The sequence below is a fragment of the Dactylosporangium sp. NPDC049525 genome (assembly GCF_040676755.1).
Lineage (GTDB): Bacteria > Actinomycetota > Actinomycetes > Mycobacteriales > Micromonosporaceae > Dactylosporangium.
Genome location: NZ_JBFAPO010000036.1, coordinates 57,672 through 112,207 on the forward strand (window position 1 = coordinate 57,672; position 54,536 = coordinate 112,207).

Annotated in this window: 63 protein-coding genes and 2 pseudogenes (2 of these 65 cut by a window edge); 54 read left to right on the forward strand and 11 right to left on the reverse strand. The window is 71.2% G+C overall.

The features are described 5' to 3' along the window. From rpsS to rplO, 16 genes and pseudogenes are all read left to right on the forward strand, one after another. Positions 1–185 carry the 3' portion of a 30S ribosomal protein S19 gene (rpsS, locus tag AB0K00_RS37520; RefSeq protein WP_203845081.1) on the forward strand. 97 nt of this gene lie to the left of the window's left edge, so only the last 185 of its 282 coding nucleotides appear in the window; the start codon falls outside the window, past its left edge; its stop codon occupies positions 183–185. A gap of 27 nt (positions 186–212) precedes the next feature. Continuing rightward, positions 213–569, forward strand: a pseudogene (rplV, locus tag AB0K00_RS37525) (50S ribosomal protein L22); the annotation flags it as partial. A gap of 188 nt (positions 570–757) precedes the next feature. Then, positions 758–1,618, forward strand: coding sequence for a 30S ribosomal protein S3 (gene rpsC, locus AB0K00_RS37530; protein WP_363530862.1), 861 nt, complete (start codon positions 758–760; stop codon positions 1,616–1,618). Between the two features lie 3 nt (positions 1,619–1,621). Next, a complete protein-coding gene (rplP, locus tag AB0K00_RS37535; protein WP_203845084.1) occupies positions 1,622–2,047 on the forward strand; it encodes a 50S ribosomal protein L16 in 426 nt (141 codons plus the stop codon). After that, positions 2,047–2,286: a 50S ribosomal protein L29 gene (rpmC, locus tag AB0K00_RS37540; RefSeq protein WP_203845085.1), complete on the forward strand. Its 240-nt coding sequence runs from the start codon at positions 2,047–2,049 to the stop codon at positions 2,284–2,286. Before rplP ends, rpmC begins: the two co-directional genes overlap by 1 nt. A gap of 2 nt (positions 2,287–2,288) precedes the next feature. After that, on the forward strand, positions 2,289–2,570 hold the full coding sequence (rpsQ, locus tag AB0K00_RS37545; protein ID WP_203845086.1) for a 30S ribosomal protein S17: 282 nt from the start codon (positions 2,289–2,291) through the stop codon (positions 2,568–2,570). Positions 2,571–2,652: 82 nt separating this feature from the next. Continuing rightward, positions 2,653–3,021 carry a 50S ribosomal protein L14 gene (rplN, locus tag AB0K00_RS37550; protein ID WP_203845087.1) on the forward strand — a complete coding sequence of 123 codons (369 nt, stop codon included), beginning with the start codon at positions 2,653–2,655 and terminating at the stop codon, positions 3,019–3,021. 2 nt (positions 3,022–3,023) lie between these two features. Then, complete coding sequence (gene rplX / locus AB0K00_RS37555) at positions 3,024–3,338, forward strand: 50S ribosomal protein L24 (protein ID WP_033357656.1); 315 nt, start codon at positions 3,024–3,026, stop codon at positions 3,336–3,338. Next, positions 3,338–3,901 carry a 50S ribosomal protein L5 gene (gene rplE, locus AB0K00_RS37560; protein ID WP_363530866.1) on the forward strand — a complete coding sequence of 188 codons (564 nt, stop codon included), beginning with the start codon at positions 3,338–3,340 and terminating at the stop codon, positions 3,899–3,901. The genes rplX and rplE overlap by 1 nt, the downstream gene beginning before the upstream one ends. A gap of 12 nt (positions 3,902–3,913) precedes the next feature. Then, positions 3,914–4,099, forward strand: coding sequence for a type Z 30S ribosomal protein S14 (locus AB0K00_RS37565; protein WP_190249376.1), 186 nt, complete (start codon positions 3,914–3,916; stop codon positions 4,097–4,099). Between the two features lie 64 nt (positions 4,100–4,163). Beyond that, entirely contained in the window at positions 4,164–4,571 is a 408-nt protein-coding gene (gene rpsH / locus AB0K00_RS37570; RefSeq protein ID WP_203845089.1) for a 30S ribosomal protein S8, read from the forward strand. Positions 4,572–4,584: 13 nt separating this feature from the next. Beyond that, positions 4,585–5,127, forward strand: coding sequence for a 50S ribosomal protein L6 (gene rplF, locus AB0K00_RS37575; protein ID WP_363530869.1), 543 nt, complete (start codon positions 4,585–4,587; stop codon positions 5,125–5,127). Between the two features lie 8 nt (positions 5,128–5,135). Continuing rightward, on the forward strand, positions 5,136–5,519 hold the full coding sequence (gene rplR / locus AB0K00_RS37580; RefSeq protein WP_363530998.1) for a 50S ribosomal protein L18: 384 nt from the start codon (positions 5,136–5,138) through the stop codon (positions 5,517–5,519). Positions 5,520–5,533: 14 nt separating this feature from the next. Beyond that, positions 5,534–6,157 (forward strand): 30S ribosomal protein S5, encoded by a 624-nt coding sequence (gene rpsE, locus AB0K00_RS37585; RefSeq protein WP_327008146.1) that lies wholly within the window; start codon positions 5,534–5,536, stop codon positions 6,155–6,157. Between the two features lie 2 nt (positions 6,158–6,159). After that, positions 6,160–6,342: a 50S ribosomal protein L30 gene (gene rpmD, locus AB0K00_RS37590; protein WP_327008147.1), complete on the forward strand. Its 183-nt coding sequence runs from the start codon at positions 6,160–6,162 to the stop codon at positions 6,340–6,342. Positions 6,343–6,346: 4 nt separating this feature from the next. Beyond that, positions 6,347–6,808 (forward strand): 50S ribosomal protein L15, encoded by a 462-nt coding sequence (rplO, locus tag AB0K00_RS37595; RefSeq protein ID WP_354776632.1) that lies wholly within the window; start codon positions 6,347–6,349, stop codon positions 6,806–6,808. Positions 6,809–6,965: 157 nt separating this feature from the next. Here rplO and AB0K00_RS37600 read toward each other — a convergent pair whose 3' ends face one another. Beyond that, positions 6,966–7,124 (reverse strand): hypothetical protein, encoded by a 159-nt coding sequence (locus AB0K00_RS37600; RefSeq protein ID WP_363531003.1) that lies wholly within the window; start codon positions 7,122–7,124, stop codon positions 6,966–6,968. Here AB0K00_RS37600 and secY point away from each other — a divergent pair. The 12 genes from secY (at position 7,054) to truA (ending at position 15,606) form a co-directional block, all read left to right on the forward strand. Further along, positions 7,054–8,391, forward strand: a complete 1,338-nt coding sequence (gene secY, locus AB0K00_RS37605) for a preprotein translocase subunit SecY (protein WP_363530874.1) — start codon at positions 7,054–7,056, stop codon at positions 8,389–8,391. The genes AB0K00_RS37600 and secY overlap by 71 nt on opposite strands. Continuing rightward, positions 8,391–9,044: an adenylate kinase gene (locus AB0K00_RS37610; RefSeq protein ID WP_327008150.1), complete on the forward strand. Its 654-nt coding sequence runs from the start codon at positions 8,391–8,393 to the stop codon at positions 9,042–9,044. The genes secY and AB0K00_RS37610 overlap by 1 nt, the downstream gene beginning before the upstream one ends. 4 nt (positions 9,045–9,048) lie before the next feature. After that, a complete protein-coding gene (map, locus tag AB0K00_RS37615) occupies positions 9,049–9,888 on the forward strand; it encodes a type I methionyl aminopeptidase (RefSeq protein WP_363530877.1) in 840 nt (279 codons plus the stop codon). Positions 9,889–10,213: 325 nt separating this feature from the next. Then, the gene (locus AB0K00_RS37620) at positions 10,214–10,744 is read left to right on the forward strand and encodes a DUF1707 domain-containing protein (RefSeq protein ID WP_363530880.1); all 531 of its coding nucleotides are present in this window, start codon (positions 10,214–10,216) and stop codon (positions 10,742–10,744) included. 185 nt (positions 10,745–10,929) lie between these two features. Then, the gene (gene infA / locus AB0K00_RS37625; RefSeq protein WP_007073013.1) at positions 10,930–11,151 is read left to right on the forward strand and encodes a translation initiation factor IF-1; all 222 of its coding nucleotides are present in this window, start codon (positions 10,930–10,932) and stop codon (positions 11,149–11,151) included. 75 nt (positions 11,152–11,226) lie between these two features. Beyond that, the gene (gene rpmJ, locus AB0K00_RS37630; protein WP_014687778.1) at positions 11,227–11,343 is read left to right on the forward strand and encodes a 50S ribosomal protein L36; all 117 of its coding nucleotides are present in this window, start codon (positions 11,227–11,229) and stop codon (positions 11,341–11,343) included. A gap of 181 nt (positions 11,344–11,524) precedes the next feature. Further along, complete coding sequence (rpsM, locus tag AB0K00_RS37635; protein ID WP_363530883.1) at positions 11,525–11,905, forward strand: 30S ribosomal protein S13; 381 nt, start codon at positions 11,525–11,527, stop codon at positions 11,903–11,905. Positions 11,906–11,952: 47 nt separating this feature from the next. Next, entirely contained in the window at positions 11,953–12,363 is a 411-nt protein-coding gene (rpsK, locus tag AB0K00_RS37640) for a 30S ribosomal protein S11 (RefSeq protein ID WP_203845099.1), read from the forward strand. 15 nt (positions 12,364–12,378) lie between these two features. After that, a complete protein-coding gene (gene rpsD, locus AB0K00_RS37645; RefSeq protein WP_363530886.1) occupies positions 12,379–13,005 on the forward strand; it encodes a 30S ribosomal protein S4 in 627 nt (208 codons plus the stop codon). Between the two features lie 89 nt (positions 13,006–13,094). Continuing rightward, entirely contained in the window at positions 13,095–14,120 is a 1,026-nt protein-coding gene (locus AB0K00_RS37650; protein ID WP_033357644.1) for a DNA-directed RNA polymerase subunit alpha, read from the forward strand. Between the two features lie 29 nt (positions 14,121–14,149). Continuing rightward, positions 14,150–14,695 carry a 50S ribosomal protein L17 gene (gene rplQ, locus AB0K00_RS37655; protein ID WP_363530889.1) on the forward strand — a complete coding sequence of 182 codons (546 nt, stop codon included), beginning with the start codon at positions 14,150–14,152 and terminating at the stop codon, positions 14,693–14,695. Between the two features lie 74 nt (positions 14,696–14,769). Continuing rightward, a complete protein-coding gene (truA, locus tag AB0K00_RS37660) occupies positions 14,770–15,606 on the forward strand; it encodes a tRNA pseudouridine(38-40) synthase TruA (protein ID WP_363530892.1) in 837 nt (278 codons plus the stop codon). A 704-nt stretch (positions 15,607–16,310) separates the two neighbouring features. Here the strand turns inward: truA and AB0K00_RS37665 are convergent. Beyond that, on the reverse strand, positions 16,311–18,524 hold the full coding sequence (locus AB0K00_RS37665) for a hypothetical protein (protein ID WP_363530895.1): 2,214 nt from the start codon (positions 18,522–18,524) through the stop codon (positions 16,311–16,313). 770 nt (positions 18,525–19,294) lie between these two features. Between AB0K00_RS37665 and AB0K00_RS37670 the strand changes: the two genes are divergently transcribed. The 4 genes from AB0K00_RS37670 to AB0K00_RS37685 are packed head-to-tail and all read left to right on the forward strand — an operon-like array spanning position 19,295 to position 22,701. Further along, positions 19,295–19,921, forward strand: coding sequence for a methyltransferase (locus tag AB0K00_RS37670; protein ID WP_363530898.1), 627 nt, complete (start codon positions 19,295–19,297; stop codon positions 19,919–19,921). A gap of 3 nt (positions 19,922–19,924) precedes the next feature. Then, positions 19,925–21,577, forward strand: a complete 1,653-nt coding sequence (locus tag AB0K00_RS37675) for an ATP-binding cassette domain-containing protein (protein ID WP_363530901.1) — start codon at positions 19,925–19,927, stop codon at positions 21,575–21,577. A gap of 49 nt (positions 21,578–21,626) precedes the next feature. Then, a complete protein-coding gene (gene thiD / locus AB0K00_RS37680) occupies positions 21,627–22,427 on the forward strand; it encodes a bifunctional hydroxymethylpyrimidine kinase/phosphomethylpyrimidine kinase (protein ID WP_363530904.1) in 801 nt (266 codons plus the stop codon). Positions 22,428–22,455: 28 nt separating this feature from the next. Next, positions 22,456–22,701 carry a DUF2630 family protein gene (locus AB0K00_RS37685; RefSeq protein ID WP_363530906.1) on the forward strand — a complete coding sequence of 82 codons (246 nt, stop codon included), beginning with the start codon at positions 22,456–22,458 and terminating at the stop codon, positions 22,699–22,701. A 92-nt stretch (positions 22,702–22,793) separates the two neighbouring features. Here AB0K00_RS37685 and AB0K00_RS37690 read toward each other — a convergent pair whose 3' ends face one another. The 3 genes from AB0K00_RS37690 to nirB are packed head-to-tail and all read right to left on the reverse strand — an operon-like array spanning position 22,794 to position 26,763. Further along, positions 22,794–23,888 (reverse strand): uroporphyrinogen-III synthase, encoded by a 1,095-nt coding sequence (locus tag AB0K00_RS37690; RefSeq protein WP_363531000.1) that lies wholly within the window; start codon positions 23,886–23,888, stop codon positions 22,794–22,796. A 44-nt stretch (positions 23,889–23,932) separates the two neighbouring features. After that, positions 23,933–24,253 (reverse strand): nitrite reductase small subunit NirD, encoded by a 321-nt coding sequence (gene nirD / locus AB0K00_RS37695; protein WP_363530909.1) that lies wholly within the window; start codon positions 24,251–24,253, stop codon positions 23,933–23,935. Next, positions 24,250–26,763, reverse strand: coding sequence for a nitrite reductase large subunit NirB (gene nirB, locus AB0K00_RS37700; protein WP_363530912.1), 2,514 nt, complete (start codon positions 26,761–26,763; stop codon positions 24,250–24,252). Before nirB ends, nirD begins: the two co-directional genes overlap by 4 nt. Positions 26,764–27,079: 316 nt before the next feature. Between nirB and AB0K00_RS37705 the strand changes: the two genes are divergently transcribed. The 11 genes from AB0K00_RS37705 (at position 27,080) to tsaE (ending at position 37,621) form a co-directional block, all read left to right on the forward strand. Beyond that, positions 27,080–27,775 carry a hypothetical protein gene (locus AB0K00_RS37705; RefSeq protein WP_363530915.1) on the forward strand — a complete coding sequence of 232 codons (696 nt, stop codon included), beginning with the start codon at positions 27,080–27,082 and terminating at the stop codon, positions 27,773–27,775. A 119-nt stretch (positions 27,776–27,894) separates the two neighbouring features. After that, positions 27,895–29,244, forward strand: coding sequence for an MFS transporter (locus AB0K00_RS37710; protein WP_363530918.1), 1,350 nt, complete (start codon positions 27,895–27,897; stop codon positions 29,242–29,244). A 159-nt stretch (positions 29,245–29,403) separates the two neighbouring features. Continuing rightward, complete coding sequence (gene rplM, locus AB0K00_RS37715) at positions 29,404–29,847, forward strand: 50S ribosomal protein L13 (protein WP_363530921.1); 444 nt, start codon at positions 29,404–29,406, stop codon at positions 29,845–29,847. A gap of 20 nt (positions 29,848–29,867) precedes the next feature. Next, complete coding sequence (gene rpsI, locus AB0K00_RS37720; protein WP_363530923.1) at positions 29,868–30,395, forward strand: 30S ribosomal protein S9; 528 nt, start codon at positions 29,868–29,870, stop codon at positions 30,393–30,395. 83 nt (positions 30,396–30,478) lie between these two features. Next, entirely contained in the window at positions 30,479–31,825 is a 1,347-nt protein-coding gene (gene glmM / locus AB0K00_RS37725; protein WP_363530926.1) for a phosphoglucosamine mutase, read from the forward strand. Between the two features lie 13 nt (positions 31,826–31,838). Continuing rightward, positions 31,839–32,597, forward strand: coding sequence for an SDR family oxidoreductase (locus AB0K00_RS37730; RefSeq protein ID WP_363530929.1), 759 nt, complete (start codon positions 31,839–31,841; stop codon positions 32,595–32,597). A gap of 279 nt (positions 32,598–32,876) precedes the next feature. After that, positions 32,877–33,035, forward strand: coding sequence for a hypothetical protein (locus tag AB0K00_RS37735; protein ID WP_363530931.1), 159 nt, complete (start codon positions 32,877–32,879; stop codon positions 33,033–33,035). Positions 33,036–33,045: 10 nt separating this feature from the next. Further along, on the forward strand, positions 33,046–34,479 hold the full coding sequence (locus AB0K00_RS37740) for an NAD(P)H-hydrate dehydratase (protein ID WP_363530934.1): 1,434 nt from the start codon (positions 33,046–33,048) through the stop codon (positions 34,477–34,479). Between the two features lie 438 nt (positions 34,480–34,917). Further along, entirely contained in the window at positions 34,918–36,042 is a 1,125-nt protein-coding gene (gene alr / locus AB0K00_RS37745) for an alanine racemase (RefSeq protein ID WP_363530937.1), read from the forward strand. Further along, positions 36,039–37,136 (forward strand): alpha/beta hydrolase, encoded by a 1,098-nt coding sequence (locus AB0K00_RS37750; protein WP_363530940.1) that lies wholly within the window; start codon positions 36,039–36,041, stop codon positions 37,134–37,136. Before alr ends, AB0K00_RS37750 begins: the two co-directional genes overlap by 4 nt. Next, the gene (gene tsaE / locus AB0K00_RS37755; RefSeq protein ID WP_363530943.1) at positions 37,133–37,621 is read left to right on the forward strand and encodes a tRNA (adenosine(37)-N6)-threonylcarbamoyltransferase complex ATPase subunit type 1 TsaE; all 489 of its coding nucleotides are present in this window, start codon (positions 37,133–37,135) and stop codon (positions 37,619–37,621) included. The genes AB0K00_RS37750 and tsaE overlap by 4 nt, the downstream gene beginning before the upstream one ends. Here tsaE and AB0K00_RS37760 read toward each other — a convergent pair. Further along, positions 37,586–39,655 carry an Hsp70 family protein gene (locus AB0K00_RS37760; RefSeq protein ID WP_363530946.1) on the reverse strand — a complete coding sequence of 690 codons (2,070 nt, stop codon included), beginning with the start codon at positions 39,653–39,655 and terminating at the stop codon, positions 37,586–37,588. The genes tsaE and AB0K00_RS37760 overlap by 36 nt on opposite strands. A gap of 125 nt (positions 39,656–39,780) precedes the next feature. Here AB0K00_RS37760 and tsaB point away from each other — a divergent pair, with 125 nt between their 5' ends. The 6 genes from tsaB (at position 39,781) to AB0K00_RS37790 (ending at position 45,759) form a co-directional block, all read left to right on the forward strand. Continuing rightward, a complete protein-coding gene (gene tsaB, locus AB0K00_RS37765; RefSeq protein ID WP_363530949.1) occupies positions 39,781–40,437 on the forward strand; it encodes a tRNA (adenosine(37)-N6)-threonylcarbamoyltransferase complex dimerization subunit type 1 TsaB in 657 nt (218 codons plus the stop codon). Then, entirely contained in the window at positions 40,434–40,889 is a 456-nt protein-coding gene (rimI, locus tag AB0K00_RS37770; protein WP_363530952.1) for a ribosomal protein S18-alanine N-acetyltransferase, read from the forward strand. The genes tsaB and rimI overlap by 4 nt, the downstream gene beginning before the upstream one ends. Next, the gene (tsaD, locus tag AB0K00_RS37775; protein WP_363530955.1) at positions 40,879–41,922 is read left to right on the forward strand and encodes a tRNA (adenosine(37)-N6)-threonylcarbamoyltransferase complex transferase subunit TsaD; all 1,044 of its coding nucleotides are present in this window, start codon (positions 40,879–40,881) and stop codon (positions 41,920–41,922) included. Before rimI ends, tsaD begins: the two co-directional genes overlap by 11 nt. Positions 41,923–42,005: 83 nt before the next feature. Next, positions 42,006–42,263, forward strand: a complete 258-nt coding sequence (locus AB0K00_RS37780; RefSeq protein ID WP_327011553.1) for a hypothetical protein — start codon at positions 42,006–42,008, stop codon at positions 42,261–42,263. A 59-nt stretch (positions 42,264–42,322) separates the two neighbouring features. Continuing rightward, on the forward strand, positions 42,323–44,014 hold the full coding sequence (locus tag AB0K00_RS37785) for an ABC transporter ATP-binding protein (RefSeq protein WP_363530958.1): 1,692 nt from the start codon (positions 42,323–42,325) through the stop codon (positions 44,012–44,014). After that, positions 44,014–45,759 carry an ABC transporter ATP-binding protein gene (locus AB0K00_RS37790; protein ID WP_363530961.1) on the forward strand — a complete coding sequence of 582 codons (1,746 nt, stop codon included), beginning with the start codon at positions 44,014–44,016 and terminating at the stop codon, positions 45,757–45,759. Before AB0K00_RS37785 ends, AB0K00_RS37790 begins: the two co-directional genes overlap by 1 nt. On the opposite strand, the gene AB0K00_RS37795 is transcribed toward AB0K00_RS37790, so the two are convergent. After that, positions 45,705–46,091 (reverse strand): DUF1707 domain-containing protein, encoded by a 387-nt coding sequence (locus AB0K00_RS37795; protein WP_363530964.1) that lies wholly within the window; start codon positions 46,089–46,091, stop codon positions 45,705–45,707. The genes AB0K00_RS37790 and AB0K00_RS37795 overlap by 55 nt on opposite strands. Positions 46,092–46,093: 2 nt before the next feature. Then, positions 46,094–46,573, reverse strand: coding sequence for a Cys-tRNA(Pro) deacylase (gene ybaK / locus AB0K00_RS37800; protein ID WP_363530967.1), 480 nt, complete (start codon positions 46,571–46,573; stop codon positions 46,094–46,096). A gap of 17 nt (positions 46,574–46,590) precedes the next feature. Between ybaK and AB0K00_RS37805 the strand changes: the two genes are divergently transcribed. Beyond that, on the forward strand, positions 46,591–47,337 hold the full coding sequence (locus tag AB0K00_RS37805; protein ID WP_363530970.1) for a hypothetical protein: 747 nt from the start codon (positions 46,591–46,593) through the stop codon (positions 47,335–47,337). Here the strand turns inward: AB0K00_RS37805 and AB0K00_RS37810 are convergent. Next, positions 47,331–48,506 (reverse strand): class I SAM-dependent methyltransferase, encoded by a 1,176-nt coding sequence (locus AB0K00_RS37810; protein WP_363530973.1) that lies wholly within the window; start codon positions 48,504–48,506, stop codon positions 47,331–47,333. The genes AB0K00_RS37805 and AB0K00_RS37810 overlap by 7 nt on opposite strands. Positions 48,507–48,509: 3 nt before the next feature. After that, entirely contained in the window at positions 48,510–49,274 is a 765-nt protein-coding gene (locus AB0K00_RS37815) for a hypothetical protein (RefSeq protein ID WP_363530976.1), read from the reverse strand. Positions 49,275–49,504: 230 nt separating this feature from the next. On the opposite strand from AB0K00_RS37815, the gene groES reads away from it, so the two are divergent. The 3 genes from groES (at position 49,505) to AB0K00_RS37830 (ending at position 53,165) form a co-directional block, all read left to right on the forward strand. Beyond that, entirely contained in the window at positions 49,505–49,819 is a 315-nt protein-coding gene (gene groES / locus AB0K00_RS37820) for a co-chaperone GroES (RefSeq protein ID WP_203845131.1), read from the forward strand. 93 nt (positions 49,820–49,912) lie between these two features. Further along, positions 49,913–51,556: a chaperonin GroEL gene (gene groL, locus AB0K00_RS37825; RefSeq protein WP_363530979.1), complete on the forward strand. Its 1,644-nt coding sequence runs from the start codon at positions 49,913–49,915 to the stop codon at positions 51,554–51,556. A 55-nt stretch (positions 51,557–51,611) separates the two neighbouring features. Then, positions 51,612–53,165, forward strand: a complete 1,554-nt coding sequence (locus tag AB0K00_RS37830; RefSeq protein WP_363530981.1) for a molybdopterin-dependent oxidoreductase — start codon at positions 51,612–51,614, stop codon at positions 53,163–53,165. Positions 53,166–53,358: 193 nt separating this feature from the next. Here the strand turns inward: AB0K00_RS37830 and AB0K00_RS37835 are convergent. Next, positions 53,359–53,706 (reverse strand): annotated as a pseudogene (locus tag AB0K00_RS37835) (WhiB family transcriptional regulator); the annotation flags it as partial. A gap of 180 nt (positions 53,707–53,886) precedes the next feature. Between AB0K00_RS37835 and AB0K00_RS37840 the strand changes: the two are divergent. Next, positions 53,887–54,536, forward strand: the 5' portion of a protein-coding gene (locus AB0K00_RS37840; RefSeq protein ID WP_363530984.1) for a LuxR C-terminal-related transcriptional regulator. Its footprint extends 109 nt past the window's final position; only the first 650 of its 759 coding nucleotides appear in the window; the start codon lies at positions 53,887–53,889; its stop codon lies beyond the right edge, outside the window.

The following is a 54,536-nucleotide window of genomic DNA, read 5'->3' on the forward strand; positions in this document are numbered from 1 at the left end:
CCTGGTCGCGCCGGTCGACGATCATCCCCGACATGCTGGGGCACACGATCGCCGTCCACGACGGGCGTAAGCACGTGCCCGTGTTCGTGACCGAGGCGATGGTCGGGCACAAGCTCGGCGAGTTCGCGCTGACCCGCACCTTCAAGGGTCACGAGAAGGACGACCGGAAGAGCCGCCGCCGCTAAGGCAGCCAACTAAAGGGGATTTACCCGATGTCTACAAAAGCAGCGGCGGCGCTGCCCGGTGCCCGGGCGATCGCGCGCCATGTGCGCGTGTCGCCCATGAAGGCGCGCCGTGTGGTGAACCTCGTTCGCGGCCTGCCCGCGCGTGAGGCACTCACGGTGCTGCAGTTCGCCCCGCAGTCGGCGAGCGAGCCGGTCTACAAGGTGCTCGCCAGCGCCATCGCCAACGCAGAGAACAACGAGCGGCTCGACCCGGACTCGCTCCTGGTCGCCGAGGCATATGTCGACGAGGGCCCGACGCTCAAGCGGTTCCGGCCGCGGGCGCAGGGTCGCGCGTACCGGATCCGTAAGCGCACGAGCCACATCACCATCGTGGTCGAGAGCGTCCCGGTGTCCCAGGCCCGCGCGGCCAAGGCCGGCGTGGCGAAGGCGACCAAGGCCGCCAAGGCCGTGACGCCGGAGATCGACGAGACCGACGAGGTCGAGTCGCGCCCGGCGAAGAAGGCCGCGCCGGCGAAGAAGGCAACGGCCAAGAAGGCGACGCCGAAGGCTGACGCCGAGGAAGGGACCGAGTAATGGGTCAGAAGGTTCACCCGCACGGGTTCCGGCTCGGCATCAGCACCGACTGGAAGTCCCGCTGGTACGCCGACAAGCTCTACAAGGACTACATCGCCGAGGACGTCAAGATCCGTCGGATGATGGCCAAGGGCCTTGAGCGCGCCGGCATCGCCAAGGTCGACATCGAGCGCACCCGTGACCGGGTCCGTGTGGACATCCACACGGCCCGCCCGGGCATCGTCATCGGCCGTAAGGGCGCTGAGGCCGACCGCATCCGCGCCGAGCTGGAGAAGCTCACTGGCAAGCAGGTGCAGCTCAACATCCTCGAGGTGAAGAGCCCCGAGTCGGACGCGCAGCTCGTCGCGCAGGGCGTGGCCGAGCAGCTGTCCAGCCGGGTCAGCTTCCGCCGTGCCATGCGCAAGGCGATGCAGTCGGCGATGAAGAACACGCTCGTCAAGGGCATCCGGGTGCAGGTCTCCGGCCGCCTCGGCGGCGCCGAGATGAGCCGCACGGAGTTCTACCGTGAGGGTCGCGTGCCGCTGCACTCGCTGCGGGCCAACATCGAGTACGGCTTCTTCGAGGCCCGTACGACGTTCGGTCGCATCGGTGTGAAGGTCTGGATCTACAAGGGCGACGCCGTTCCGGGTCGCGAGGCGCCGGCCGAGGCCGCCGCACCGCGTGGTGGCCGTCGCGAGCGCACCGACCGGCCCGAGCGGCCGCGTCGCGGGCGTTCCGGCTCCTCCGGCACGACCGCCGGTGGCACCGAGGCCGGCCGGGCCGCAGCAGCGGCGCACGCCGCCGAGGCGACCCCCGAGCCCGCCGCTGTCCCCGCGGAGCAGGCCCCGGCCGCACCGGCAGAGACGCCTCAGGAGGGCTGACGAATGCTGATCCCTCGTAAGCCCCCGAAGGGCTTCCGCAAGCCGCACCACCCGGACCGGCACGGCCCGGCCAAGGGCGGCACCCGCGTGGTCTTCGGCGAGTTCGGTATCCAGGCTCTTGAGCCTGCGTACATCACGAACCGCCAGATCGAGGCCGCACGTATCGCCATGACCCGCCACATCAAGCGTGGCGGCAAGGTCTGGATCACGATCTTCCCGGACCGCTCCATCACGAAGAAGCCCGCCGAGACCCGCATGGGTTCCGGCAAGGGTTCCCCCGAGTGGTGGGTGGCCAACATCAAGCCGGGCCGGATCCTGTTCGAGATGTCGTTCCCGAACGAGCAGATCGCCCGTGAGGCAATGCGCCGCGCGATCCACAAGCTTCCGCTGAAGTGCCGGATCGTCACGCGTGAAGGGGCTGATGTCTGATGGCCGCCGGAATCAAGGCGACCGACCTGCGCGAGCTGTCCGACGAGAGCCTGGTCGAGAAGCTTCGGGAAGCGAAGGCGGAGCTGTTCAACCTCCGCGTCCAGTCGGCCACCGGCCAGCTGGACAACCACGGGCGGTTGCAGGTCATCCGCAAGGACATCGCCCGGATCTACACGATCATGCGCGAGCGCGAGCTGGGTCTCTCAGCGGCGCCCGACGCTGTGGCTGAGGTGGCATGAGCATGAGCGAGCAGACGACCGAGAGCACCGAGGTGCGCGGCCGCCGCAAGGTCCGCGAGGGCCTGGTGGTCAGCGACAAGATGAACAAGACCGTCGTCGTGGCGGTCGAGGACCAGGTCAAGCACCCGCTGTACGGCAAGGTCATGCGCCGCACCAACAAGCTCAAGGCGCACGACGAGCAGAACGCCTGCGGTGTCGGCGACCGGGTGCTGCTCATGGAGACCCGGCCGCTGTCCGCCACCAAGCGTTGGCGGGTCGTGGAGATCCTCGAAAAGGCCAAGTAAGGCCGTCGTTCCGCCAAGCTCGGCGCCGGACTTCTTGGAAGAGCGTCTGGCGCCGAGAACTGGCAGACATTAGGAGACAAGCGTGATTCAGCAGGAGTCGCGGCTGCGCGTCGCCGACAACACGGGTGCCCGGGAGATCCTGTGCATCCGTGTGCTCGGTGGCTCGGGTCGCCGCTATGCAGGCATCGGCGACATCATCGTGGCCACCGTGAAGGACGCCATCCCGGGCGCTGGGGTGAAGAAGGGCGATGTGGTCAAGGCCGTCATCGTCCGGACCACCAAGGAACGGCGCCGGCCGGACGGGTCCTACATCCGGTTCGACGAGAACGCCGCCGTGATCATCAAGGATGGCGGTGACCCCCGTGGAACCCGCATCTTCGGCCCGGTCGGGCGTGAGCTCCGGGACAAGCGTTTCATGAAGATCATCTCGCTCGCGCCGGAGGTGTTGTAACCATGAAGGTCAAAAAGGGCGACACCGTCCTGGTCATCGCGGGCAAGGACAAGGGCACCCGGGGCAAGGTCCTCACCGCCCTCCCGCGCGAGGACAAGGTCATCGTCGAGGGCGTCAACCGCGTCAAGAAGCACACCCGCATCCGCACCACCCAGCGTGGTTCGAAGACCGGTGGCATCGTGACCCAGGAAGCCGCCATCCACGTCTCGAACGTGATGGTGATCGACTCGGACAACAAGCCGACCCGCGTCGGTGCCCGCATCGACGAGGACGGCGTCAAGACCCGCACGTCGCGTCGCTCCGGTAAGGATCTGTGATGACGACGGTCGACAAAGTGAACCCGCGCCTCAAGCAGCGCTACCGCGACGAGATCGCGGGCCAGCTGCAGGAGCAGTTCAAGTACACCAACGTGATGCAGATCCCCGGCGTCGTCAAGGTCGTCGTCAACATGGGCGTCGGCGAAGCGGCCCGCGACTCGAAGCTGATCGACGGCGCGGTCCGTGACCTCGCCACGATCACCGGCCAGAAGCCGCAGATCCGCAAGGCGACGAAGTCCATCGCGCAGTTCAAGCTGCGTGAGGGCATGCCGATCGGCGCGAAGGTCACCCTCCGCAATGACCGCATGTGGGAGTTCCTCGACCGGCTGCTGTCGATCGCACTGCCGCGTATCCGCGACTTCCGCGGTCTGGACGGGCGCAAGCTCGACGGCAACGGCAACTACACCTTCGGTCTCACCGAGCAGTCGGTGTTCCACGAGATCGACCAGGACCGCATCGACCGGCCGCGAGGGATGGACATCACCGTGGTCACCACCGCTTCCACGGACGAGGAAGGTCGCGCGCTGCTCAAGCTGCTCGGCTTCCCGTTCCGTGAGAACTAGGAGAACTGACCAATGGCGAAGAAGGCCCTAGTCCTCAAGGCCGCCGCGAAGCCCAAGTTCGCGGTCCGCGCATACACCCGCTGCCAGCGCTGCGGCCGGCCCAAGGCCGTGTACCGGAAGTTCGGGCTGTGCCGCGTGTGCATCCGTGAGATGGCGCACCGCGGCGAGCTGCCCGGCGTTTCCAAGGCCTCCTGGTAAACCTCCTTCGCCGTAGGCCCGCCCACAGCGGCGAGGAACCGCGGCGAGAAAGGCTGACAAAGCAATGACCATGACCGACCCGATCGCAGACATGCTGACGCGTCTGCGTAACGCCAACCAGGCGTACCACGACCGCGTGACGATGCCCTATTCGAAGATCAAGGCGAACATCGCCGAGGTGCTCAAGTCCGAGGGCTACGTGTCCTCGTGGCAGGTTCAGGAGCCGGAAGAGGGCAAGGTCGGCAAGACGCTGATCGTTGAACTCAAGTACGGCCAGAGCCGCGAGCGCAGCCTCGCCGGCATCCGCCGGGTCTCGAAGCCCGGTCTGCGGGTGTACGCGAAGTCGGTGGAGATGCCGCGCGTGCTCGGTGGCCTCGGTGTGGCCATCATCTCGACGTCCCAAGGGCTGCTCACCGACCGGCAGGCCCGCAAGCGAGGGGTGGGCGGGGAAGTCCTCGCCTACGTCTGGTAAGGGAGAGCCTTCAATGTCTCGAATCGGACGTAGGCCCATCGCGGTGCCCTCCGGCGTCGACCTCAAGGTCGACGGCCAGGTCGTCACCGTCAAGGGACCCAAGGGTGAGCTCAGCCACACGCTCGCCGAGCCCATCACGCTGGAGAAGGCCGAGGACGGCACCTTCAACGTCGTGCGCCCCAATGACGAGCGCAAGGCCAAGGAGCTGCACGGCCTGTCCCGCACGCTCATCGCGAACATGGTCATCGGCGTCACCGAGGGCTACCGCAAGAGCCTTGAGATCGCCGGCACCGGCTACCGCGTCACGGCGAAGGGCAGCGACCTGGAGTTCGCGCTCGGGTTCTCCCACCCCGTGCTCGTGACGCCCCCTCCGGGCATCACGTTCACCGTCGAGCGGCCGACGCTGTTCCACATCGCCGGCATCGACAAGCAGCAGGTGGGCGAGGTCGCCGCGAACATCCGTAAGATCCGCCCGCCGGAGCCGTACAAGGGCAAGGGCGTGAAGTACCAGGGCGAGGTCATCCGCCGCAAGGCTGGAAAGGCAGGCAAGAAGTGAGCGCCACGCTGCTCAAGCGCCGCAACTCCGGCGGCTCCGCCGCGGCGCGCCGCACCGGGCGCGCACGCCGGCACTTCCGCATCCGCAAGCACGTCAGTGGCACCGCCGAGCGTCCCCGCCTGGTCGTCACCCGCTCGCTGCGGAACATCACCGCGCAGATCGTCGACGACCTCAAGGGCCACACGCTGGCCTCGGCCTCGACGCTCGACACGACCATCCGTGGCACCGACGGCGACAAGAAGGCACTGGCCGGCAAGGTCGGCACCCTTCTCGCCGAGCGGGCGAAGGCCGCGGGTGTCGGCAAGGTCGTCTTCGACCGTGGCGGAAACCGTTACGCCGGCCGCATCGCGGCCCTGGCTGACGCCGCCCGCGAAGCCGGACTCGAATTCTAGGAAAGGGAACGTTCATGCCTGGTCCTCAGCGCAGGGGCGGCGGGTCCGGTGGGAACACCGAAGGTGGCGGCCGTCGCGAGAATCGTCGCGACGGAGGCGGCCGCGGTAACGCGCCCGCCGAGAAGACCCCCCACCTCGAGCGGGTCGTCGCGATCAACCGTGTCGCCAAGGTCGTCAAGGGTGGTCGGCGCTTCAGCTTCACCGCCCTCGTCATCGTCGGTGACGGCGACGGCACCGTCGGCGTCGGTTACGGAAAGGCCAAGGAGGTGCCCGCGGCGATCGCCAAGGGTGTCGAGGAGGCCAAGAAGCACTTCTTCAAGGTGCCGCGGATCGCTGCGTCGATTCCGCACCCGGTGATCGGCGAGGACGCCGCTGGCGTCGTGCTGCTCAAGCCGGCTTCCGCCGGTACCGGTGTCATCGCCGGCGGCCCGGTCCGTGCCGTCCTGGAGTGCGCGGGCATCCACGATGTCCTCTCCAAGAGCCTCGGGTCCTCCAACGCGATCAACATCGTCCACGCGACGGTGGCGGCGCTGAAGAAGCTCGAGTCGCCGGAAGCCGTGGCCGCGCGCCGTGGCCTGCCGGTGGAAGACGTCGCGCCCGCGGCCATGCTGGCCCAGCGTGCCGGGGCGGGTGCATAGCCATGGCTCGCCTGAAGGTCACCCAGATCCGGTCCCAGATCGGCACCAAGCAGAACCAGCGCGAGACGCTGCGTTCGCTCGGCCTGAAGCGGATCCGCGACGTCGTCGTCAAGGAAGACCGTCCGGAGATCCGCGGCATGATCCACACCGTGACGCACCTGGTCACCGTGGAAGAGGTGGAGTAATCCGATGACGATCAAGCTGCACCACCTGCGGCCCGCCCCGGGCGCCAAGACCGCGAAGACCCGCGTGGGTCGCGGTGAGGGCTCCAAGGGCAAGACCGCCGGTCGTGGCACCAAGGGCTCCAAGGCCCGCAAGAACATCTCACCGGCGTTCGAGGGCGGGCAGATGCCCCTCCACATGCGCCTGCCGAAGCTCAAGGGCTTCAAGAACCGCAACCGTATCGAGTTCCAGGTCGTCAACCTGGCCCGCCTCGCGGAGCTCTTCCCGAAGGGCGGCACCATCGGGGTCGACGAGCTCGTCGACGCCGGCGCCGTCCGCAAGGGCGAGCTGGTGAAGGTCCTCGGCGACGGGGAGCTCGGCGGAGTGAAGCTGCAGGTCAGCGCGCACAAGTTCAGCGCGTCGGCCCGTGAGAAGCTCGAAGCGGCGGGCGGCACCGCCACGCTGCTCGGCGGCTCCGCAGCCGAGTAGACAACGCGCTACCGTGGCGTCCACCGGAGCAGTTTTGGTGGGCGCCACGCAGTGCCTAAGGATCCATCCCAGTACCACCTGAAAAGCTGAGGGATCGCCGGGGCGTGATGTGCTCCGGGCATCCTGTTAGAGTCCGTTGCGCAGTAACACGCTCGACTCATCCAGTCAGCGGCACCACCAGCAGCACGCACCACCAGGACCCCACCTCGTCGGCCACTTGGCCGCCTTGCGCAGGAGGAAGAACGTTGCTCTCCGCCTTTGCCAGCGCGTTTCGCACGCCTGACCTGCGCAACAAAATTCTGTTCACATTGCTCATGATCGGCCTGTACCGGGTCGGGGCCACGCTGCCCAGCCCCGGTGTGTCGTTCGGCAATGTGCAGAAGTGCCTCGACATCGTCGAGAGCGGTGACAGCGCCGGGGTCGCCACCCTGCTCAACCTGTTCTCGGGTGGAGCGCTGCTGCAACTTTCAGTCTTCGCGCTCGGCATCATGCCGTACATCACCGCGAGCATCATCCTGCAGCTGCTCACGGTCGTGATCCCGCGCCTGGAGCAGCTCCGCAAGGAGGGCCAGTCCGGCCAGGCGAAGATCACCCAGTACACGCGCTACCTCACCCTCGGGCTCGGCGTCCTGCAGGCCGCCTCGATCATCGCCCTGGCGCGTTCGGGTCAGCTCTTCGGTGGCGCCTGCGACCAGAGCCAGTTCCCGGTCATCCCCGACACCGGCAAGATCCCGCTGTGGCTCACCCTGACCGCCCTTGTCATCACGATGACCGCCGGCACCGGCATGGTCATGTGGTTCGGTGAGCTCGTCACGGACCGCGGCGTCGGCAACGGCATGTCCGTCCTGATCTTCACCTCGATCGCCGCCCGCCTCCCCAACGAGGGCATCCAGATCTGGCAGGACGACAAGACCACCTTCTTCGTGATCGTCGGCCTCGCCGTCGTCGTCATCGCCTTCGTGGTCTTCCTCGAGCAGGCCCAGCGTCGCATCCCGGTGCAATACGCCAAGCGCATGATCGGCCGCCGAATGTATGGCGGGACCTCGACCTACATTCCGCTGAAGGTCAACCAGGCGGGTGTCATCCCGGTCATCTTCGCCTCGTCGCTGCTCTACCTGCCGTCGCTCGCGACCTCGTTCGCCGGGCAGGACACGACGAACCGGACGATCATCTGGATCCAGCGCAACATCGTCGCCCAGGACAAGGCCGCGCACATCATCCTCTACTTCACGTTGATCATCTTCTTCACGTACTTCTACGTGTCGATCACGTTCAACCCCACTGAGGTTGCGGACAACATGCGCAAGTACGGCGGCTTCGTCCCCGGCATCCGCCCCGGCAAGCCGACCGCCGAGTATCTTGACTTCATCCTCAGCCGCATCACCCTCCCCGGCGCGCTCTACCTGGGCATCATCTCGATCCTGCCCAACCTGCTCATCGGGATCGTCGGCGGAGGACAGGCTCTGCAGAACTTCCCGTTCGGCGGCACCGCGGTGCTCATTATTGTTGGTGTGGGCCTCGAGACCGTGAAGCAAATCGAGAGCCAGCTCATGCAGCGCAACTACGAAGGGTTCCTCCGGTAGTGAGGCTGGTGCTGGTAGGTCCCCCCGGGGCGGGCAAGGGGACCCAGGCCGAGTTCATCGCCGCGCACCTCGCCGTGCCCAAAATCTCCACCGGCGACATCTTCCGCGCCAACGTCGGGCAGGGCACCCCGCTCGGCGTTGAGGCGAAGCGCTACATGGACGCCGGCCAGCTCGTCCCCGACGAGGTCACCATCAACATGGTGTCCGACCGCCTGGCCGAGGGCGACGCGGCCGACGGCTTCCTGCTCGACGGCTTCCCCCGCACCGTCCCGCAGGCCAACGCCCTCGACAAGCTCCTCGCGGACCTCGGCACCGGCCTCGACATCGTCCTCGAGCTCGTCGTGGAGAACGAAGAGGTCATCCGGCGGCTCTCGGGCCGCCGGACCTGCCGTGGTTGCGGCAAGATCTGGCACGTCGAGTTCGACGCACCCGTCCACGAGGGCGTGTGCGACCGCTGCGGCGGCGAGCTCTTCCAGCGCGACGACGACAAGGCCGAGACGATCGCGGAACGCCTGAAGGTCTACGCCCGCGACACGTCCCCCCTCGTCGACTACTACGGCGCGCAGGGCAAGCTGGTGGGCATCGACGCCACCGGGCCGGTCGAGGACATCACGGTCCGCGCGATCGACGCCCTGCGCTCCTACGGCGGCTGACCCGGTGGCGCACCAGGTCGAGATCGAGCTCAAGACCCCCGAGGAGATCGGGCAGATGCGCCGCGCCGGCCTCGTGGTCGCCGACGCCCTCGCCCGCATGCGGGCCGCCGTCGCCCCCGGCGTCACCACCGCCGACCTCGACGCGATCGCCGAGGACACCATCAGGGCCGCCGGCGCCATCCCCTCCTTCAAGGGCTACCACGGCTTCCCAGCCTCGATCTGCTCCTCCGTCAACGACCAGGTCGTGCACGCCATCCCCAGTCACCGCCAGGTCCTGCGGGCCGGCGACCTGATCTCCATCGACTGCGGCGCCGAGCTCGACGGCTGGCACGGCGACGCCGCGATCACCGTCGGCGTCGGCGAGATCACCAACGACCTGCGCCGCCTCGTGACCGTCGCCGAGGACGCCATGTGGGCCGGCATCGCCGCCGCCGCCCGCGGCGTCCGCTCCGGCAAGGGCCGCCTCACCGACATCTCCTTCGCGATCCAGTCCGCGGTGCGCAAGGCCGGCCGCTACGGCATCGTCGACGGCTACGGCGGCCACGGCATCGGCAGCGCCATGCACCAGGACCCCTTCGTCGAAAACTCCGGCCGCCCCGGCAAGGGCCCCGCCCTGCGCCCCGGCATGGCCCTCGCCATCGAGCCGATGATCACGAAGGGCAAGCCGAAGGTCGCCGAGCTCGACGACGGCTGGACCGTGGTCACCGTCGACGGCTCCGTCGCCGCCCACGTCGAGCACACGATGGCCATCTGCGACGACGGCGTCTGGGTCCTCACCGCCCCCGACGGCGGCCGGGCGCGGCTGGGTGAGCTCGTCACCGCGCGCCAACAGGTCAACGCGTAGCCCATCCCTGCGGGCTCCGGTCCGTTGTGGGCACGACCGCCGCTCCCGTCAGCCACCAGTCGGCCGTGAACGGCCTCCCTGCCACCTCCGCGGACACTTGCGCCGCCGCGACCTCCGGCCGCGACAAGCCCCGCGCCCGGACGGCCGGCCCGCATCCGCGGCCCGCCCGTCCTCGGTCACGACGCGACCGTTCCGGCCGCGACATACGGCATAGATCACGGTCGGTGGCGGTGGTCGTACCGTGGCGGCTTTTGTCGTGGGGGTGGAAGAGCGGCGGGCGCGGATGGGATGCTTCAGTGGGGAACGAAATCCGGGGAGGGTGGCAATGGCGGTCGCGGACCGGCGGGAGAACTTGCGCGCAGCCGACGTCGACCGGCAGTTCGTGGCCGAGCGGCTCAAGGCCGCGGTCGACGAGGGGCGGCTGTCGCTCGGCGAATACGACGACCGGCTCAAGGAGACCTACGCCGCCCGGACGTACGGTGACCTTGACGTGATCCTCAGTGACCTGCCCGGCTTCCGCCCGGTCGACAGCGCCGCCGTCGCGCCGGCCAGCGGCTATGCCGCCGCGCCGACGAGCCCGGCGCCCGCGCTCGGCGCGAGGGGCCAGTTCGGCCGCCAGCCACACTGGCTGTTGGGCATCTGGAGCGGCTGGCTGATCGCCGTCACCGTCAACGTGGTGATCTGGGCCCTGGTGAGCATCTCCAACGGCGAGGCGGTCTACTTCTGGCCGATGTGGGTCGCCGGGCCGCTCGGCGCGGTCCTCCTCGCCACGTCGGTGAGCACCTATCTGGCCGGCGGGCCGGACGCCGCGCGGGAGCTGAAGCGGGAGCGCCGGCGGCAGCGCCGCGAGCGTTGAGACCCCGATTTGGTGCAACGCGTTCACCGCGCGTAGACTTGCCCATTGGCGCAAAGCGTCCACTCAGGCATGCCCCCACGCGCTTCTAGTGGTAGGCCTGAGCCGCGGCTGGCGCGGACCCCCCATGGGGACCGTGAAAAGGATGCGCGCGTCACACCCAACCCGATCGTCAGGTAGCGGAGGACATGCCGAAGAAAGACGGGGCCATCGAGATCGAGGGCCGAGTGATCGAGCCACTCCCGAACGCAATGTTCCGGGTGGAGCTCGCCAATGGCCACAAGGTCTTGGCGCACATCAGCGGGAAGATGCGGCAGCACTACATCCGCATCCTGCCCGAGGACCGAGTGGTCGTCGAGCTGTCGCCTTATGACCTGACTCGCGGGCGCATCGTCTACCGCTACAAGTAAATCGGTGTCGGTTCCCAGGAAACGGTCGGGACTGTCGCTCCCATGTAGGGGTGCGCAGCGAGAGTTAGGCACACCGTGAAGGTCAAGCCGAGCGTCAAGCGGATCTGCAACAACTGCCGGATCATCCGGCGGCACGGCCGGGTCATGGTCATCTGCAGCACTGACCCGCGCCACAAGCAACGCCAGGGCTGAAGCCCCGGCGGCAGATCCACCTAGCACCACCTAGTTTTAGCCCGTTCCAGCCCCGGGCCACCGCGCGTGATGCGTGCGGAGCGCGTGGGCTGCACCCCCGGTCGGAGGCCGGGGCCCGTCTGTGGGCAGACGGGAGCGGAGCGGGCTCAGACCTCCGCACACGCAAGGAGCACGCCCACCTATGGCACGTCTCGTTGGTGTCGATCTCCCGCGCGAGAAGCGCACGGAGATCGCACTCACCTACATCTTTGGCATCGGTCGCACCCGATCCATCGAGCTTCTGGCCGCTACCGGCATCGACCCCAACAAGCGGGCTCGTGACCTGACCGATGAAGAGATCGTGCAGCTGCGCGACTACATCGAGGCCAACTTCAAGGTTGAAGGGGACCTGCGCCGCGAGGTCCAGGCGGACATCCGCCGCAAGGTTGAGATCGGCTGCTACCAGGGCATCCGGCACCGCAAGGGCCTGCCCGTGCGCGGTCAGCGCACCAGGACCAACGCCCGCACCCGCAAGGGTCCGAAGCGCACGGTCGCCGGCAAGAAGAAGCCGGGCAAGAAGTAGTAGTAGGTCGGTCAGGTAGAGAAAACAAATCTAGGAGCGCATAGAGAATGCCGCCGAAGGCTCGCGCCGGAGGGACCGCTGTCAAGAAGGTCCGGCGCAAGGAACGCAAGAACGTCGCCCACGGGCAGGCGCACATCAAGAGCACCTTCAACAACACCATCGTGTCGATCACCGACCCGACCGGTGCTGTCATCTCCTGGGCCTCGGCCGGCCAGGTGGGCTTCAAGGGCTCGCGCAAGTCGACTCCGTTCGCCGCGCAGCTGGCCGCCGAGGCCGCTGCTCGCCGCGCGATGGAGCACGGCATGCGCAAGGTCGACGTGTTCGTCAAGGGCCCTGGCTCCGGCCGGGAAACCGCGATCCGTTCCCTGCAGGCCGTGGGCCTGGAGGTCGGGCAGATCTCTGACGTCACGCCGCAGCCGCACAACGGTTGCCGTCCGCCGAAGCGCCGCCGGGTCTAAGGGAAGAGATAGAAGATGGCTCGTTACACAGGTGCCGACTGCCGTCGCTGCCGGCGCGAGAAGATGAAGCTGTTCCTCAAGGGCAGCAAGTGCGACGGGCCGAAATGCCCGTTCGAGTCGCGTCCCTTCCCGCCCGGCCAGCACGGCCGCGGTCGGCCGAAGGAGACCGAGTACCTCCTGCAGCTGCGCGAGAAGCAGAAGGCGCGTCGTATCTACGGCGTCCTCGAGCGTCAGTTCGCCGGCTACTTCGACGAGGCTGTGGCCAAGCCCGGCAAGACCGGTGAGGAGCTGCTCAAGATCCTTGAGTCGCGCCTCGACAACGTGGTTTACCGGGCCGGCCTCGCCACCTCGCGTGACGCGGCTCGCCAGCTGGTGAACCACGGCCACATCCAGGTCAACGGCAAGAAGGTTGACATCGCGTCCTACCGGCTGCGTGAGCACGACATCGTGCAGGTCCGGCCGAAGTCGCGGGAGCTCACCCCGTTCCAGATCGCTCAGGGCCTCGCGGGCAGCAAGACCGTCCCGGCCTGGCTCGAGTTCATCCCGAGCGAGTTCAAGATCCTGGTGCACAGCCTGCCGGCCCGGCAGGTCATCGACACCCAGGTGCAAGAGCAGCTGATCGTCGAGCTCTACAGCAAGTAGCACCACGTTTGCGGAGGCGGAGCGATCGTGCTCCGCCTCCTCGGAGCGCGTCAAATAGCGGGCGCGCAACGAACTGGAGGAACCCGAAAGTGCTTATCTCACAGCGTCCGAGCCTCGCCGAAGAGTCCATCAGCGAGACCCGGTCCAAGTTCACCATCGAGCCGCTCGAGCCGGGCTTCGGCTACACCCTCGGCAACTCGCTGCGTCGCACCCTGCTCAGCTCGATCCCGGGCGCGGCCGTGACCAGCATCAAGATCGACGGCGTGCTGCACGAGTTCACCACGATCCCCGGTGTCAAAGAGGACGTCGTCGAGCTCGTCATGAACGTCAAGGAGCTGTGCGTCAGCTCCGAGCACGACGAGCCGGTCTCGATGTACCTGCGCAAGCAGGGCCCCGGCGACGTCACCGCGGGCGACATCCAGCCCCCGGCCGGCGTCTCCGTGCACAACCCCGACCTGAAGCTGGCCACGCTCAACGGCAAGGGCCGGCTCGACATGGAGCTGACCGTCGAGCGCGGGCGCGGCTACGTGACCGCCAACCAGAACAAGCAGCAGGGCCAGGAGATCGGTCGCATCCCGATCGACTCGATCTACTCCCCGGTGCTCAAGGTCACCTACCGCGTCGAGGCCACCCGCGTCGAGCAGCGCACCGACTTCGACCGGCTCATCATCGACGTCGAGACCAAGGCGTCGCTGACCCCCCGCACCGCGCTGGCCTCGGCCGGCTCGACCCTCGTCGAACTCTTCGGCCTGGCCCGCGAGCTCGACGAGACCGCAGAAGGCATCGACATCGGCCCGTCGCCGCAGGACGCGCAGCTCGCTGCCGACCTGGCGCTGCCGATCGAGGAGCTCGACCTCACCGTCCGCTCGTACAACTGCCTCAAGCGCGAGGGCATCAACTCCGTCGGGGAGCTGATCAGCCGCACGGAAGCAGACCTCCTCGATATAAGGAATTTCGGTCAGAAGTCGATCGACGAGGTCAAGATGAAGCTCGCCGGGATGGGTCTGGGTCTCAAGGACTCCGCCCCGACGTTCGACCCGGCACACGTCGTGGACTCGTTCGCCGATGTTTCCTACGACGACACCGACGACTACCGCGAGACCGAGCAGCTCTAACCGGCTGCTGTTCGATTTGAGGAGCCCCAATGCCCACGCCCACCAAGGGTCCCCGCCTCGGCGGCAGCCCCGCGCATGAAAAGCTGATGCTGGCGAACCTCGCCACCTCGCTGTTCAAGCACGGACGCATCAAGACCACCGAGACCAAGGCCAAGCGGCTGCGCCCGCTCGCCGAGCAGCTCATCACCAAGGCCAAGCGCGGCGACCTGCACGCGCGCCGTCAGGCGCTCGCTGTGGTGCGCGACAAGGACGTGGTGTTCCAGCTGTTCGACCAGATCGCGCCGCGGTTCAGCAACCGGCCGGGTGGCTACACCCGGATCGTGAAGACCGGCCCGCGCAAGGGTGACGCCGCTCCCATGGCGATCATCGAGCTGGTCGAGGAGCTCGAGGTCGCCGTCGCCCCGGCGCCGCGCAAGGCCGCCGCTCGCAAGGCCGCCAAGGCCGACTCGATCGCGGTCCTCGCCGGCGAGGACACCGACGAGGTCCCGACCGCCCCTGCCGCGTCGTCTTCGGATGACGCTGCGGAGTCGGCCGACGACACCGCCGCGGACAAGGACGACGAGACCAAGGCCTGATCACAGGCCTGAAGTCGACGGCCCGGCACCCTGCGTAATGGGGTGCCGGGTCAATTTTTTCGGAGGGTGTAGCGTTGAGGAGAATCCGCGTCCGCCTCGACGTGGCATACGACGGGACCGACTTTTCAGGGTGGGCGATCCAGCCGACCCGCCGCACCGTCGCCGGTGAGCTGACGACCGTCCTGACCCGCCTGTTCGGCACCGTCGAAGGCCTGACCGTCGCCGGCCGCACCGACGCCGGCGTCCACGCCACCGGGCAGGTCTGCCACGTCGACGTCCCCGCCGACCGCTGGGAGACCCTCGCCCCAGCGCTGCTGCGCAAACTCGCCGGCCTGCTCCCGCTGGACGTCCGCGTCCACGCCGCGACCGAGGTCCCGCCGGAGTTCGACGCCAGGTTCTCCGCCCTGTCGCGCCGCTACGAGTACCGCGTCACCGACGCCGTCTCGGGCGCCTCCCCGCTGCGCCGCCACGACACCGTCGCCTGGCCCCGCACCCTCGACCTGGACGCCCTCAACGCCGCCGCCGAGGGCCTCGTGGGCGAGCACGACTACGCCGCCTTCTGCCGCCGCAAGGAACACGCCACGACGATCCGCGACGTCAACCGCCTCGACTGGCGCCGCGACCCGGACGGCATCCTCGTGGCGACCGTACAGGCCGACGCGTTCTGCCAGCAGATGGTCCGCAGCCTCGTCGGCGCCCAACTCTTCGTCGGCGACGGCCGCCGCGCCGCGTCGTGGCCAGCCGGCCTGCTCAGCCGCCGCGTCAGGGCCGACGAGGTGACGGTCGCACCGGCGCACGGGCTGTCGCTGGTGGAGGTGCGGTACCCGGCCGACCCGGCAGAGCTGCGCGCCCGCTCGGAACTGACCCGCCGCCGCCGCGACGCGGACCTGCCGGCCGAAGACACAGACTGACCGGCCGTCGCTGGTGGAGACGCGGGCTGACCGCCGAGCCGGTAGAGACACGGACTGAGCGGTCGGAGTTGACCCGCTGCCGCGACCTGGCCTGATCCGGCCGGGTCCGATGATGTGATTCGGGACAAATGGCTCGGTCTCAGGACAAGTGGCTCGTCCGGTGTGGGCGTCGGTCCGGCGTGGACATTGCGCCGGGCGCGGGGTGCGTGCACGGGTCGGAGTGCGGCGCGGGGTGCGGGTCGGAGTGCGGTGCGGGTGCGGGGTGCAGGCGCAGAGTGCGGGTCCGAGTGCGGGTGCGGGGTGCGGGCGCGGGTCCGAGCGCGGCGTGGGTGCGGGGTGCAGGCCCTAGTGCGGCGCGGGCGTGGGGTGCGGAGTGCAGGTCCGAGTGCGGGCGCGGGTGCGGACTGGGGCGGGCGGGCGGGCGTGCGGGTGCTGGCGTGCGGGACGGTCGCGTTGTTCGCCCACACGGGGCGGGGGATGCCCGTCCGCACGCGTGATTCGACGGTAAGCCCGCAAGCACGGCAGGCCGCTCGCGAGCATGGCGGGTCGCGAGCACTGCTGGTCGCCCTGCGGGAGCGCGAGCATTGCGGCAGGCCGAGGCCCTCCGGCTGCCGACTTCCTCAGGGCGGGTCCCCAGAAACGCAACAACGCGAAGAGAATTCGGTGCTCCGGGCCCGATTTCTCTTCGCGTTGTTGGACGGCGTCTAGCTGGGTGGAGCGGCCGGCAGGGAAGCGGCCGGGGTTGCGTCCGGCTGGATGATGGCGCGGTTGCCGATGATGCCGTTCTCCAGGTACGTCTCGACGATGTCGTACGTGATCTGGTTCGGGTACGGGTCGTCGGGCGTGAACTCCTTGCCGTCGACCCTGGCGATGACCACGAAAGCGATGAAGTGGCCGCGGTAGTTCCAGCCGAGCTGGGTGGGGGCGCGGACGATCGCGTCGGTGCCGGTGCCCGCGCCGACGCTCATGCCGGCGAAGCGGCCCTTCTGGCCGTCGACGATGGGCTTGACGCCGTCGAAGGCGGTTGCGGCGGCCTTCTCCGTGTCGAGGTTGAAGATGCCGGCGGTGATCAGATAGTCCTCGTTGGGTGACTTCATCGTCGCGCGGACGACTTCGGAGCAGCCGGCGCCGGCGAGCAGGGTGGCGAGCTCGTCGGTGGCGGCGGTCTTGCAGTCCGGGGACACCTGGGTCTTGAGGATCAGGTACGGCGGCTCGCTGGCAACCGCGACGATCGTGTTCTGCGGGAAGACCTCGGCCTCGGTGAGCGGGGCGGGGTCGACCTGGCGGCTGCTGATGTCGCGTTTCTTCGGGCCGGCGGTGGCGCTGGAGCGGGCCGAGTCCGGGCCGTTCTTCTCGTCCTTGAAGATGAACCAGGAGCCGAGGCCGCACGCGGCGAGCAGGACGACGACGCCGATGACGCTGAGCGCGGCGATCCAGCGGTGCGGGCGGTGCTCGACGCGGACCGGGTCGATGACGGCTCGGGGTTTGCCGGGGCGGCGGTCGTCGGGACGGCCGGCGGGCCGGTTGCCCGGTGGCTCGCGCAGTGCCCGTTGGGTGCCGGTGCCGGTGTATTCGCCCGTGCCACGTCCACGCCCGCGACGCCCGGAGCTGGGTAGATCGTCGAACGGCGGTGGCCCGTCGTCGAGGGGGCGTCGCTGGTGGGGTGCCTCGTCCCCCGCGGGGCGCCGCCGGGTGGCGGTGCCGCTCGCCTCGAACGCGGCGCTCGGCGGCTCGTAGCCCGCGCCGGTCCGGTCGAAGCCGGCCGGTTCGAAGCCGTCCCGCCGGCGCCGTGCCGTGCCCGTGTCGTCCCGGCGCGGAGGAGCCTCGTCGAAGCCGCGCCCCCGCCGCCCGGTGCCGGTGTCATCCCGCCGGAACCCGGTCGTCTCGTCCCGCCGCAGACCGGAGATCTCGTCGCGCCGGGAGATCTCGTCGCGGCGCAGGCCGGCGGTTTCGTCAGGTGCGCCCGTATAAAAGCCGCCGCGCCGCCCAGCCTCAGGTCCAGCCCCGAAACCGGAGCCCGTCACAGGACCGGAGCCCGCGGCAGGCCCGGGACCGGGGCCGGCGGGGCCGAAACCGGCGCCTGACGCAGGTCCGAGGCCCGAGCCGAAGCCCGAACCGGTCGCAGGTCCGCCGGCAAGTCCGGGGCCGGAGCGCTGCCGGCCCACGCCCGCGTCAGGGCCAGCCGGTTCGAAGCCGCCGCGCCCGCGCCGTGCTGTGCCGGTGTCGTCCCGCCGGAACGCGGCCGGATCCTCCGCACCGCGGGGCCGCCGGCCGGTGCCGGTGTCCATGGCGGCCGCGGGTGGGGCACCGGTGGCGTCGAACCCACGCCGCCCCGCAGCGGTGTCAGGTCCGCCGCCCGCGCGCCGACCCGAGGTCGGGCTTTCCACGGGGGCGCCGCCGGTACCGCCATTGCCGCCGTCAGGGAAGTCAGGGAAGTCGGGGCGGGCCCGGCGACCGCCCGGCGGGGCGGGCTCGTCGAACCTGCGGCGGGCACCCGTCGACGTCGTGTCGGACTCCTCCGCGCGGCGGGTCCGGCGGCCGGTGGCGCTGCCGCTGGTGGGGCTGCTCTCCGGGCGCATCGTCGGGAAGATCGGCACGAGCGGCGGCGGCTCGGTCGAGGCCACGGGCGGCGTGTAGTCCGCAAGGGGCTTGATGATCGGGACGAGGGCGGGGCCGTGATCGTACGACTCCGAAGGGCGAGCCTCAGGGGTGCGCTCGCCGTCCGCGCGGGCCCGGCGGCGGCCGCTGCGCGACTCGGTGGTCTCGACGGGCGGTGGCGGCTCGATCGCGGCGCGTGCCGGCGGCGGCACAGCCGATCGGCTGAACACGCCGCTCGGCGAGTCGCCGCGCCCGGCCCGGGGACCGGCCGGCTCGTCGCGGACCGGCCGGAACGCGCCACCTGCGGCGTCGTCCCGCAACGGCCGGAAGCTCCCACCCGGCGGGTCCTCACGAGGAGCTCGCGGCGCCCGGAACACGCCACTCGGCGAATCCTCGCGGGGTGCTCTGAACGACCCGCTCGGCGACTCGTCACGAGGGGCCCGGAACGATCCGCTCGGCGAATCTTCGCGAGGGGCCCGGAACGACCCGCTCGGCGGTTCCTCCCCAGGTGCCCGGAACGATCCGCTCGGCGAATCGTCCCGCGGCGCCCGTCGTCGTCCGCCAGGTCCTTCCGGCGCACGAGGCGCACGAGGCGCACGGGGATCGACCGGCGGCAACGCCGGCCGGAACGATCCGCTCGGTGAATCATCGCGAGGAGCTCGGAACGACCCGCTCGGCGAGTCCTCCCGAGGCCCCCGGAAGACGCCGCTCGGCGAATCGTCCCGCGGCGCCCGGAAAGACCCGCTCGGCGAGTCGTCAGGGCGCGAACGACCAGGTCGGCCGCCGCGTGGCCCGTCGTCGAAGCCGGGCTCGTCGAACGACGGCGGCGGCGCCGAGAACGGGTCTGGTCCGCTGCCGCGGAGCCCGGCCAACCAGTTGTCGGCCTCGTCCGCCTCGTCCCGGCGGAACGAGTCGGAACGCCGCTTGCGGCGCTGCTCGTTCCCAGAAGTCATGTCGCACAGGGTAGCCGACCGTCCTGGGAGCTGGCGTGTCGGCGATGTTTCGTGCAATCCGAACGAGTGGGGCGCGAGCAGGGCCGTTCACCTGCTTGGGGACAATGCATTGCGTCAGCGGTCAAGGGAGGGGCATCGTGTCCGGCGAGCACTATTTCACCGCCGAGCCGGCAACGGCCACAACGCGGCACGACGTCGTGTTCACCGTGGACGACCAGGAGTTCCGCCTGGTGGCGACGGGTGGGGTGTTCTCGGCGACCCGGCTGGACCCGGGCACCGCGGTGCTGCTGCAGCGGGCGCCGCTGCCGGACGCCGCGACGACCGGGTTCCTGCTGGACCTCGGCTGCGGCTACGGCCCGATCGCGACGGTGCTGGCCGCCAACGCCCCCAAGGCGACGATCTACGCCGTCGACGTCAACCAGCGGGCGCTCGAGCTCGCGGAGCAGAACACGGGCCCGAACGTGATCACCGCGCTGCCGGACGAGGTACCGGAGACTGTCGGGTTCGCGCAGATCTGGTCGAACCCGCCGATCCGGATCGGCAAGCCGGAGCTGCACGCGCTGCTGCTGCGGTGGCTGCCGCGGCTGACCCCGGACGGCACTGCGTGGCTGGTGGTGGCCAAGAACCTGGGTGCGGACTCGCTGCAGCGGTGGCTCGTCGAGCAGGGGTACAGCGCCGAGCGGCACGCCAACCACAAGGGCTTCCGGATCTTCCAGGTGCGAAAAGCGGGCGACGGAACCGCCGCAGCGGCGCAGAATTCCTGACTCGTGGGATACGTGGACGTGGCAGGGGTCGGGCACACCCTCGCAGATGGTCGTGAGCTGTTCGCCGAGGTGTCGTTCCGGGTCGGTGAAGGTGCCAAGGTCGCGCTCGTCGGGCCCAACGGCGCCGGGAAGACGACGCTGCTGAAGATGGTCGCCGGTGACCTGCCGGTGCGCTCGGGCGTGATCGCGCGCTCCGGTGGGCTGGGCGTGATGCGCCAGTTCATTGGGATGATCGGCGACGACCGGACCCTGTACGACATGGCGCTGCAGCTGGCGCCGGTGGACCTGCGAGCAGCGGGGGAGCGGCTGCACGCCGCGGAGCTGGCGATGCACGCCGAAGGCACCGAGAAGGCGCAGCTGCGCTACGCGAACGCCCTGGCGGCGTGGGGTGAGGCCGGCGGGTACGACGCCGAGGTCCTCTTCGACACGGTGAGTGTCGCCGCGCTCAACAAGCCGTGGGACGAGACCCGCGACCGGCCGGTCCGGACCCTGTCCGGCGGCCAGCAGAAACGGTTCGCCCTGGAGCTGCTGCTGCGCGGCGACGACGAGGTACTGCTGCTCGACGAGCCCGACAACTTCCTGGACGTACCGGGGAAACGCTGGCTCGAGGAGCGGCTGCGCGAATCGTCGAAGTCGGTGCTCTACGTGTCGCACGACCGTGAGCTGCTCGCCCGGTCCGCGGACCGGGTCGTGGCCGTCGAGGGCGGCTCGGCGTGGGTGCATCCGGGCGGGTTCGCGTCCTGGCACGAGGCGCGGGTCGCCCGGCACGAGCGCCTCGACGAGCTGCGCCGCCGCTGGGACGAGGAGCATCAGAAGCTCAAGGACCTCGTCCTCATGTACAAGACGAAGGCGGCATACAACGACGGGCTGGCTTCGCGGTACCAGGCGGCACAGACGCGGCTGAAGAAGTTCGAGGAGGCCGGTCCGCCGCCGACGCCCCCGAAAGACCAGGACATCCGGATGCGGCTGTCCGGCGGGCGCACCGGCAAACGCGCCGTCATGTGCGAGCAACTGGAGCTGGACGGGTTGACCTACCCGTTCGACCTGGAGATCTGGTACGGCGACCGGGTCGCGGTCCTCGGCGGCAACGGCACCGGCAAGTCGCACTTCCTGCGGCTGCTGGCCCGCGGCGGCACCGACCCCGACCCGACGCAGACCCCGATCGGGGTGCAGATCGCGCCGGTCGCGCACGGCGGGTCGGTCCGGCTCGGCGCGCGGGTGCGGCCGGGGCACTTCTCGCAGACCCATGACCGGCCCGAGCTGCTGGACAAGACGCTGGTGGAGATCCTGTGGCGGGGCGACGACTGGCGCACCGGCCTGCCCAGGCCGCAGGCGATGCCGGCGCTGTCGCGGTACGAGCTGGCGGCGCAGGCCGACCAGCGCTTCGGCACCCTGTCCGGCGGGCAGCAGGCCAGGTTCCTGGTGCTGCTGCTGGAGCTGTCCGGGGCGACGCTGCTGCTGCTCGACGAGCCGACGGACAACCTGGACCTGGCCAGCGCCGAGGCCCTGGAGGAGGGGCTGAAGAGCTTCGACGGCACCGTGATCGCGGTGACGCACGACCGCTGGTTCAGCCGCTCGTTCGACCGGTTCGTGCTGTTCCGCGCGGACGGTGAGGTCGTGGAGGTACCGGAGCCGGTGTGGGAGGGGCGCGGCTGACGGACGCCCTGTCCGTGGCGCTGCGTCACCATGCGCTCACATTGGCCCGGTGGATCCCTCTGTTGTGCTCACCGTCGGCGCGTCCGACTCGTCCGGTGGTTCCGGAATACAGGCTGACCTGCGCACCCTCGCCGCGATGCGGATGCACGGGGCGTCGGTGGTGACGGCGGTGGTGTCGCGGAACACGCGTGGCACCACCGACGTGTACCCACAGCCGACGACCGTGGTGTCCGGACAGCTCGGCAGCGTCCTGGACGACCTGCCGGTGGCCGCGGTGAAGACCGGCATGTTCCCCAACGCGGAGACGGCGATCGCGGTCGCCGCCCGGGCCCGGTCCGGCGCCCTGCCGAACCTCGTCGTCGATCCCGTCCTGGAGGCCGTCAGCGGCTCCCGGAAGGGCCTCGCGGCGGCACTGGAGCGGCTGCTGCCGCACGCACTGGTCGCGACCCCCAACCGCGAGGAGGCGTCGGTGCTGGTCGGCTGGACCGTCGTCACCCCCGACGACATGGCCAAGGCGGCCGCGCAGTTGTCGGCGGGCGGCCCGCGGTACGTGGTGATCACCGGTGGCGACTTCGTCGCCGGCGACAACGCGATCGACGTGGTCTGGGCCGACGGCGCCGCCAGGATGCTGCACAGCCCCCGGGTCAGCAGCCGCAACACCGACGGCAGCGGCGCCACGTTCGCGACCGCGGTCGCGGCCCGGCTCACCCTCGGCGACGACCCGGCGGAGGCGATCGCCTGGTCGAAGGGGTTCGTCGGCCGCGCGATCAGCGACGCCGCGGACTGGCGGATCGGCGCCGGCACCGGCCCCATCGACCAGTTCGGCTGGTCGGCGCTCACCCTGCGGTAGCGGTACGGCCACCGGGCATGATGCATGTATGGACGAGAAGACGTTGATCCACCAGATCTCTGCGCTCGTGGACGACGAGCACAAACTCCGGACCCAGTTGCAGACAGGAAAGATCACCGAGCAGGAAGAGCACGACCGGCTCGGCAACATCGAGGCGCAGCTCGACCAGCTGTGGGACCTGCTGCGTCGGCGCCGGGCCGCAAAACTGCAGGGCGTCGCCCCCGACGAAGTGCAGGCGCACACGCTGGACGAGGTCGAGCACTACCTGCAGTAACTAGCTGCCCCACCGCAAGCGGCGGGTCCCGCGCGGGGGGTTCCCACCCCGCGGGCCCCCCATGCACCGCTCCGCGACGCACTCAAGCCTGTTCAGTCCACCCGCAGGCGGTAGCCGCGCTTCACCACCGTCTGCACGAACGCGGGGCCGCCGAGCGCGGCACGCAGCCGGGCCACGGCCATCTCGACCGCGTGCTCGTCGGCGCCGCGGGGCAGCTCGCGCAGCAGCGCCGCCCGGGACAGGACCCGTCCGGGCGACGCTGCGAGCGCCCGCAGCACCGCCATCGGGCCGGGCGCCAAGGGCTTGAGCGTGCCGTCGATGATCGCGGCGTGGCCGCGCAGCGTGACCGCGGCGCCCGCCACATGCAGGGTCGGTGCCCGTTTCGGCAGCTCGTCGACGAGGATGCGCACCAGCGCGCCCAGCCGGGCCCGCTGCGGCGCCGCCACGGGCACGCCCAGGCGCTTCAACGGCGCGGCGGTCACCGGACCCACACAGGCGGCCAGAACGTCGGTCCGCAGCGCCTCCAGGACGTCCGGCGCGTCCGAGCCGGCGACGCGCAGCAGCGAACTGACCGCCGGCGCCGACGTGAACGTGACCGAGTCGACCAGCCGGGAGCAGATCAGGTCGACGAGCCGTCGCAGCGGCGCCGGGTCGACGGGCGGGGCCCACCGGTACACAGGGATCTCCACGACGATCGCTCCGGCGTCGCGCAGGGCGGAGGTGAACTCCGGGTGCGGCTCGCCGTGCAGCTGCAGCGCGATCCTCCGGCCGGCGATCCCACCCGGGAACCCGCCGCCGAGGAGGAAGTCGAGGACCTCGTCGCAGCTCTCCGTGTCCGGGGACCAGGCCTCGATCATGCCGGCGGCGCGGACCGCGCCCTTGGCCTTGGGGCCGCGGGCGATCAGGTACGCGTCGCTGAGCCGGGACCGCAGCGCCTCACCCAGTCCCCACCCTTCGGCGGCCTCGATCCAGCCGCGCAGGCCGATGCCGGTCGTGGCGATCACGATCTCCGGCGGGACGTCGACGCACGACACGGTCGCGGCCTTGAGCTCGGTGTCGTCGGCGACCGGCACGATCCGCAGCGCCGGCGCGAGGACGACCCGGGCGCCGCGGCGCTCCAGGAGCGCGCTGAGCTCGTCGCGGCGCCGGTCGGCGGTGACCGCCACGGTGAACCCCGCCAGGGGCAGGTCCTCACCGGACGCCGGCCGCGCTTCCAAGGTGCTGCTCGCGCTCACGTAGCCACCTCGACGAGGCCCTCACGGATCCGCACCCGGTACACCGGCACCCGCACCCCGGGCTGGTCCAGGCACTCGCCGCTGCGCAGGTCGAACGCCTGCTTGTGCATCGGCGACGCGACCGTCGGCACGTCGCCGCGGCTGCCGACGATGCCGCGGGACAGCACCGCGGCGCCGCTGATCGGGTCGAGGTTGCCGAGGGCGTACACGTCGCCGTCGTACACCCGGAACAGTGCCACCTGTGCCCCGTCGACCAGGGCGGCGACGCCGCGCTCCGGCTCCAGGCGGGGGTACGGGCAGACCACGGTCCACTTCATGAGCGCACTCCAAGGACGACGGGAACGGGCTGTCCGCGTTCGGAAGCGAACGTGATCGTCGGGTCCGGGGTGTCCGGCGCGTTGACGAAGGACACGAACCGGGCGAGGCGCTCCGGGTCGTTGATCGTCGCCTGCCACTCGTCGACGTAGGAGCCGACGTGATGGGCCATCATGGCGTCCAGCTCCTCGGCGATGCCGAGGGAGTCCTCGACGATGACGGCCCGCAGGTAGTCCAGGCCGCCCTCCATTGCCTCGATCCACGCCGAGGTGCGCTGCAGCCGGTCCGCGGTGCGGATGTAGAACATCAGGAACCGGTCGACGAGCGTGATCAGCTCCCCGGTCGTCAGGTCGCTGGCGAGCAGGTCGGCGTGCCGGGGCCGGAAGCCGCCGTTGCCGCCGACGTAGAGGTTCCAGCCGTTGTCGGTGGCGATGATGCCGAAGTCCTTGCCCTTTGCCTCGGCGCACTCCCGCGCGCAGCCCGACACCGCCGACTTGAGCTTGTGCGGCGCGCGCAGCCCCCGGTACCGCAGCTCCAGCTCGACGGCGAGCCCGACGGAGTCCTGCACGCCGTAGCGGCACCAGGTCGAGCCGACGCAGGACTTCACGGTGCGCAGGGCCTTGCCGTAGGCGTGCCCGGACTCGAACCCGGCCTCGACCAGGCGGTGCCAGATCGCCGGCAGCTGCTCGACGCGGGCGCCGAGCAGGTCGATGCGCTGCCCGCCGGTGATCTTCGTGTACAGGTTGAAGTCGCGGGCGACCTCACCGATGACGATCAGCTTGTCGGGGGTGATCTCGCCGCCGGGGATGCGGGGGATCACCGAGTAGGTGCCGTTGCGCTGGATGTTGGCCAGGAAGTGGTCGTTGGTGTCCTGCAGCGCCGCCTGCTCGCCGTCCAGGACGTAGTCGTTGTGCAGCGACGCGAGGATCGAGGCGACCGTCGGCTTGCAGATGTCGCAGCCGCGGCCGGTGCCGTGCTCGGCGACCAGCTGCGAGAACGTGCGGATGTCGCGGACCCGGATGATGTCGAACAGCTCCGCCCGCGACTGGGTGAAGTGCTCGCACAGCGCCTTGCTGGCCGCGACGCCACCCTCGGCGAGCAGGGCCTTGAGCAGCGGCACGCACGAGCCGCAGCTGGTGCCGGCCCGGGTGCAGGCCTTCAGCGCGGGCACGTCGGTGCAGCCCTCGTGGATGGCGGCGGTAACCTGGCCCTTCGTGACGGCGTTGCAGGAGCAGATCTGGGCGTCCTCGGACAGCGCCGCGCGGGGCGCGTCACCGGCGAGCAGCGCGAGGGGCGAGGCCGGCAGCGGGCCGCCGACACTGGCCCGCAAGGTCGGATACGAGCTGGCGTCGCCGACCAGGATGCCGCCGAGCAGGGTCTGCGCGTCGTCGGACAGCACCAGCTTCGCGTACGTGCCACTGGCCGGGTCGAGGTAGACGACGTCGAGCAGGTCGGTGCGCAGCGCGTCGCCGAAGCTGGCGACGTCGACGCCGAGCAGCTTCAGCTTCGTGGACGTGTCCGCGCCCGGGAACGACGCGTCGCCGCCGAGGAGCCGGTCCGCGACCACCTCCGCCATCGCGTAGCCGGGCGCCACCAGGCCGTAGCAACGGCCGTCGATCTCGGCGCACTCGCCGATCGCGTACACCGCCTCGTCGCCGGTGCGGCAGCCGGCGTCGACGATCACCCCACCGCGCGCCCCCGTAGCCAGACCCATCGCGCGGGCCAGCTCGTCGCGCGGTCGGATGCCGGCGGCCACCACGACGATGTCGGCCGGGATGTGCGCGCCGTCGGACAGGGTCAGCGCCAGGGTCGCGTTGACGGACTGGCTCGGGCGGATCGCCGTGGTCGCGGCGCCGAGGTGGACCCGGACGCCGAGGTCCTCGACGTATTTGCGCAGGACCGCGCCGCCGGCCTCGTCGACCTGCACCGGCATCAGCCGCGGCGCGAACTCGATCACGTGCGTGCGCAGGCCCAGCAGGCGCAGCGCGTTGGCCGCCTCCAGGCCGAGCAGGCCGCCGCCGATGACTGCGCCGACCGCCCTGCCCTCGGCGTGTGCCCGGATCGCCTCCAGGTCGTCCAGGGTGCGGTAGACGAACACGCCGGCCTGGTCGACGCCGGTGATCGGCGGCACGAACGCGGACGAGCCGGTGGCCAGGACCAGGGCGTCGTACTCGTACATGCCGTGCGCGGTGGTGACCTTGCGGGCGGCCCGGTCGATCGCGAGGGCCGGCTCGCCGAGGCGCAGGTCGACCCCGTCGGGCAGGTCGTAGGTCAGGTCCTGCGCGGACGCGCCGTCGAAGAACGCCGACAGCCGGACCCGGTCGTACGCGGAGCGGCTCTCCTCGGCCAGGACGGTGATCTCCCATTGGCCGGTGGTGTCGCGGGCCCGCAGCGCCTCCACGAACCGGTGCCCGACCATGCCGTGGCCGACGACGACGACCTTCACCGGCTGCCACCATCCAGATCGATACTGGTCATTGCGACACGGGGTGCCCCCGGGTGACGCGGACATGGCGGCACGGTTTCGGCGTTGTTACCGGCCGCAGCCGGCGTGACACCGGGCTGCGAGCTGGGGGTGGCGACCGCTTCGGACATGGCCAAAAGGCTGCCGCCGGGCCGTTTCGCTCCAGCGTCCCGAATGTTTCGCGCCTGCTAAGAGCGCCTCACACGACCCTTGAGCAGGAAGTTACCGCCGGTGCCCATCGAGGGGTCGACGGTGGTCGATGGGTGCGGCCCGGTGAAACGCGGGCCAGATCGTCCCACGGTAGGGTTCGGCGATCTGCTCCAGGGGGTAGACAGAAACGGACCCCGATATGAGGAGGAACCAGATGCGCTCGACCGCCAAGGTCACCATCGTGGCCATAACGGCGCTGGGCATCGGACTCGCCGGCTGCAGCGACGGCTCCGGTACCCCCGGCGCCACGGCCAGCGGCAAGACGTCGGCCGGCGCCTCCGGCGCGACGACGACCACGTCCGGCGGCCCGACCGGCACGACCGAGACCGGCGCCGCGGCGCCGTGCCTGATCGGCACCTGGAAGGCCACCGGGCTCACCGGCAAGCTCAGCGGCCCGGTCACGGGCTCCTTCACCGGTGGGGGCGGCACCCAGCTGACCATCGACGCCGCCGGCAAGGCCCAGGTCGACTTCGGCACCATGCAGCCCGTCACCTTCGCGTTCACCGTCGCCGGCGGCGACGTCAAGGGCAGCTTCGGCTACGGCGGCAAGGTCAACGGCACCGTCAAGACGCCCACGGCCGCCACCGGCACCTGGGAGCCCGTCGGCTCCGTCGACTTCAGCACCCTCAATGTCACCGTCGACCTGACCAGCCCCGCCGCGGTCCGGGTCGCGGACAAGACCTCGATCGCCGACTTCGCCGGCACCGGCACCGCCGACACGGGTGGCGCGGTCGACGCCCAGCCGGTCCTGAAGAAGAGCAGTTACGACTGCTCCGGCGGCACCACGCTCAAGCTCGGCCCGCCGCAGGGCGGCCCCGACACCGGCACTTGGACCTTCACCAAGGCATAGAGGATGTGACCAACGGCGGCGGTTCTCACAATCGTTGAACCGCCGCCGTGGGGGAAACGTTTCGGCGAGGATAAGAAGGGTGCGCGCGACGGAAACCCGGCGTCCCTACGGTCCCCACCATGACTCTCGCCGTGGAAACCGTCGAGCCGGGCGCGCAGCCCCCGCGCCCCCGACGTGGTCGCTGGATCAACGACTGGCGACCCGAAGACCGCACCTTCTGGGATGAGGCCGGCGCGAAGATCGCCCGGCGCAACCTCATCGTGTCCATCCTGTCGGAGCACATCGGCTTCTCGATCTGGAGCCTCTGGTCGGTCTTCGTCCTGTTCCTCGGCCCGAAGTACGGCTTCGACCCGGCCCAGAAGTTCCTGCTCACCAGCGCGCCAACGCTCGTCGGCGCGGTGCTGCGCCTGCCGTACACCTTCGCCGTGGCCACCTTCGGCGGCCGCAACTGGACCATCTTCAGCGCGCTGATGCTGCTGGTGCCGAGCATCCTCGCCGGCATCATCCTGGAGCCCGGCGTCTCCTTCACCACCCTGCTGCTCGTGGCCTCGGTCGCCGGCGTCGGCGGCGGCAACTTCGCCTCATCGATGGCCAACATCAACGCCTTCTACCCGCAGCGGCTCAAGGGCTGGGCCCTCGGCATCAACGCCGGCGGCGGCAACATCGGCGTCCCCGCGGTGCAGCTCGTCGGCCTGCTCGTGCTCGCGACCGCCGGCGCCTCGCACCCGCGCCTGATCATCCTGATCTATCTGCCGCTGATCGTCATCGCGGCCGCCCTCGCGGCGATCTACATGGACAACCTCACGCACGCCGCGAACGACCGGCGCGCCATGCGGGACGTCATCAAGGACCGGCACGCCTGGATCATGTCGCTGCTGTACATCGGCACGTTCGGCTCGTTCATCGGCTTCGGCTTCGCGTTCGGCCAGGTGCTGCTGGTGCAGTTCAAGTCCGACTTCGACACCCCGGTCAAGGCGGCGTATCTCACCTTCATCGGGCCGCTGCTCGGCTCGCTCATTCGGCCGGTCGGCGGCGCCCTCGCCGACAGGTTCGGCGGGGCGAAGATCACGTTCTGGAACTTCGTCGGCATGGCGCTCGGCGCGACCCTGGTCCTCATCGCGTCGCAGCGGCACTCCCTGCCGCTGTTCCTCACCGGCTTCATCGCCCTGTTCATCTTCAGCGGCATCGGCAACGGCTCGACCTACAAGATGATCCCGGCCATCTTCCGGGCCAAATACCCGACCGACGAGAACCAGTCCCGGCGGCTCGCCACGGCGCTCATCGGCGTGGCCGGGGCGGTCGGCGCGGCCGGCGGCGTCCTGGTCAACCTCGCCTTCCGGCAGTCGTTCCTCGCGTACAAGACCGGCGACGGCGCATACCTCGCCTTTCTCGCCTTCTACGCGGTCTGCTTCGCCGTCACCTGGTTCGTCTACCTGCGCAAATCACCCGGGAAACTCGAAGGAGTCTGAGGCCGTTTTGACCGCACAACAGCGGCCCGGTATCGTGGACCGCTGTTGTGCGATGACAAGGCGTCCCCACTGTTCGGGTACGCTAGGTGGTCGTGCGCCCCTTAGCGCCGCCATGAGAGCGCACCCCAGAACCGACGACGTGGAAGACAAGGTAGACCTGTGGGTACGTACAGCCCGAAGCCGGGTGAAATCGAGCGCGTGTGGCACGTCATCGACGCGTCGGACGTCGTGCTCGGCCGTCTGGCCACGCACGCAGCCACGTTGCTGCGCGGTAAGCACAAGCCGACGTTCGCCCCGCACGTGGACACCGGCGACTTCGTCATCGTGATCAACGCCGGCAAGGTGGCGCTGACCGGCAACAAGCGGCAGACCAAGGTCGCCTACCGGCACTCGGGTTACCCGGGCGGCCTCAAGGCGGTCGGCTACGAGGAGCTGCTGACCAAGAACCCCGAGCGGGCGATCGAGCTTGCCGTCAAGGGCATGATCCCGCACAACCGCATCGGGGCCCGGCAGATCCGGAAGCTGAAGGTCTACGCGGGCGCCGAGCACCCGCACGCCGCGCAGCTGCCCCAGCCGTTCGAGATCAAGCAGATCGCGCAGTGAGCGCGGACGAAGGACTGAGCGTGACCGACGAGACCGTCGAGACCATCGACACCGAGGCGCCCGCCGCTGAGCCGGCCGCCGTTGCTGTCGCCACCGTCGAGACCCCCGCGCCCGCCGTTGCCACGGCCACCGCGACGGCCCCGACCCGTTCCCGCCGCGCCGGCCAGCCGATCCAGACCGTTGGCCGCCGCAAGGAAGCCATCGTCCGGGTCCGCCTGATCCCCGGCACCGGCAAGTTCCTGCTCAACGGCCGCGAGCTGGAGAACTACTTCCCCAGCAAGGTGCACCAGCAGTCCGTCAAGGAGCCGCTGGTCATCGTCGAGAAGGTCGACCAGTTCGACGTGTTCGCCAACCTGCGTGGCGGCGGCACCACCGGCCAGGCCGGCGGCCTGCGCCTGGCGATCGCCCGGGCCCTCATCGAGAACGACCCCGATGACCGCCCGGCGCTGAAGAAGGCCGGCTTCCTCACCCGTGACGCCCGCGCCACCGAGCGCAAGAAGTACGGTCTGAAGAAGGCCCGCAAGGCCCCGCAGTACTCGAAGCGCTAACCAAGCTTCTCGGCCGGGTGCACCCTGGAGGTGTGCCCGGCCGATTTGCGTTCGCGGCCTTACAGCTCAACGGAGGTATCGCAGTGGGGCGACTCTTCGGCACCGACGGCGTCCGCGGACGCGCCAACGCCGACCTGACTCCCGAGCTGGCCATGGCCGTCGCCATCGCCGCCGCGCAGGCGCTGTTCGAGCGCGACCACTCCCACGCGCCCCTGGCGGTGGTCGGCCGTGACCCGCGGGCCAGCGGCGAGATGCTGGAGGCGGCCGTCGTCGCCGGGCTCACCAGCGCCGGCGCCAACGTCGTGCGGGTCGGCGTCCTGCCCACCCCCGCCGTCGCGTACCTCACCGGCGTGCTCGAGGCCGACATCGGCGTGATGCTGTCCGCCTCGCACAACCCGATGCCCGACAACGGCGTCAAGCTCTTCGCCGCCGGCGGTCACAAGATCCCCGACGAGGTCGAGGACGAGATCGAGCGGCTCATCACCGAGGGCACCAAGGTCCGCCCCACCGGCGCCGGCGTCGGGCGGGTCACCGACCTCGCCGACGGCGAGGACCGCTACGTGCGGCACCTGCTGACGTCCCTGCCCGGCCCGCTCGTCGAGCTCAAGGTCGTCGTCGACTGCGCCAACGGCGCCGCGTCCTCCGCCGCCCCCGAGGCCTACCGCCGCGCCGGCGCGCACGTCATCGCGATCAACGCCGACCCCGACGGCCTCAACATCAACGAGGACTGCGGCTCCAACCACCTCGGCCAGCTCCGCGCCGCCGTCGTCGAACACGGCGCCGACCTCGGCATCGCCCACGACGGCGACGCCGACCGCGTCGCCGCGGTCACCGCCGACGGCGCCGAGGTCGACGGCGACCAGATCATGGCGATCCTCGCCCTCGCCATGCGCGACGGCGGCCTGCTCAAGGACGACACCCTCGTCGCCACCGTCATGAGCAACCTCGGCCTGAAGATCGCCATGGCCGACGCCGGCATCCGGCTGCTCGAGACCCGCGTCGGCGACCGCTACGTCCTGGAAGAGCTCCGCGCGAAGGGCCTCGCCCTCGGTGGCGAGCAGAGCGGCCACATCATCATGCCCGCGTTCGCCACCACCGGCGACGGCGTCCTCACCGCACTGCACCTCATGGGCCGCATGACCGGCACCGGCCGTACCCTCGCCGACCTGGCCTCCGTCGTGCACCGCCTCCCGCAGGTGCTGATCAACGTCCCCGTCGGCGACCGCGCCGCCGCCGCCAAGGCCGCCCAGGTCCTCGACGCCGCCAAGCAGGTAGAGGCCGAGCTCGGTGGCACTGGCCGGGTCCTGCTCCGCCCCTCCGGCACCGAGCAGCTCGTCCGCGTGATGGTCGAGGCGGCCACCCTCGAGATCGCCCGCGAGGCCGCCGAGCGCATCGCCGTCATCGTCCGCACGGTCTCGCCTACCCGGTAGTAACGTGCGGCGCATGACTGACGCCCGCACCGTTCTCGTCACCGGCGCCTCCCGCGGCATCGGCAAGGCGACCGCCGTCGCCTTCGCCGCGCAGGGCTGCAACGTCGTGCTCACCTCCCGCGACCAGGCAGCCCTCGACGCCGTCGCGGAGGAGATCCACGCCGCCCACCCGTCCGCCGGGGTGCTCGCCCACGCCGCCCACGCGGCCGAACCCGACCAGGCCGGCGCCGCCGTCGACGCCGCCATGTCCCGCTTCGGCGCGATCGACGTCCTGGTCAACAACGCCGGCACCAACCCGTACTTCGGCCCGCTCATGGACATCGACCCGGTCCGCGCCGAGAAGACCGTCCGCCTCAACCAGTTCGGCCCCGTCCTGTGGAGCCAGCTGGCCTGGAAGGCGTCGATGTCGAGCCGCGGCGGCGCGATCGTCAACGTCGCCTCCGTCGGCGGCCTGCTCACCGAGCCCGGCATCGGCTACTACAACGCCACCAAGGCCGCGCTCATCCACCTCACCCGCCAACTCGCCGCCGAACTCGCCCCCGCCGTCCGCGTCAACGGCGTCGCCCCCGGCATCGTGCGCACGAAGCTCGCCCGCGGCCTCTGGGAGAACAACGAGCAGTACCTCAACGACAACCTCCCCCTCGGCCGCATCGGCGAACCCGACGACATCGCCGACGTCATCACCTTCCTCGGCGGCCCCGCGTCCCGCTGGATGACCGGCCAGACCCTCGTCATCGACGGCGGCGCCCAGATCCGCTCCTCCCTGGCGTGAAGTCCTTCGTGAAGTCCTTCAGAGCCTGACTCGGGTCCGTCCTGGGCGCGGTCCGCCGCTCCCGCCAGACACCGGTCAGGCCTTGACGGCCTTCCCTGCCACCTCCGCCTGCAGTCACGGTCCGCGGCCGTGCCGGCCGCGCCGCGACCGTCCCGGCCGCGAACACCCGACCCGGCTCCCCGTCATCGGCCGCGCGCAATGGGGGGCCGGGTGGGTGGCCGGTTGAGTTGGGCGGCGCCGACCCGACGGGACCTCCGCCGGTATGACAGGGTTACCCATGTGATCGTGTCTGCCGGCAAGGCGCCCGACCGCACGCCGCTGCCCGTCGCGCAGGACCGCACCACCCGCCGGCACCTGGCACTGTCGCACGACGGCGGGACCGTCTCCGCGATGGCCGTCGCGGAACGCACCGCCCACATCCCCGGGATCGCAGCGTGAGGAGCCGATCATGAGAGCCGCGTGGCGGGTAGCGCAAGTCCGTGCGGCCGAAGAGGCCCTGATGAAAGAGCTGCCCGGCGGGGCGCTCATGCAGCGCGCCGCCGCCGGCCTCGCCAGGCGCTGCGCCCAGACGCTGCCCAAGGTGTACGGCAGCCGCATCCTGCTCCTCGTCGGCCCCGGCAACAACGGCGGCGACGCCCTCTACGCCGGTGCCCTGCTCGCCCGCCGCGGCGCGCGCGTCGAGGCGCTGGTGCTGGACCCCGACCGGATCCACCGCGGCGGCGCCGCCGCCCTGCACGCCGTCGGCGGTGCCCTGACCAGGGCCGTCCCGCCGCGCGTCGACCTCGTCGTCGACGGCATCCTCGGCATCGGCGGCCGGGGCGGGCTCCGCGAGCCCGCCGCGAGCCGGGTCGCCGAGGTGTCTGGCGCGCTGCGCGGCGCCCCGGTGATCGCGGTCGACGTGCCGTCCGGCGTCGACGCCGACACCGGCGCCGTCACCGGCATGGCGGTCCGCGCCGACATCACCGTCACGTTCGGCGCGTTGAAACCCGGCCTGCTCGTCGGCGCCGGCGCGGTCCACAGCGGGCTCGTCGAGCTGGTCGACATCGGCCTGGAGCCACACCTCGACGGCGACCCCGCCTGCTACGTGCCCGACCTCGAGGACGTCGCCGCCTGGTGGCCGCGGCCCGTCGCCAACGACAACAAGTACTCCCGTGGTGTCGTCGGCGTCGCGACCGGCTCCGGGCAGTACCCGGGCGCCGCCGTCCTGTCCGTCTCCGGCGCGCTCGCCGGCCCGGCGGGTCTCGTCCGCTACGCGGGTGGCGCCGCCGACGCCGTCCGTGCCCACCACCCGCCGGTCATCGCCTACGACCGGGTCGCCGACGCCGGCCGGGTCCAGGCCTGGACGTGCGGCAGCGGCCTCGGCACCGACGACCGCGCGTACGCCGAGGTGCGCACCGTCCTCGGCGCGCCCGTCCCCGCCTGCCTCGACGCCGGCGCCCTGACGCTCCTCGTCGACGCCCGGATGGCCGACTGGCTCCGCGACCGCGACGCCCCGACGGTCGTCACCCCACACGACGGCGAGTTCCAGCGGCTTGCGGGCGGCGCACCCGGCGACGACCGGGTCGCCGCGGCCGTGCACCTCGCCGAGCGGATGGACTCGGTCGTCCTGCTCAAGGGCGACCGGACGATCGTCGCCACCCCGGACGGCCGGGTGTACGTCAACCCGACCGGCACCCCGGCCCTCGCGACCGGCGGCACCGGCGACGTCCTCGCCGGGCTGCTCGGCTCGCTCCTGGCCGGGGGACTGCCGGCGGAGCACGCCGCGGTCGCGGCCGCGTTCGTCCACGGCCTCGCCGGCCGGCTCGCCGCCGCGCGGGGCCCGGTCACCGCCGCCGACGTCGCCACCCACCTCCCCGAGGCGATCGCCACCCTGCGCCGCTGACGCCCAGCCGCTGACGCCCACGCCAGCTGTCCACCGGCCGCTGGCTGCCGGTGTGCCGCTGGCTGCCTACCACCGCCAACCGCCAATTACCGCCAGCTGCCCACCGGCCGCCAGCTGCCCACCGGCCGCCAGCTGCCCACCGGCCGCCAACTGCTACGAACGCCAACCACCGCCAGCCGCCCACTACCCGCTGGCCCGAACAGACGCTGGTCAATGCCCAATTTTGCCCATATTTGTGCGATAGATGGTGGTCGACCTACCCCCATTTCAGTGATCAGCTCGCGGGTAGATCGCACACCGTCTATGGACGGCGGTCCTGGTGGCGGCGGCTCCGCGCCATGTGACCAGGCGGAGATGGTGCCCGTGCCGGTGAGGGCATGATCGCACCGCGGGGCCGGGGCGGGCCCGGCGGCGGGGGCACCGCTTAGGCTTAGACGCATGTGGCAGGCTCAGGTCCGGATCGACCTCGACGCGATCCGGCACAACGTGGCGACCCTCCTGGGCCTGCTGCGACCCGGGACCGCCCTGATGAGCGTGGTCAAGGCCGACGCCTATGGCCACGGCCTGCTCCCGGTCGCGACCGCCGCCGTGCAGGCCGGCGCGACCTGGCTCGGCGCCGCCACGCTCGACGAGGCACTGACCCTGCGCGAGCACGGCATCACCGCGAAGATCCTGTCCTGGCTGCACAGCCCCGGCCGCCCGCTGCACGAGGCGGTCGCCGCCGGCATCGACCTGTCCGCGTCATCGCCGGCCGCCCTGGACGAGATCGTCCGCGGCGCCCGGCAGGCGCGGCAGCCCGCCGCGGTCCACCTGAAGATCGACACCGGCATGTCCCGCAACGGCGCCGCCCGCGCCGACTGGCCGGCCCTGCTCACCGCCGCCGCGCAGGCCCAGGCCGCCGGCGACATCGAGATCGCCGCCATCTGGAGCCACTTCGCCTGCGCCGACGAGCCGGGCCATCCGTCGATCCTGCGGCAGCAGCTCGCGTTCGACGACGCCCTCGACGTCGCCGCCGGGCTCGGAGTCGAGCCGCCGCTGCGGCACCTGGCCAACTCCGCCGCCACGCTGACCCTCCCCGAGAGCCACTTCGACCTGGTGCGGGCCGGCCTGTCCACCTACGGTCTCTCGCCGATCCCCGGCGCCGCCCCCGACCTGCGCCCCGCGATGAGCGTGCACGCCAGGATCGCCATGGTGAAGGCGGTCCCGGCCGGCGAGGGCGTCTCCTACGGTCACACGTACAAGATCCTCAAGGACACCAACCTCGCTTTGGTGCCGGTGGGCTACGCCGACGGCGTCCCCCGCGCCGCGAGCAGCCGTGGCGTCGTCGAGATCGGCGGGAAGGTCCGCCGCGTCGTCGGCCGGGTCTGCATGGACCAGATCATGGTCGACTGCGGCGACGACGACGTGCACGCCGGTGACGAGGCCGTGCTGTTCGGCGACGGCACGCGCGGCGAGCCGACCGCCGACGACTGGGCCGTGGCCGCCGACACGATCAGCTACGAGATCGTCGCGCGGATGGGCAGCAACCGCACGCCGCGCGTCTACGTGGGGGAGCAGGCATGACAGGAAGCGACGTCGAGATCAAGAACAGCAGCCGGCGCCGCAAGGTCGGGCTCATCGGCGCGATCCTCGGCGTGGCCGCCGCGGGGGTCGCCGCCGGCGTCGCCACCGAGCGGTATCTCGTCCACCGGTCGAAACGCGCCGACGACGAATACGCCGATGAGGAGTTCGGCGTCTGGGACTTCGACGAGGAGCTGACCGTCACCACCGACGACGACATCGACCTGCACGTCGAGATCGTCAACGGGCCCGACGACCAGGCCGACGCGGAGGGCGAGCCCACGCTGGTGTTCGTGCACGGGTTCTGCCTCGACATGGGCACGTTCCACTTCCAGCGCAAGGCGCTGCAGGGCAAGCACCGCATGGTCTTCTACGACCAGCCCGGCCACGGCCGCTCCGGCAAGCTGAGCAAGGGCGAGTATTCCCTCGACGCGCTCGGCGCCGGCCTCCGCGCGGTCCTGCAGGCCACCGCCCCGACCGGCCCCGTCGTCCTCATCGGCCACTCGATGGGCGGCATGACGATCATGGCGCTGGCCGAGCAGGTCCCCGAGCTGTTCGAGTCCAGGGTCGAGGCGGTCGTGCTCATCTCGACCTCCGCCGGCAAGCTCGACCAGGTCAACTTCGGCCTGCCCGACGTCGTCGCGAAGTTCCGCCGCCCGCTGCTGCCGGTGCTCGGCATCGCCGGCCCGATCAGCTCCGGCGTCGTCGACCGGGCCCGCCGCGCGTCCACCGATCTTGCGTGGCTGCTCACCCGGCGATACGGGTTCGGCACCGCCCGCCCCAGTCCGGCCCTGGTGTCCTACGTCGAGAAGATGAACACCACCACCTCGACCGACGTCATCGCGCGCTACCTACGGACCCTCTACACCCACGCCCGGCTGCTGGTCCTCGGCCCGCTGCGCCGGGTGCCGGTCCTGCTCGTCTGCGGCGACCGTGACGTGCTCACCCCGCTCACCCACACCCGCGAGATCGCCGCGGTCCTGCCCGAGGCGGAGCTCGTGGTCGTCGCCGACGGCGGCCACGTCGTCATGCTCGAACACGCCGACGAGGTCAACGAGGCGATCGAGACGTTCCTCAAAAGGGTCCTGTCCCGGTGACCCTCACCCTGCCGACCGTCGCCGACACCCACGCCTTCGGCCGCCGGCTCGCCGCTGTCCTGCGCGCCGGCGACCTCGTCCTGCTCACCGGGCCGCTCGGCGCCGGCAAGACGGCCCTTGCCCAGGGCATCGGCGCCGGCCTGCGGGTCCAGGGTCAGGTGACCTCGCCGACGTTCGTGATCGCGCGGGTCCACCGGCCCGCCACCAGCGGCGGCGTCGCCATGGTGCACGTCGACGCATACCGGCTCGGCGACGTGAAGGATCCCCTCGGCGAGGTCGACGCCCTCGACCTCGACGCCACCCTCGAGGACTCGGTGACCCTGGTCGAATGGGGGGAGGGGCTCGTCGAGCGGCTCACCGACGACCACCTCGAGCTGCGCCTGACCCGCCACGACGACGACTCCCGCACCGTCACCGCCGTCGCGCACGGCCAGGGCTGGGCCGGCAGGCTACGCGGGCTGCAGGACCTCCCAGACGTCGACTGAGGTGCCCTCGTCGTCGGTGCAGCGGGCCAGCAGGTGCCGCCCCTCGTGGCAGAACGCGGTGCGGACCTGCCGGGCCGGGGACAGGTCGGCGCGGAACACCTCCGCCGAGGTCTCCACGTCGCGGACCCGGACCGAGCCGTCGAGCACCGCCGCCGTCAGCCGGCCGTCCGGGGTGGACATCTCGGTGGCGAACGCGTCGGCGCGGCTGGAGTCGCTGTACCCGGTGAACCGCCTCGTCAGGTCCTCGCCGACGACCCGGTCGAGGCGTTCACCGGTCGCGAGGTCCCAGACGGTCGCCACGTCACGGCGGTAGCGCCCGACGCTCGCCGCGCCCTCACCGGTGGCGACCAGCCGCCACTCGCCCTCGTTGACGAGGACCGCGTCGGGACGGTGCGCGTCGGAGAAGCTGCTGGTCATCCGCCCCGACAGCACGTCCCAGACGCAGAAGTGACCCTCGGCGTCCCAGGTGACCAGCGACAACTGATGGTTGGGGCCGAACGCGACCTGCCCGTGCCGGTCGCGGCCCGCGCCGCGGCCGGGCCGCAGCTCCGTGACGAGGGCGCCGCTGTCGATCGAACGGACCTTCACGTATTCGCCGGTGCGGGAACACTCCACGAGCGTGCGGCGGTCCGGCATGAGCAGCCAGTCGCCGGTGACCCGCAGATGATGGCGTTTGGCCAGCTGGAACCGCTCCACCGCCGGGGAGATCCGCACATGGGCGGCGGCCGCGCCGGACACGACCATGCCGCCGATCGGGATGCGGTGCTCCAGCAGGACCCCGTCGGCGCGGCCCGCGGTCAGGTCGAACACCCGGTCGTCGGCGGTGCGGACCTGCGCGAGCGGCGCACCCTGCGGATACGCCTCGCCCTCCTTCACCAGCCAGCGGACCAGGCGGCCACGACCACCGGGCACCGTCCACGCGAGGGGCTCCACCCGCCACGGCGCCGGGTCCGCGGGCAGCGAACGGCCGACGCGGCCACCGGCCAGCCGGGCCGCGCCCCGCAACACCGCCAGCTCCGGCTCCGCCGGCCTGGTCACCGGACGGTTCAACCCGTGCCGCAGCGCCGGGGCGACGCTCGGCAGGTGCGCGTTGCCGCCGACCAGCAGGACCGCGGCGACGTCCGCCGGCACGATCCCGGCCCGCGCGATGACCGCCCGGCAGCTGGCGATCAGCCACCGGTTCGCCGGCTCCGTCAGCTGGTCGAGGAGGTCCCTGCCAATGGTGTACGGCGGTGCGCCCGGCTCGATGCGGTCCGTCGCCTCCGGCGCCTCGCTCAGCTGATGCTTGAGCCTGCGCACGATGTCCAGAGCGTGGAAACCGGCCCGCACGCTGACGTCACCACCGGCCGTGAACGCGGGCTCCACCCACTGCGCCAGCTTCGCCCGCAGGTCCGCCGCGAGCACCACGTCGAGGTCGCGGCCGCTGCCGGAGCTCTCCTGGCTCAACGGCACCGGGATTCCGTGCTGCAGCTGCGTCAGCGTCGCGCTCCACGTCGCCCCGAGGTCGCAGACCAGCAGATACCCACCCTCGGCGACCTCCAGCGCGGCCACCGGGTCCGCGACCGCCGCCGACGGGTCATGGACCAGCTCGACGTCGGGGAACCCGGCCACCGCCGCGGCCGTCACCAGCAGCTCCCGCCGCGGGTCATGGGTCCGGTACGCGGCCGGCACCGTCACCACGAGCCGCCCGATCCTGCCGTGCCGCCGCCCGGCCTCCTCAATGATCGCGCCGAGCGCGGCCGTGACCAGCTCAGCACCGTTGACCAGCTGGTCACCGAGCCAGATCGGCGCGTTCGCGTCGACCGCGCGGCGCACCCCGTCGACGTAGTGCCGTGGATGCTCGTCCCGCAGCCGCTCGGCGGCGCCCCCGGCGGACAGCCTGGGGCGGCCCGGCGCCGGGTCGAGGCTCGCACCGGCCGGCCAGCGGACCGCCCCGGTGAGCGGCTCCCGCAGCAGATGCAGCTGGTCATGCACGACGACAGCGGCGGACATGGCCCAGGAACCCATATCCACAACCAGGACCGGCTCGGTCATCGGCTCTCCTGACGCGCCCTGCGTAGATGTCGGCCGATGCTAGGCCCGGCTCGTTGCGAATCGGTTAACTGACCGCAGTCACGACCCCAAACCTGCGTCACAGGCAGGTCGGTAGAGTTGGCGCCGTGCTGGTGATGGTGGTGGACTCCTCGACGCCCGCGGTGACGGCCGCGCTCGTCCGCGTCACGGACGACGAGGTCACCGTGCTCGCCGAGCGGGTTACCGTCGACGGCAGAGCCCACGGCGAGCTGCTCGCCCCGCAGATCCAGGCGGTCCTCGCCGAGGGCGGCGCGGCACCCGCCGACCTGACCGCTGTGATCTCCGGCACCGGCCCCGGCCCGTTCACCGGCCTGCGCGCCGGCATGGTCACCGCCGCCGCGTTCGGTCACGCCCTCGACATCCCCGTCTACGGGGTCTGCTCCCTCGACGGGATCGGCCACGGGCAGCCCGGCCGGCTGCTCGTCGCGACCGACGCTCGCCGCAAGGAGGTGTACTGGGCGGTGTATGACGGCGGCGTCCGCGTCGAAGGGCCCGCGGTCGACAAGCCCGCTGTCGTCGCTCAGCAGACCGCCGCCGGCGCGGCCGCCGGTGACGGCGCCGACAAGTATGCCGAGGTGCTCGGCCTGCCCGTGCTGCCGCCGCGGTACCCGTCCGCGCGCGCCCTCGCCGCTCTCGCCGCAGACCGCATCCGGGCCAAGGCACCCGGCGAGACCCTGACCCCGCTGTACCTGCGCCGCCCCGACGCGGTCGCCCCCGGCGAGCGGAAGCCGGCGCTGCCGTGACGGTCGAGCTGGCCGAGCTGCGCTGGTTCCACATCGACGCGCTGCTGCCGATCGAGGACGAGCTGTTCGGCGAGGAACGCTGGTCCGCCGGCATGTTCTGGAACGAGCTGGCCAGCGGCCACCACTACCTCGTCGCCCTGGAAACGGGCCCGGGCGGCGACCGCGTCGTCGGCTACGCGGGGCTCGCCCTCGCCCCACCCGACGAGGCCTGGATCCAAAACGTCGGGGTGCGCAAGGACGCCCAGCGGCGCGGCATCGGCCGGCGCCTCCTCGAGGCCCTCCTCGCCGAGGCCGAACGGCACGGTGCCCGGCAGGTGCTGCTCGAGGTCGCCGTCGACAACCTGCCCGCACAGAAGCTCTACGCCGGCTACGGGTTCGAGGGCGTCGGCGTCCGCAAGGGCTACTACCAGCCGAGCAACACGGATGCACTGGTGATGATGCGTGAAGACTGAACCCTTGGTGCTCGGGATCGAGACCTCCTGCGACGAGACCGGCGTCGGCATCGTCCGCGGGCACACCTTGCTCGCCGACGAGGTCGCCTCCAGCGTCGCCGAGCACGCCCGCTTCGGCGGGGTCGTGCCGGAGGTCGCCAGCCGCGCCCACTTCGAGGCCATGGTCCCGACCGTGCAACGGGCCCTCGACACCGCCGGGATCACCCTCGCCGACGTCGACGCGATCGCGGTCACTGCCGGCCCCGGCCTCGCCGGGGCGCTGCTCGTCGGGGTCGCCGCGGCCAAGGCATACGCGCTCGCCGCCGGCAAGCCCATCTACGGCGTCAACCACCTCGCCGCGCACGTCGCCGTCGACACCCTCGAACACGGCGCGCTGCCCGAGCCCGCGATCGCCCTGCTCGTCTCCGGCGGCCACTCCTCGCTGCTCAAGGTCGACGACCTGGCCGGCCGGGTCGAGCCGCTCGGCGCCACCATCGACGACGCCGCCGGCGAGGCGTTCGACAAGGTCGCCCGGCTGCTCGGGCTGCCGTTCCCCGGCGGGCCACCGATCGACCGGGCCGCCCGCGACGGTCAGATCGTCATCCCGTTCCCGCGCGGCCTGACCGCCGCCCGGGACCTCGTCGAGCACCGCTTCGACTTCTCCTTCTCCGGGCTGAAGACGGCCGTCGCCCGCTGGGTCGAGGCCCGGCAGCGCAACGGCGAACCCGTCCCCGTCAACGACGTCGCCGCCAGCTTCCAGGAGGCGGTCTGCGACGTGCTGACGAACAAGGCCGTCGACGCGTGCCTCGACCGCGGCGTGCGGACCCTCGTCATCGGTGGCGGCGTCGCCGCCAACTCCCGCATCCGCGCCCTCGCCCAGGAACGCTGCGACCAGCACGGCATCACGCTGCGCGTCCCGCGACCCGGCCTGTGCACCGACAACGGCGCCATGGTCGCCGCCCTCGGCGCGCACCTCGTCGCCGCCGGCGCCGCACCCGGCCGGCTCGGCCTGCCCACCGACTCGGCGATGCCGATCACACTGGTCACGGCGTGACTGGAGCGAAGCGGAGGGCGTGCCGTGACGGGTTCTGAAGCGAGGAAGGCAAGTGTGCGGCCATGGGAGTAGAGTCCAGCGCCGTGATCGTGCGCATGTGGGAGGTCCGGGCACACCCCGAGGCGTTCGGCGAACTGCTGTCCTGGGTGTGCGAGGCAATGCTGCCCAAGGTCGAGGTCCACCCGATGCACATCTCCAGCGAGGTGTACTCCTCCACGGACCACCGGCTCGTCGTCATCTCCAAATGGCGCGGCAGCACCCCGGAGGAATTCACCGACCCACCGTCGCACCTCGTCTCCCGCCGCCCCCAGGCATGGGATTTCACCGAGGTCGACCGCTAGCCCACGGGCTGGAAAATGTAAGGCGCGGTGACGGCCACCCGGGTTACCGTCGGCTGGCCATGAAACGGTTGCCGCTCGATGACCCCGGTGAGCCCGACAGCAGATCTGCCGCCCGCTACCTGCTGTGGGTGCTGCGCAACCAGCTCCCGACGATCCTGCCCGGGGTCGCGCTCGGCATCGTCTGGATGGTCAGCCAGGCCCTCGTCCCGGCCGCGCTCGGCGCCGGCGTCGACGCCCTCACCACCCACGACCGCACCGCCCTGCTCGGTGCCGGCGGTGCCCTGCTCGGCCTCGGCATCGTCACCGCCGTCAGCGGCATCATGCGGCACCGGTTCGCCGTCACCAACTTCCTCAGCGCCGGCTTCCGCACCATGCAGGTCACCGCCCGGCACGCGACCCGCCTCGGCGCGACCCTGCCGAAGAAGGTCGCCACCGGTGAGGTCGTCAGCATCGGCACCACCGACTTCGACCACGTCGGCTACTCGATGGACGTCAGCGCCCGCGCCGGCGGTGCCGTCGTCGCGATCATCGTCGTCGTCGTCCTGCTGCTCGACGTCTCGGTGCCCCTCGGCCTCGTCGTCGTCATCGGCGTGCCGCTGCTCGTGGCCGTCGTCGGGCTGCTGCTCAAGCCCCTCCACCAGCGCCGCCGCGCCCAGCGCGACCTCGCCGGCGCCCTCACCGGCCGCGCCGCCGACATCGTCTCCGGCCTGCGGATCCTGCGCGGCATCGGCGGCGAGGACGTGGTGTCCGGCCGCTACCGGGCCGAGTCGCAACAGGTCCGCGCCGCCGGCGTCCGCGTCGCCAAGGTCGAGACCCTCCTCGAAGGCGCGCAGATCCTGCTCCCCGGCCTGTTCGTCGCCCTCGTCACCTGGCTCGGCGCCAGATTCGCCGTCGCCGGCAAGATCACACCCGGCGAGCTCGTCGCCTTCTACGCCTACGCCGTGTTCCTCGTCAGTCCACTGCGGACACTGACCGAGTTCGCGGAGAAACTCACCCGCGGCCTCGTCGCCGCCGGCCGCGTCGTGTCCCTCCTGCGCGTCGAACCCGAACTCCGCGACCCCGCGAAACCCGTCCCCGTCGTCGGCGGCGACCTCGACGACCCCACCTCCGGCTTCGTCGCCGAGCGGGGCCTGCTCACCGCGATCGCCGCCGCCCGCCCCGAGGACGCCGCCGCCATCGCCGACCGGATCGGCCTGCTCGACGACACGTCCGAGGCGCGGCTGCGCGGCACGCCGCTGCGGCACCACACCGTCGACGACGTCCGCTCCCACATCGTCGTCGCAGACAACGACGACCGCCTCTTCCGCGGACGCCTGCACGACGAGCTCGGCGACCGGCCCGCCGCCGTCCTCGCCGCCCTCGACACCGCCGCCGCACGCGACATCGTCGACGCGCTCCCCGACGGGCTCGACGCCGAGATCGCCGAACGCGGCCGCGACTTCTCCGGCGGCCAGCAGCAGCGCCTGCGCCTGGTGCGTGCCCTCGCCCTCGACCCGCCCGTCCTCGTCCTCGTCGAGCCGACCAGCGCCGTCGACACCCACACCGAGGCCCTGATCGCCCGCAACCTCGCCACCGCCCGGGCCGGCCGGACCACCGTCGTGTGCACCACCAGCCCGCTCCTGCTCGACAGCGCCGACACCGTGGCGTTCGTCGACGTCGCCGGCCGGGTGGCCGCCACCGGCACCCACCGCGAGCTGCTCGACACCTGCCCCGCCTACGTCGCGACCGTCACCAGGGAGGAGGACGCCTGATGCTGCTGCCCATCGCCACCGGCGCCGAGATCCGCGCCTACCTGCGTCGCCTCATGAAGGCCCACCCGCGGATGCTCGCGCTCGTCGTCACCCTGCACGTCAGCGCCGCCGTCGCCGGCCTCGTCACCCCCCGCCTGCTGGGCGACCTGGTCGAGAAGACCTCCGCCGGCACCACCACCTGGACCGTCGACCGCATCGCCCTCACCATCACCGGGTTCGTCGTGGTCGTGTCGGTGCTGGTGCGCTACGCCCGGCTCGCCTCCGCCCGCCTCGGCGAGCAGGTCCTCGCCACCCTTCGCGAGGAGTTCGTCGACCGGGTCCTCGCCGTGCCACCGTCGACAGTGGAGCGTGCCGGCACCGGCGACCTGCTCACCCGCGCCTCCCGCGACGTCGAAGGCACCTCCGACACGGTCCGTTTCGCGCTGCCCGAGGTCGTCGTCGGCATCCTGCAGGTCGTCCTCACCATCGGCGCCATCGCCCTCGTCTCGCCGCTCCTGCTGCTGCCGGCGCTCATCGCCGTGCCCGTCCTGTGGTTCAGCTCCCGGTGGTATTTCCGCCGCGCACCCGCCGGCTACCTCGCCTCCAGCGCCGCGTTCGCCCAGCTCACCGACGGCCTCGCGGAAACCGTCGAGGGCGCGCGCACCGTCGACGTGCTGCGCCTGCGGCAACGGCGCTTGGACCGTACCCAGGACCACCTGCGCGGCATGTACGCCACCTACCTGTACACGCTGCGACTGCGCACCGTCTGGTTCCCGCTGACCGAGTTCGGCTACGTGCTGCCCGGCGCCGTCACCCTCGTGGCCGGCGGCTGGTTCGTCGTCGAGGGCTGGGCCACCGTCGGCCAGGTCACCGCCGCCGTCCTGTACTTCCTCGCCCTCATCGACCCCCTCGACCGGGTCCTGTCCTGGTTCGACCACCTGCAGATCGGCTTCGCCTCCTTCGCCCGCATCGTCGGCATCCAGTCCGTCGCCGTCCCGGCCCCCGTGGCCACCGCGGCGCCGTCGAGCGAGCAGATCGTGGCCCGGGGCGTGCGGTATGCGTACGTCGACGGCCGCGACGTCCTGCACGGCATCGACCTGGAGATCCGGCCGGGCGAACGGCTCGCCGTCGTCGGGCCGTCCGGCGCCGGCAAGTCGACCCTCGGCAGGCTCCTGGCCGGCATCCACGCCCCGGGCTCCGGCACCGTCACCGTCGGCGGCGTCCCCCTCGCCGACCTGCCCCTGTCCGAGCTGCGCCGGCACGTCGCCCTCGTCACCCAGGAACACCACGTCTTCCTCGGCACCGTCCGCGACAACCTCATCCTCGCCCGCCCCTCCGCCGGGACCGAGGACCTGCGCCGGGCCCTCGCCACCGTCGACGCCCTCGACTGGGTCGACGCCCTCCCCGACGGCCTCGACACGACCCTCGGCGAGCCGCCCCTGTCACCGGCGCAGGCGCAGCAGCTCGCGCTCGCCCGTCTCGTCCTTGCCGACCCGCACACCCTGGTGCTGGACGAGGCGACGTCCCTCATCGACCCGCGTGCCGCCCGCCACCTGGAGCGCTCCCTCGCCGGTGCGCTCCACGGCCGCACGGTGATCGCGATCGCCCACCGGCTCTTCTCCGCCCACGACGCCGACCGGGTCGCCGTCGTGGAGGACGGCCGGATCACGGAACTGGGCAGCCACGACGAGCTGGTCGCCGCCGGCGGCGCCTACGCCGCCCTCTGGCGCTCCTGGCACGGCACCGACCGCCAGCCCACCGCCTGACGCCCTCGGCCTTCACGGTCGAGCGCGGGGCGGCCGGCTCGCGCGGTCAGTGGAACGCGGCGTAGACGAGGCCGAGCAGGATGGCCGCGACCAGGGCGATCGCGAACACCAGCAGCACGTGGCGGTTGTTGGCGGCGCCCTTTGCCGGGGCCGGTGGCGGTGGCTGCCGCCTCGGAGGGCAGGGCCGGGAGGTCGTGGGTGGCGGCGCGCAGGTCGTCGAGGGTCTTCGCGGCGAGGACCGTGTCGCAGCGGTCGGCGAACTCGTCCAACGTGAGGCGGCCGACCTGGGTGTGGTGCTGCAGCGCCTCGATGACGCGCTGGCGGTCGCGCATGGTCAGCGGGCCGCGATGTCGGCGAGGACGGCGCCGGTGACCTGGACCAGGTCGTCGGGGGCGAGCTCGATCTGCAGGCCGCGCCGGCCGCCCGAGACGTACATCGTGGACAGTCCGGAAGCCGACGCGTCGATCACGATGGGCAGGCGGGAGCGCTGGCCGACCGGGGAGATGCCGCCCGTCACATAGCCGGTGGCCCGTTCGGCCGCGGCCGGCTCGGCCATCGCGGCGCGTTTGCCGCCCACCGCGGCGGCCAGCGCCTTGAGATCCAGAGACGTCGAAACGGGCACGACACCCACCGTGAGCTGGCCGTCGATGCTCGTGACGAGGGTCTTGAAGAGGCGGGAGGGCTCGACGCCGAGGGCCGCCGCGGCCGCCTCGCCGTAGGAGGCGGCCCGGGGGTCGACCTCATAGGTGTGTGGAGTGAACGCGATCTTCTGCCGCGCCAACAGTGCGGTCGCCGGGGTGCCCTTGCTCGCCACTGGCCCACAATAGCGAGATGCAGATCGGTGCCGTCCAGATGTACCTGGGCTACGGGCACATCTTCCTGGGCGCCACCAGCGGCCGTGACATGTCCGTGTTCGACGGTGACGGGCCGATCACGGCGACCGACCGGCACGTGCGGGTCGCGGCAAGACCGCAGGTCGGGCTGGTCAGGGTGCGGCTGTGGCAGGGGGCCGGGCCGCGGGTGGGCCGGCTGGTGTTCGACGGGGCGCTGGACCTGCCCGACGCCCGGTTCTGTGTGGAGGAGGCGACAGGGCTGTCGCGGTTCGTGACGAAGGTCAGTTCGGTGGAGCCGCGGGTGCTCGTCGCCGTCGACGACCCGGGGCACGCGTCGCGGATCGACGTGGTGCTGGAGCCTGAGTTCGTGCCGCGCAGCGCGCAGGTGTGGACGTCCGGGGATCCGCCGTTTCCGAAGCTGACGGTCGCGCCGACGGCGCCGCGGCACCGGGCCGACGTGTTCGCCGACGCGCTCAACGGGCATGACTTCCCGCGGCGGCGGCTGGCGGCGGCGCTGACGGTGATGGGGGAGGAGCGGCGGGTCCGGGGTTCGGAGCAGATCGTCGCGTTCTTCATCAACGACATCGTCGAGTGGCTGCGCTGGCTGCACGAGCGCATCACCTGGGACATGTGCCGCGAGTCGGGCCGGATGCTGACGGAGCAGCTGGGCCGGCGTCCGCCGGAGGACCTGGCCGACGACGTCCTCATCGACCTGCAGCGCCGCCTGGGCCAGCAGCTCTACTGAGCGGCAGCGCCCCTGGCAGCGGTCCTGGCGAGGGGCCGTAGCAGGAGCACGGCCGGCGCGCCGGCGACCCGGGTCAGCGCGATCACCGCGGCCCGGGTGCCGGACAGGCGCAGCGACCGGCGCAGCTCCTCCACGTCCAACGCCGAGCCGCGTTTCAGGATCGTCAGCGAGCCGACGTCCAGGGCACGCAGCGCGGTCCGCAGCCGCTTCAACGCGACCGGCAGCTGGTCGAGGACCTCGTAGCAGCGCCCGAACGGGGTCGGCACGGGCCCCGCGGTGTACACGTACGCGATGGTGGGGTCGGCGAGCGTGCCGTCGACCGTCGCGGCGAACTCGGCGACGAGATGCGACCGGATCACCGCGCCGTCGGGGTCATACACGAAATTTCCGACAGGTCCGACAGGGGCGGCGGCCACGCCACTGCCGGTCAGCGACACCACCTCCGCACCCTGGAACAGCGTCGCCCGCCGCGGCGCCGCGGCCAGCGGGCCGCACCACGCTGCCGCCTCCACCACGTCACCGTCGACGGAGACCCACTCTCCCTCGGCGCCGGGCGGCAGCAGCGCGTGGTCGATCCCAGGAGCGAGTTTCAACACCGTCATCGGTACCCGGGCGGCCAGCCCGACGACGAAGTCCCACGGCGGCGAGTAGGCGCGGGGGTCGAACACCCGGCGCCCGCCGGAGGTGCGCCGGGCAGGGTCGCAGAACACGGCGTCGACGTCGTCCAGCGGAACTGTCGTGGCGTCGCGGGCCTCCACCTGTACCCCCGGCGCCAGACCCAACGCGAGCACGTTTGCCGACGCGGTCGCGGCCGTCTCGGGTGCGGCGTCGACCGCGTGCACGCGCAAGCCGGCGCGGGCGAAGGCGATGGTGTCCGCGCCGATGCCGCAGCCGAGGTCGGCGACCCGGGTGGCACCCGCGGCCGCGAGCCGGGCCGCCCGCCGGGCCGCGACGGGACCCCGGGTGGCCTGCTCGAGCCCCGCCCGGGTGAAGTGCATCACGGCCGCGTCGGCGCCGAACTTGGCGACCGCCTTGCGCCGCAGTGCCACCTGGGTCAGGGCGGCGGCGGCGAGGTCCGGCGGGAAGCCGGCCGCCCGCAGCGCCGACGCGGCCGCCAGGGGATCACCGTCGGGCAGGGCCGCCGCGGCTTCGAGCGCCTGTTCGAGCATGCGTTATGAGATCCCTAGGATGCCGTTGGCCTTGCCGAGACTCTTCTTGACCTTGAAGGTATAGCTGTCGCCGGCGTTCGACGAGCCGTGCACCAGCCAGTAGTCGCCCTTGTCCTCCTTGGGCTGGCTCTCGGTCCAGTTCGGCGGGGCCTTCTTGCCGCCGTAGGAACTGGCGATCGAGTGGCTGGAGTAGGCGGCCATGCGCTGGGTATTGCCGTTGTACCAGGCGTTGATGAAGTTGTTCACGTAGCTGGAGGCGTCCGACGGGTATTCGGTCTTCTCGATGACCACGTCGGTGACGGCCTGCGGCTTGCCCAGGTTGTGCTCGTCGATCGTGACCTGGAGCTGGTCGCCGTGGTCGTTGCGAAGGATGCACTCGTTGCCGTCCTTCTTCACGTACTTCCAGTTGGTGTCGGCGCCCTTCTCGATGTACTGGAAGTTGGACACGGCGCCGCTGCCGGCCAGCTGCTTGATCCGGCCGGAGTCGTTCTTGGTCCAGGCGGTGACGGCGGCCTGGCAGTAGCTCTTGGCGTCACCCGGGTAGGTGGGCGCGGCGGGGCTCTTGTCCGCGGTGGCGGTGCCCTGGCTGCCGCCGCTCGAGGGGGACGCGGCGCCGGAGCCGCCGGGGCCCTCGCCGAATGCGGCGGAGTCGGACGGGCCGGTGCTGGCGTCGGCCGCGACCGTGTTGCCGCCGTCCTTCTTGCCGCAGGCGGTGAGGGAACCCACGGCCAGGATGGCGACGATCAGCGTGCCGAGCAGCCTCTTCATACCGCCGAGCGTAGATCGCCGGCAGCGCCCGCGCCCGGGTCCGTCGCCTAGCCGACGACGGGTGATTTCGTGGCGTGTTTGGCACTCTCCTTGACGGAGTGCTAGCCAGCGACATAACCTCCGATTAGCACTCTCGTGTCGAGGGTGCCAGCCAACCGGCTGGAGCCGGCACCCGCGACGACGGCTTCACCGGGCACTCGATAGCGCAAGATTCAATACCCCAGGAGGGTATGCCCGTGACTACCGCGACGAAGGTTGCGATCAAGCCGCTCGAGGACCGCATTCTGGTCCAGGCCAACGAGGCTGAGACGACCACCGCCTCGGGCATCGTCATCCCGGACACCGCCAAGGAGAAGCCCCAGGAGGGCACCGTCCAGGCTGTGGGCCCCGGTCGTATCGACGACAAGGGCAACCGGGTCCCGATCGACGTCAAGGTCGGTGACACCGTCATCTACTCGAAGTACGGCGGCACCGAGGTGAAGTGGGGCGGCCAGGAGTACCTCGTGCTCTCCGCCCGTGACGTCCTCGCGGTCATCGAGAAGTGACCCAGACCAAGTAGCAGCAGTGGCCACCGCCCCGGACCCTTGCGCGCAGCGCTGACGGCCGGGGCGGTGTCGCTTTGAAGGGACATCACAAGCATGGCGAAGATCCTGAGCTTCTCCGACGAGGCGCGCCACCTGCTGGAGCACGGCGTCAACCGCCTGGCCGACACGGTCAAGGTCACGCTCGGCCCGCGCGGTCGCAACGTCGTTCTGGACAAGAAGTTCGGTGCCCCGACCATCACCAACGACGGTGTGACGATCGCCAAAGAGATCGAGCTCACCAACCCTTATGAGAACCTCGGCGCCCAGCTGGTCAAAGAGGTCGCCACCAAGACCAACGACGTCGCCGGTGACGGCACCACCACCGCCACCGTGCTGGCCCAGGCGCTGGTCCGCGAGGGCCTGCGCAACGTGACCGCCGGCACCAACCCGGCCGGTCTCAAGCGCGGCATCGACCTGGCGGCGGCCGCCGTCGTCAAGGCGCTCAAGGAGAAGGCGACCCCGGTCGCCAGCCACACCGAGATCGCCCAGGTCGCGACCATCTCCGCGCAGGACGCCACCATCGGCGACCTGATCGCCTCCGCGATGGAGCAGGTCGGCCGCGACGGCGTCATCACGGTCGAGGAGGGCTCCACCCTCACGACCGAGCTCGAAGTCACCGAGGGCATGCAGTTCGACAAGGGCTACATCTCCCCGCACTTCGTGACCGACGCGGAGTCGCAGGAGGCGGTGCTCGAGGACACCTACGTCCTCGTCACCACCCAGAAGATCGGCGCCATCGAGGAGCTGCTGCCGCTGCTGGAGCAGATCGTCAAGGACAACAAGCCGCTGCTGATCATCGCCGAGGACGTCGAGGGCCAGGCCCTGTCGACGCTCGTGGTCAACGCCATCCGCAAGACCTTCAAGGTCGTCGCGGTCAAGGCGCCCGGCTTCGGCGACCGGCGCAAGGCCATGCTCCAGGACATCTCGATCCTCACCGGCGCTGAGCTCGTCGCCCCCGAGCTGGGCTACAAGCTCGAGTCGGTCGGCACCGAGGTCCTCGGCAAGGCCCGGCGCATCGTCGTGGGCAAGGAGCTCACCACGATCGTCGACGGCGGCGGCGAGAAGAGCGAGGTCTCCGCTCGGGTCGAGCAGCTCCGCAAGGAGATCGAGGCCTCCGACTCCGACTGGGACAAGGAAAAGCTCAACGAGCGGGTCGCCAAGCTCGCCGGTGGGGTCGCGGTCATCAAGGCCGGCGCCGCCACCGAGGTTGAGATGAAGGAGCGCAAGCACCGCATCGAGGACGCGATCTCCGCGACCAAGGCGGCGGTCGAGGAAGGCATCGTCCCCGGCGGCGGCGCCGCCCTAGCCCAGGTGCTCACGGTCCTCGACGGCGACCTCGGCCTGACCGGCGACGAGAAGGTCGGTGTCTCGATCGTGCGCAAGGCGCTCGTCGAGCCGCTGCGCTGGATCGCGCAGAACGCCGGCTTCGACGGCTACGTCGTCGTCGGCAAGGTCACCGGGCTCGACTTCGGCCACGGCCTCGACGCCGCCACCGGCGAATACGTCGACCTGGTCAAGTCCGGCATCGTCGACCCGGTGAAGGTGACCCACAGCGCGGTCTCCAACGCCACGTCGATCGCCGGCCTGCTGCTCACGACCGAGACCCTGATCGTGGAGAAGCCGGCCGCCCCGGAGCCCGCCGCCGCCGGCGGCGGCCACGGCCACGGGCACGGCCACTCGCACGGCCCCGGCTTCTGATTCACGCGACACCGTAGAAGGGCCCGGCGCCATTGCCGGGCCCTTCTCAGTTCTTATGGATCGATTACCGCTCTTGGTGGGTCCTGATCCACGGCGCAGACTGGGAGCCGTGCAGAATCGTAGGAACGCGGCGTTCGCCGGTATCGCGGCCGCCGGGGTGGCGCTCGGCGTCGCCGAGGTCGTGGCGATCCTGACCGGCGCGACCACCTCGCCGCTCGTGTCCGTCGGTGGAGTCGTGATCGACTCGGTGCCGGCGTCCGTCAAGGACTTCGCGGTGTCGGTCTTCTACACCTACGACAAGATCGCGCTGCAGGTCGGCACGCTGCTGATCCTCGCCGTCTTCGCCGCCGCCGTCGGGGTCGCCGCGACCCGCCGGATGGTGTTCGGGTATGCCGGCATCGGCCTCTTCGCCCTCGTCGGTGCCGTCGCCGCGCTCACCCGCCACGCCGCGCCCTGGTATGCGTTCGTGCCCACGCTCGTCGGTGCCGCCGCCGGCGCCGCCGTCCTGCACTGGCTGCTCGTACGGCCGCCGGTCGAGACGTATGACGAACGCCGGTTCTTCCTGCGCGCTGCCGGCGGCACCCTCGCCGCCGCGTTCGTCGTCGGCCTGACCGCCCGCTGGTGGGCGACCCGTCGCGGCGTCGAGGCCGACCGCGCCGCCGTGCAGATCCCCCCGGTGCCCGACACCGCCACGCCGCTGCCGCCGGAGGCCGACGCGGGCCTGCCCGATCTGGCCCCGTTCGTCACCCCGAACAAGGATTTCTACCTCATCGACACCACCCTCGTCGTGCCGCAGGTGTCGTCGGAGGACTGGACGCTGCGCATCCACGGGCGGGTCGAGCGGCCGCTCACCCTGACCTTCGAGCAGCTGCTCAAGCGTCCGATGATCGAGCGGTACGTGACGCTCGCCTGCGTCTCCAACGACGTCGGCGGCGGCCTCATCGGCAACGCGAAATGGCAGGGCGTGCGCATCGCCGACCTGCTCGACGAGGTCCGCCCGAAGGCCGGCGCCGACCAGGTGGTCAGCAGGTCCGTCGACGGGTGGACCGCCGGCACGCCGACCGCGGTGCTGCGCGACGGCAGGGACGCGATGCTCGCCATCGCGATGAACGGCGAGCCGCTGCCGATCGAGCACGGTTTCCCGGTCCGCATGGTGGTGCCGGGCCTCTATGGATACGTGTCGGCCACGAAATGGCTCGCCGAGCTGGAGCTGTCGTCGTTCGCCGATTTCGATGCGTACTGGATCAACCGCGGCTGGGCACGAGAAGGCCCGATCAAGACCCAGTCGCGGATCGACACCCCGCGCGACGGCGGTAACCCCGCCGCGGGGCAGGTCATGATCGCCGGGGTCGCCTGGGCGCAGCACCGCGGCATCTCCAAGGTCGAGGTCCGCGTCGACGACGGCCCCTGGCAGGAGGCGAAACTCGCCGCCGTGCCGTCGATCGACACGTGGCGGCAGTGGACGCTGCCGTGGACCGCGACCCGGGGCAAGCACCGGCTGACGGTGCGGGCCACCGACAACGGCGGCGACACCCAGACCGACGCCGTGGCGCCGCCGGATCCCGACGGCGCCACCGGATGGCATTCGGTGCAGGTCGACGTGCGCTGACCCGGACCCAGTGAGCGGGCCCGGACAGTGAGCGGGCCCGACCTGTGTGTGGTCGGGCCCGATGAGCGCGGTGGTTGGGGTGGGTCTACCTCGCGGCGGGGCGGGCGCGGTCGGCGCCGGCACGGCGGCGCTGGGCTGGCACGTTCGGCGCGGGATGGGTGCGGACCGTGCGCAGCGGCACCAGCGGCGGTGCGGGGCGCAGCCCCAGCTTCGCCTCCAGGCGCGACACGTCGACCGTCGTGCGACCCCGGTCGGCGCAGTCCTCCCAGCCGACGGCCAGCAGCCGAAGCCGCTCTCCCTCGCTGAAGCCGCCCCAGACGCCATACGGCTCCCGGGTCGCGAGGGCCTGCGCGGCGCACTGCGCCCGGACCGGGCAGCCGCGGCAGACGTTCTTCGCCGCGGTTTCCCGCCGGCCGCGCGACGCGCCGCGCTCACCGTCCGGGTGGAAGAACTGTGCACTGTCGCGCCCGCGGCACAAACCGAGACGCTGCCAGTCCCAAACGTCCGCGATCGGGCCGGGCAGTCGAGTCACATTCGTCATTCGCCCCTCCTTCCTAGCTTGCGGACTGGAATTCGCGAGTCGCACAGTCCCTGTACAACGCGCGAGACCGCCGCAGGTAACGGGATGTCGTCGGTCAATTTCTCGTAGGCCAATCGCGGCGAAACCACGTCTAGATCTCGCCATTTCGTGTTTCTCTCTTTGAGAGAGAGGAGCACGACGGTGCGTACGATTTTGGTGTGTGTGCGAACACAGGTCGCGGCACAGACGGTCGCAGCAGCCGCGGCGAGGCTCGGGGTGGCACACGCGGTGCGGACCGCCGTCACGATGGTCGAGGCCTTGGCCCGACTCAGTGAGCAGCCCGCGGACCTGGTGCTGGCCGACCCGACCCTGGCCCGGCCGGACAGTGCGGAGTTCTCCCGCCGTGTCCTGGCGGTGTCGCCCGGCTCGACGGTGGTCTTCTTCGGCACGGAGGAGCCGCGCGCGGCGGCCGCGGCGATCGCTGCCGGTGCCCGGGCGGTCATCCGGGTCGACACGGCGGACCCGGTGACCACGCTGGCGAAGGCGGTGCTGCTGGTGCTGAGCCAGGTCGGCCGCAGCAACGGCGACCCGGTCCTGCCCGCGCGGGTCGGCACGCCGACCCAGACGGCCGGCGGGGTGCTCCCGGCGGGCCGGGGACTGCCCGGCGCCGCGAGGACCGCGGTGGGGATGCCCGGTGCGCGTGTCGCGGGTGCCGGCGTGCCACAGCAGCGCGGCGACGTGCCCGGCGAACCACCGCGGCGGCGCGTCGAGCTGACCGAACGCGAGCTGCAGGTGCTGCGCGGCATGGCCGACGGCAAGAGCAACGCCGAGATCGGTCGGGAGCTCTTCGT

What these genes read in the sequence shown, in the direction of transcription:
- AB0K00_RS37740 (WP_363530934.1), top strand. Translation starts at nt 33,046, where the DNA reads ATGAGAGCCGCGTGGCGGGTAGCGCAAGTCCGTGCGGCCGAAGAGGCC.
- rpsK (WP_203845099.1), top strand. Translation starts at nt 11,953, where the DNA reads ATGCCGCCGAAGGCTCGCGCCGGAGGGACCGCTGTCAAGAAGGTCCGG.
- AB0K00_RS37730 (WP_363530929.1), top strand. Translation starts at nt 31,839, where the DNA reads ATGACTGACGCCCGCACCGTTCTCGTCACCGGCGCCTCCCGCGGCATC.
- rpsD (WP_363530886.1), top strand. Translation starts at nt 12,379, where the DNA reads ATGGCTCGTTACACAGGTGCCGACTGCCGTCGCTGCCGGCGCGAGAAG.
- AB0K00_RS37600 (WP_363531003.1), bottom strand. Translation starts at nt 7,124, where the DNA reads ATGAGCAATGTGAACAGAATTTTGTTGCGCAGGTCAGGCGTGCGAAAC.
- rpsE (WP_327008146.1), top strand. Translation starts at nt 5,534, where the DNA reads ATGCCTGGTCCTCAGCGCAGGGGCGGCGGGTCCGGTGGGAACACCGAA.
- nirB (WP_363530912.1), bottom strand. Translation starts at nt 26,763, where the DNA reads ATGTCCGCGTCACCCGGGGGCACCCCGTGTCGCAATGACCAGTATCGA.
- AB0K00_RS37620 (WP_363530880.1), top strand. Translation starts at nt 10,214, where the DNA reads ATGGCGGTCGCGGACCGGCGGGAGAACTTGCGCGCAGCCGACGTCGAC.
- AB0K00_RS37795 (WP_363530964.1), bottom strand. Translation starts at nt 46,091, where the DNA reads ATGCGCGACCGCCAGCGCGTCATCGAGGCGCTGCAGCACCACACCCAG.
- alr (WP_363530937.1), top strand. Translation starts at nt 34,918, where the DNA reads ATGTGGCAGGCTCAGGTCCGGATCGACCTCGACGCGATCCGGCACAAC.
- AB0K00_RS37810 (WP_363530973.1), bottom strand. Translation starts at nt 48,506, where the DNA reads ATGCTCGAACAGGCGCTCGAAGCCGCGGCGGCCCTGCCCGACGGTGAT.
- nirD (WP_363530909.1), bottom strand. Translation starts at nt 24,253, where the DNA reads ATGAAGTGGACCGTGGTCTGCCCGTACCCCCGCCTGGAGCCGGAGCGC.
- rpmC (WP_203845085.1), top strand. Translation starts at nt 2,047, where the DNA reads ATGGCCGCCGGAATCAAGGCGACCGACCTGCGCGAGCTGTCCGACGAG.
- rplF (WP_363530869.1), top strand. Translation starts at nt 4,585, where the DNA reads ATGTCTCGAATCGGACGTAGGCCCATCGCGGTGCCCTCCGGCGTCGAC.
- AB0K00_RS37815 (WP_363530976.1), bottom strand. Translation starts at nt 49,274, where the DNA reads ATGAAGAGGCTGCTCGGCACGCTGATCGTCGCCATCCTGGCCGTGGGT.
- rplO (WP_354776632.1), top strand. Translation starts at nt 6,347, where the DNA reads ATGACGATCAAGCTGCACCACCTGCGGCCCGCCCCGGGCGCCAAGACC.
- rpsQ (WP_203845086.1), top strand. Translation starts at nt 2,289, where the DNA reads ATGAGCGAGCAGACGACCGAGAGCACCGAGGTGCGCGGCCGCCGCAAG.
- infA (WP_007073013.1), top strand. Translation starts at nt 10,930, where the DNA reads ATGCCGAAGAAAGACGGGGCCATCGAGATCGAGGGCCGAGTGATCGAG.
- AB0K00_RS37760 (WP_363530946.1), bottom strand. Translation starts at nt 39,655, where the DNA reads ATGACCGAGCCGGTCCTGGTTGTGGATATGGGTTCCTGGGCCATGTCC.
- AB0K00_RS37790 (WP_363530961.1), top strand. Translation starts at nt 44,014, where the DNA reads ATGCTGCTGCCCATCGCCACCGGCGCCGAGATCCGCGCCTACCTGCGT.
- AB0K00_RS37805 (WP_363530970.1), top strand. Translation starts at nt 46,591, where the DNA reads ATGCAGATCGGTGCCGTCCAGATGTACCTGGGCTACGGGCACATCTTC.
- AB0K00_RS37705 (WP_363530915.1), top strand. Translation starts at nt 27,080, where the DNA reads ATGCGCTCGACCGCCAAGGTCACCATCGTGGCCATAACGGCGCTGGGC.
- AB0K00_RS37830 (WP_363530981.1), top strand. Translation starts at nt 51,612, where the DNA reads ATGGATCGATTACCGCTCTTGGTGGGTCCTGATCCACGGCGCAGACTG.
- AB0K00_RS37565 (WP_190249376.1), top strand. Translation starts at nt 3,914, where the DNA reads ATGGCGAAGAAGGCCCTAGTCCTCAAGGCCGCCGCGAAGCCCAAGTTC.
- AB0K00_RS37685 (WP_363530906.1), top strand. Translation starts at nt 22,456, where the DNA reads ATGGACGAGAAGACGTTGATCCACCAGATCTCTGCGCTCGTGGACGAC.
- rplQ (WP_363530889.1), top strand. Translation starts at nt 14,150, where the DNA reads ATGCCCACGCCCACCAAGGGTCCCCGCCTCGGCGGCAGCCCCGCGCAT.
- rpsC (WP_363530862.1), top strand. Translation starts at nt 758, where the DNA reads ATGGGTCAGAAGGTTCACCCGCACGGGTTCCGGCTCGGCATCAGCACC.
- rpsM (WP_363530883.1), top strand. Translation starts at nt 11,525, where the DNA reads ATGGCACGTCTCGTTGGTGTCGATCTCCCGCGCGAGAAGCGCACGGAG.
- rplX (WP_033357656.1), top strand. Translation starts at nt 3,024, where the DNA reads ATGAAGGTCAAAAAGGGCGACACCGTCCTGGTCATCGCGGGCAAGGAC.
- AB0K00_RS37710 (WP_363530918.1), top strand. Translation starts at nt 27,895, where the DNA reads ATGACTCTCGCCGTGGAAACCGTCGAGCCGGGCGCGCAGCCCCCGCGC.
- AB0K00_RS37750 (WP_363530940.1), top strand. Translation starts at nt 36,039, where the DNA reads ATGACAGGAAGCGACGTCGAGATCAAGAACAGCAGCCGGCGCCGCAAG.
- groES (WP_203845131.1), top strand. Translation starts at nt 49,505, where the DNA reads ATGCCCGTGACTACCGCGACGAAGGTTGCGATCAAGCCGCTCGAGGAC.
- rpmD (WP_327008147.1), top strand. Translation starts at nt 6,160, where the DNA reads ATGGCTCGCCTGAAGGTCACCCAGATCCGGTCCCAGATCGGCACCAAG.
- rplE (WP_363530866.1), top strand. Translation starts at nt 3,338, where the DNA reads ATGACGACGGTCGACAAAGTGAACCCGCGCCTCAAGCAGCGCTACCGC.
- rpsH (WP_203845089.1), top strand. Translation starts at nt 4,164, where the DNA reads ATGACCATGACCGACCCGATCGCAGACATGCTGACGCGTCTGCGTAAC.
- groL (WP_363530979.1), top strand. Translation starts at nt 49,913, where the DNA reads ATGGCGAAGATCCTGAGCTTCTCCGACGAGGCGCGCCACCTGCTGGAG.
- AB0K00_RS37785 (WP_363530958.1), top strand. Translation starts at nt 42,323, where the DNA reads ATGAAACGGTTGCCGCTCGATGACCCCGGTGAGCCCGACAGCAGATCT.
- rplP (WP_203845084.1), top strand. Translation starts at nt 1,622, where the DNA reads ATGCTGATCCCTCGTAAGCCCCCGAAGGGCTTCCGCAAGCCGCACCAC.